The organism is Micromonospora psammae (genome assembly GCF_036902725.1).
GTDB lineage: Bacteria > Actinomycetota > Actinomycetes > Mycobacteriales > Micromonosporaceae > Micromonospora.
Window position 1 is genome coordinate 1 of sequence record NZ_JBAKHM010000018.1, and the last position, 56,132, is coordinate 56,132.

Here is a 56,132-nt window from a genome sequence, read left to right on the forward strand (position 1 = left end):
GGCACTGCGGTGGCCTGTTGTCCCCCATCCGTCCTCCCCGTCGTCGCTCGCCGGCCGGACAGCGCTGCCGCGCCGAGCCGCAGCCGGGCGGCCGGCCGGCGGGCCCCGCCCAGCCGGGCGTACCGCGCGCCGCGTCGCCGGGTGGCGGTCTCCCCGGCCAGCAGCAGCACCGTCAACACCACCAGCACGCTGGAGAGCACCAGCGCGCCGGTGCGGTCGAAGCCCAGGTCGAAGGCGACGAAGATGGCCCGGGTGAAGGTGTCGGCGCGCAGGATCGACACCGCCCCGAAGTCGGCCAGCACGTAGAGCGCGACCAGCAGCGCCCCGGCGGCGGTGGCCGGCCGGATCTGGCGCAGGGTGACGTCGGTGAAGGTGCGCCAGCCGCCCCGGCCCAGCGAGCGGGAGACCTCCTCCTGCGCCGGGTCCGCGCCGCGCAGCGCCGCCGCGACCGGCAGGAAGACGTACGGGTACGAGCAGAGCGTGAGCACCAGCGCCGCCGGCCAGAACCCCTCCAGCCGGTCGACGGTGGAGACCCAGGCGAACGCGGCGATGTAGGTGGGCACGGCCAGGGGCAGCGCGGCGAGCACCGCGAGGGCCCGCCGCCCGGGCAGGTCGGTGCGGGTGACCAGCCAGGCGGCGCCGACGCCGAGCACCACGCAGGCGGCGGTGACCACGGCGGCCAGCCCGAGGCTGCGCAGCGCCAGCAGCCCGACGCGCTCGGTCCACAGCTCCGCGGCGATCCGCTCGGCGCCCGCCTCGGCGGTGCGGACGGCCAGGTAGACCAGCGGGATCAGGGCGACGGCGACCGCGGCGGTCGAGGCCGCGAGCAGCGCCGGGCGGGGCGCCAGCCGGCGCCACGACCCCGGTACGCCGAAACGGGCCGGCCCGGTGCGGGCCGGCCCTGCGCCGGAGGTGGTGGTCGGTGCGGTCAGGGTACGAGCCCCGAGTCCTTGATCAGGCCGATCGTGACGTCGAGCGTGTCGAGGTCATTGAGGTCGATCTCCGGGGTGTCCAGGTCGGCCAGCGGCGGTACGCCGGCCGGCGCGGGCACCCCTGCCACCACCGGGTACTCGAAGGTCTGCTCGGCGAAGTACCGCTGCGCGTCCGCGCCGAGCAGGTAGTCCACGAAGGCCCGGGTGTCCGGGTCCTCGGCGGAGCGCTTCAGCACGCCCACGCCGGCGACGTTGACCAGAGCGCCGGTGTCGCCGCCGGGGAAGAAGTGCAGCTTCACCTTGAGCCCGTCGGGGGTGGTGCCCTTCTCCTTGGCCACCTCGCCGACGTAGTAGTGGTTGACCAGGCCGACCGGGATGGCGCCGCGGTCCACGTCCTCGACGATCTTGACGTTGTTGTCGCGGATCTGCGGCTCGTTGGCCTTGAGCCCGGCGAGGAAGTCCTTGGCCTTCTGGTCGCCGTGCTGGACCCGGATCGCGGTGACGAACGCCTGGAAGGAGGCGTTGGTCGGGGCGACGCCGAGCTTGCCCTTCCACTTCGGGTCGGTCAGCTCGAAGACGGACTTCGGCAGCTCGGCGGCGGGCACGGCGTCGGCGTTGTAGGCGAGCACCCGGGCGCGGGCGCTGACGCCGACCCACTGGCCGTTGCGGGCGCGGTAGGTCTGCGGCACCTTCTCCAGGTTCGCGGCGGGCAGCGGGGCGAACATGTCCCGCTTGGCGACCGCGCCGAGCGCGCCGGCGTCCTGGGCGAAGAAGGCGTCGGCGGGCGACTTGCCGCCCTCCTCGACCAGCTGGGCGGCGAGCTGGGCGGTGGTGGCGTACCGGGTCTTGACGGTGATGCCGCTCTGCTGGCTGAACTTGTCGATCAGCGGCTTGACCAGGGCCTCGTTCCGGCCGCTGTAGACGGTGATGGTCTTGTCGCCGGGCTTGCCCGGGTCCGCGGCGTCGTCCTCGCCGGAGCCGCAGGCGACCAGGCCGAGGGAGAGCAGGCCGGCGGCGGTGACGGCCGCGAGTGACCGGCGGGCGGGGAGGGGCACGGCGACTCCTTCTCGTCGGTCGGCGGGCCCTCCGCCGACGCCCCGAAGTTAGCACAGCCTAACCTCAGCGGAGATCTCGGGCCGGAGAGGCGGGGAGTCGGCCCCGTCCGGCCCCGTCCGCCGGGCAGGATGGTGCCCATGACGCTCTCGCTCCCCATCGACCCCGAGGCCAACCGGCTGCTGGAGCGCAGCCCGCTGGCTCTGCTCATCGGCATGGTCCTCGACCAGCAGATCCCGATGGAGAAGGCGTTCTCCTCGCCGTACGTGCTGGCCCAGCGGCTGGGGCACGAGCCGGACGCGCGGGAGCTGGCGGAGTACGACCCCGAGGCGCTGGTCGAGATCTTCGCCCGGCCGCCGGCGCTGCACCGCTTCCCCAAGGCGATGGCGGGCCGGGTGCAGGAGGTCTGCCGGGCGCTGGTCGACCGGTACGACGGCGACGCCGCCCGGCTCTGGGCGGACGTGACCGACGGCCGGGAACTGCTGCGCCGGGTCGGCGAGCTGCCCGGCTTCGGCAAGCAGAAGGCGCAGATCTTCGTCGCCCTGCTCGGCAAGCGGTACGACGTGCGCCCGGACGGCTGGCGGGAGGCCGCCGGCGGCTACGGCGAGCCGGACGCGTACCGGTCGGTGGCCGACATCACCGACCCGGAGTCCCTGCGCCGGGTGCGCGAGGCGAAGCAGGCGGCCAAGGCGGCGGCGAAGGCCGCCAAGGGCTGACGCAACCGGCCGCCGCGCCCGCTCGTTGAGCCCGCGACGGCGGAGACGGGTGGGCCATGACGGACGAGCGGGGCGCGGCGCTGCTGCGCGGCGGCACGAGCTCGCCCCGGGCCAGCTTCCTGGAACTCTTCTTCGACCTGGTCTTCGTCTTCGCGCTCACCCGGGTCTCGCAGATGCTGATCGACGACGTCTCGACCCACGGCCCGTACCTGCTCCGCCAGGCGGCCGAGACGGTGGTGCTCTTCCTCGCGCTCTGGATGGTCTGGTCGGTGACCGCGTGGGCGACCAGCGTCTACGAGCCGGAGTCCAGCGGGATCCAGTTGGTGGTGGTCGCCGCCATGTTCGCCGCCCTGGTGATGGCCGTGGCGCTGCCCCGGGCGTTCGAGGAGCGGGCGCTGGTGTTCGCGCTGGGGTACGTGGCGATCCAGGTCGGCCGTCCGCTCCTCATCACCCTGCTGCTGGGCCGGCATCCCCGCCGGGCGGTCACCCTGCGGTTGCTGTGCTGGTCGGCGATCTCGGCGGTGGCCTGGCTCGCCGGCGCCGTGCTGCCGTCGGCCCGGGCGGTGCTCTGGACCCTCGCCCTCGCCTGGGACTACGCCGGACTGGCGCTCGGCTGGCCGGTGCCCGGGCGCGGCTCGACCCGGGCCTCGGAATGGGCGGTGACCGGGGAGCACCTGGCCGAGCGGTACCAGCAGTTCTTCCTGATCGCGCTCGGGGAGACGATCCTGGTCATCGGCCTGACCTTCAGCTCCGGCGACTTCTCGTCGACGGGGGCGGGGGCGGTCGCCTTCGCCCTGTCGTTCGTCACCACGGCGCTGCTCTGGCGGATCTACTTCCACCGGGCCGGGCACGTGCTGACCGAGGCGATCCGGGTGGCCCGCTCGCCGGGCCTGCTCGGTGAGTCGGCGAGCTGGACGCATCTGGTCATCGTGGCCGGCGTGCTGCTGACCGGGGTCGGCTACGAGCTGGTCATCACCCACCCGCACGGGCGGACGGCCCCGGGTTGGCTGGTCTTCGTGCTGGCCGGCCCGGCGCTGTTCCTGGCCGCCCGGGCCCGCTTCGAGTACGAGATCTTCGGGCGGGTCTCCCGGAGCCGGGTGATCGGGGTGGTGCTGCTGGTGGCGCTGGCCCCGGTGGCGCTCCACCTGCCCCCGGTCGGCGCGCTCACGCTGAGCGTCCTGGTGCTGTCCGGGATCGCCGTCGCCGACGCCGTCCGGGCGCGGGGGCGCCCGCCGGAACAGCCGGCAACGCCGCTGTAGCGGCCCGGCGTGAGCGGCCGGCTCAGGCGGCGGTGGGGCGGGAGAGGGAGGCCAGCGCCCGCCGCACGTCGGCCAGGGAGACGGTGGCCGAGTCGTCCAGGTCGGCCAGGCCGGCCTCGATCCACTGCCGCATCAGCGTCGTGACGCCGATGCCGCGCGCCTCGGCCGCCGCCCGGACCCGTTCGTAGGTCTCCAGCGGCAGCCGGACCGAGCGGCTGACCATCGGCACGTCGGTGTCGGGGGTGGGCAGCTCCACCGGCTGGCTGTCGTCGATCAGCTCGGCGAGCGCGTCGTCGCCGTGGAACCGCTTGGTGGCGTCGTTACGGTCCATCGTGACCGCCTCCTCGTCGGCGAGATCTCCGCACCGCCTCGTCGTAGCGCTTGGTCTCGACGTCGCTCAGTTCGCGTGCGGAGAGGATGTCCCAGTCGTTGTCGGTGCCGTCGCCCTCGGCGAGCAGCACGGCCAGCCGTCGGCCGTGCCGGCTCACCGCGTAGACGACCATCACGTCGTCACCCAGGTGCCGGATCACCCGGCGGGTGCTGTGCAGGGCCTCCCAGACTTCCCCGGGCGTGACGTCGTAGACCCGCAGGTTGTCCAACGCCTCGGCGGTGAAGCTGAACCGGCTGCCCACGCGCGGAGCGTACCACGGGCGTAACACGGCGGTCGGATGCGTCGATTTTCGCTGATCACGGCCGGCGGGTGTCAGGATGGACCGTAACCCCCTCGAGGAGGTCCGTGGTGAAGCGTCAGGCGTACCAGCCGATCCTGATCACCGACGCCTCGCGCAGTCAGGACGATCAGCTCACCAGCCGGCAGAAGCGCTACGTGCTGATGATGGGCGTCCGGGTGGCCTGCGTGATCGTCGGCGCGATCCTGGTCATCGTCGAGGCACCGCTGCTCTGGCTCTGGCTGCCGATGGTCGCGCTGGGCATGATCCTCATCCCCTGGCTGGCGGTGCTGCTGGCCAACGACCGCCCGCCCAAGGAGCAGCACCGGCTGGCCGGGAGGTTCCAGGTCAACCGCCGCGACGAGACGCCCCCGATGAGCCTCACCGCCGAGGAGCGCCCCCACAAGGTCATCGACGTCGAACCCTGATCCGCCCCCGCGACCCGCACCGCCGGTCGCGGGGCGCCCGGGATCGCGAGGGCGGTCGGCTCAGGGCGCCGGTCGGGCGCCGACCGTGGAGACGGCCAGCGCGCCGAGGTCGCCCGCGCGGCGCAGCGCCGCCCGGGGTTCGGCCCCGCCGACCCAGGCGGTGAGCAGGCCCGCGGCGAAGGCGTCCCCGGCGCCGGTGACGTCCACCACCGCCACCCGCCGCTGCGGGGCGACGCCGACCGTGGCGTTCCGGTCCACCCACACCGCGCCGGCCTCGCCGCGCTTCACCACCACCGCGCGGGCCGTGACCGACAGGGCCCGCGCCTGCGCCGCCGGGTCCAGCCCGCCGGCCAGCACGCCCGCCTCGTCCGCGTTGACCAGCAGCAGGTCGACGTCGCGTACCCAGGACAGGAAGGCCGCCGCGCCGACCCGCCGCAGCGGGGCCGCGGAGGCCGCGTCCACGCTGGTGGTGAGGCCGCGCTCGCGGGCGGCGGCCAGCGCCGCCAGCCCGGCTGGTCGCGACGCGGCGTCCAGCAGGGGGTACGCGGACAGGTGCAGGTGGGTCGCGTCGGATGCCGCCGCGACGGCCCGTTCGACGTGCGCCGCGGTCAGCCGCAGGTTGGCGCCCCGTTCGGTCACCATCGTCCGCTCCGCCCCGGTGGCCAGGACGATCACCGTGCCGGTGGTGGCGCCCGGGTGCCGCTCGACCGCGCACCGCACCCCGGCGCGCTCCAATTCGGTCACCCGGTCGCCGGCGGCGCCGTCGTCGCCGACCGCGCCCACCAGCGTCACCGGCTGTCCCTGGGCGGCGATCCAGGCCGCCGTGTTGGCCGCCTGGCCGCCGCCGCGCACCTGGATGGTCGCCGGGGTGTCCGAGCCGGTGGCGAGCGGCCCGGCCAGCACCGCGACGACGTCGGTGATCAGGTCGCCGACGACGACGATCCGTGGCGGCCGGCTCATGCCGCGGTACGGCTCGCCGCCGCGACGGCGATCCGGGCCGCCAGGTCGGCGTTGCGCAGGATGATCCGCACGTTCACCGCCAGGCTGGCGCCCGCGGTGGCCGAGTGGAAATGGGCGAGCAGGAACGGCGTCACCGCCTTGCCGGTCACCCCGTCCCGGGCCAGCAGGGCCAGGCCCTCGGCGAGGGTACGGTCGTGCAACGCCGGGTCGAGCTGCTCGTCGACCGGGAGCGGGTTGGCCACGATCAGCCCGCCGCCGTGCACCCCCTGCCGCTGTCGGGCGGCCAGCACGTCGGCGACCTGCTCCGGGGAGTCCACCGACCAGTCCAGGTCGAAGCCGGCGTCGGTGAGGTAGAAGCCGGGGAACCGGCGGGTGCGGTAGCCGACCACCGCGACGCCGAGGGTCTCCAGCCGTTCGAGGGTCGCCCCGACGTCGAGGATCGACTTGACCCCCGCGCAGACCACCGCGATCGGCGTGCGGGCCAGGGTCACCAGGTCCGCCGACTCGTCGAAGGTCTGCGCCGCCTCCCGGTGCACCCCGCCCAGTCCGCCGGTGGCGAAGACGCCGATCCCCGCCGCCGCGGCCACCGCGCTGGTGGCGGCCACGGTGGTGGCGCCGTCCGCACCGGTCGCCGCCGCGACGGCCAGGTCGCGGACGGAGAGCTTGGCCACCCCGTCGACGGTGGCGAGGCGGGTCAGCTGGGCGTCGTCGAGGCCCACCACGAGTTCGCCGCCGACCATGCCGATCGTGGCCGGTACGGCCCCCGCGTCGCGTACCGTCTGTTCGATCCGGCGGGCCACCCGCAGGTTGTCCGGCCGGGGCAGGCCGTGCGAGACGATGGTGCTCTCCAGGGCGACGACGGGTCGCCCGTCGCGCAGGGCCGCGGCGACCTCGGCGCCGTGACGGATGTGAAAGTTGGTCACCTCCGTTACCGTACGGGCCGTCGTCGGGCTGGTCTGCGGTGGACCGGGCCCGGCCGACCTGCCAGACTGGAAAGTTGGAGGTGTACACGTGAGCACAGAGGTTCTCGAGCGTCCCGAGCTGAAGGACGCCGACACCGGTCCCGAGATGTTCCACTACGTCCGCAAGGAGAAGATCGCCGAGAGTGCCGTCATGGGCACCTACGTCGTGGCGCTCTGCGGCGAGACGTTCCCGGTGACCAAGGCGGCCAAGCCCGGCTCGCCGGTCTGCCCCAAGTGCAAGGAGATCTACGACTCGTACCGCGAGTGATCCCGGGCGGCCGGACCGGCCGCCCCCGTAACCTTTCCGGGCGTGACCACCTCGACCGCCCTGCTCCTCGCCGACCTGACCGGAGTGGCCGTCTTCGCCGCCTCCGGGGCCTCCGCGGCGGTGGCCAAACGGCTCGACCTCTTCGGCGTCGTCTTCGTCGGCTTCGTGGCCGCGCTCGGCGGTGGGATCTTCCGGGACCTGGTCATCGACGAGGTGCCGCCGCTGGCCTTCGCCGACTGGCGGTACGCCACCACCGCCGCCGTCACCGCCGCCGCCGTCTTCTGGCTGCACCCCCAGCTCGCCCGGCTCCGCACCACCGTGCTGGTGCTGGACGCCGCCGGGCTGGCGCTGTTCACCGTCACCGGCACGCTCAAGGCGCTGGACGCCCGGGTGCCGCCGGTCGGCGCCTGCGTGATCGGCATGCTCACCGCGATCGGCGGCGGGCTCGGCCGGGACCTGCTCACCGGGGAGATCCCCGTCGTGCTGCGGCGCGAGATCTACGCGGTCGCCGCGCTCACCGGCGCGGTGGTGGTGGCGTTGCTCAACGCCACCGGGCACGCCGGCACGGGCCCCCTGACCGCGGCGGCCGTGCTGGTCTTCGTACTCCGGCTGGTGGCGCTGCGGCGGCGCTGGTCCGCCCCGGTGGCGGCGATGCGGCCCCCGAAGACCGGGGTACGTGGCCCCCGAGCCTGACCGCCCGCCACCCACCGCCCGCCTCCTCCGGACCCGCACCTGGCCCCTTTGCGGCGGGTCGCGGTGTCGCCGCGTCGGGATGGCCCGACCCGCCGCGAAGCGCGGTCTCCTCCGCAGAGCGGGTCGGGTGGGGCGCGGGCGGGGGCGGCGGATGTGACCAGCGTGGCGTCGAGTGGGGCGGGACGGCTCCGCTGGTTATGCTGAGTCGGCCTTCGCGGCATTCTCTGCGCGGAGGCGTTTTCATGGGCGGCGGTACCCGTGGCCCTCGGCCGGGGTCCGCCTTCGTGCGGTCGGAGAGGAGCTTCGCGTGGCAGCCCGGACGCCGGCGCTCGAGACGTTCCCGCCCCTGCGTGCCTGGCAGCGCAAGGCGCTGGTGGAGTACCTCCGCCGGCGCAGCGAGGACTTCACCGCGGTCGCCACCCCCGGCGCCGGCAAGACCACCTTCGCCCTGCGGATCGCCGCCGAGCTGCTCGCCGACGGCACCGTCGAGGCGGTCACCGTGGTCGCCCCCACCGAGCACCTGAAGAACCAGTGGGCGGCCGCCGCGGCCCGGGTCGGCATCCAGCTCGACGCCGCGTTCCGCAACGCCGACCTGCACTCCTCCGCCGACTTCCACGGCGCCGTCGTGACGTACGCGCAGGTCGGCATGGCCCCGCAGGTGCACCGGCGGCGCACCATGACCCGGCGGACGCTGGTCATCCTCGACGAGATCCACCACGCCGGCGACTCCCGTTCCTGGGGTGACGGGGTCAAGGCCGCCTTCGAGCCCGCGGTACGCCGGTTGATGCTCACCGGCACGCCGTTCCGCTCCGACGACAACCCCATCCCGTTCGTCACCTACGAGCGGGGCGGCGACGGCCTGCTGCGCTCCCGCGCCGACTCGGTCTACGGCTACTCCGACGCGCTGCGCGACGGCGTGGTCCGGCCCGTGCTCTTCCTGGCGTACTCGGGGGAGACCCGGTGGCGCACCAACGCCGGGGACGAGTTGGCGGCGCGGCTGGGCGAGCCGATGACCCAGGACCTCGTCGCGCAGGCCTGGCGTACCGCGCTGGACCCGGCCGGGGACTGGATGCCGCAGGTGCTGCGCGCCGCCGACGCCCGGCTGACCGTGCTGCGCAACGCCGGGATGACCGACGCGGGCGGGCTGGTGATCGCCAGCGACCAGCAGAACGCCCGGTCGTACGCGAAGCTGATCGAGCAGGTGACCGGCGAGAAGGCGGCGGTGGTGCTCTCCGACGACGTGGGCGCGTCCGCCCGGATCGCGACGTTCGCGGCGTCCGACCAGCGCTGGCTGGTCGCGGTCCGGATGGTGTCCGAGGGCGTCGACATCCCCCGCCTCGCCGTCGGCGTGTACGCCACCAGCGCCAGCACCCCGCTCTACTTCGCCCAGGCGATCGGCCGTTTCGTGCGGGCCCGCCGCCCCGGTGAGACCGCCTCGGTCTTCGTGCCCAGCGTGCCGCACCTGCTCGGGCTGGCCAGCGAGATGGAGGCCGAGCGGGACCACGTGCTCGGCAAGCCGAAGGACCGCGAGGGCTTCGACGACGACCTGTTGGAGCGCGCCCAGCGCGACGACCAGGCCAGCGGCGAGCTGGAGAAGCGGTTCACCGCGCTCTCCGCGACCGCCGAGCTGGACCAGGTCATCTTCGACGGCACCTCGTTCGGCACCGCCGCCCAGTCGGGCACCCCCGAGGAGGAGGAGTACCTCGGCCTGCCCGGTCTGCTCACCGCCGACCAGGTCTCCCTGCTGCTCACCAAGCGGCAGGCCGAGCAGCTCGCCGCCCAGCGCCGCCGGGCGGCCGCCCGGGCCGCTGAGCCGGCCGCTGCGGCCCCGACCGCGCCGCCGGCACCGATGAGCGCCGCCCAGCGCCGGGTGGCGCTGCGGCGGCAGCTGAACGCCCTGGTGGCCGCCCGCCACCACCGCACCGGCCAACCGCACGGCAAGATCCATGCCGAGCTGCGCCGGCTCTGCGGCGGCCCGCCGAGCGCCCAGGCGACCATCGAGCAGCTCGAAGAGCGCATCGCCACCGTCCAGACGCTCTGACCCCGCCAGGCCGGCCAGGCCCCTCGACCGCCTTCGGCAGGGCGAGGACCGGCCGAGCCATGCCGCACGGTCACCGCGTCGTCGGAGAGTGCGATGTGCGGAAGCACAAGATCGTGCCCGAACCTGGATGTAGTGCCATCCCTGGCGGGTTGAGACCACTACATCCAGGATCGTGCGCGATCTTGCCCCCGGGGCGTGGGGCGCGGGGCCCGGGGCCCGGGGCCCGGGGCCCGGGGCGTGGGGCCCGGGGCGTGGGGCGTGGGTGCGGGGCGCGACTGCGGGTCGGGCGGGGTGACGGAAAAAGCCGACCGGAGGGCCCTGAAGGGCTCCTCCGGTCGGCTATGTCGTCGGAATGCGGTTGCGGATTCAGTTCGCCATCAGATCGGCGCCACGCCAGCTGAACTCCGGGTCCGTCGCGTACCGCACGGTGATCTTCACGAGATCCTCCGCGTACTTGTTCGCGTGGTGCCCACAGAACACCAGCTCGCTCCCACCCGCCAGAGTGATGCGGAGCTTGCCGGCAGCATTGCAGCGGTCGCACCGTTCATCGGCGGCTGGGGGAGCCACCGTCTCGGGCGGCGGCGTGAGGGTCGGGGTCATCGCCTTCCTCCTCTGGTCGTCACCGATGAACACTCTCTTCGGTCGTTGCTCACCCATCGTGCAACACCCGGGTGGGGCGCTGCCTTCCCTGTGTGCCCGCGGGCGACCGAGGTCACACCTGGCAGGGAGACAGTGTGCCGTGCACCAAGGGTGCCACGTCAACGATCACAAACGGGCAACCGACCGATCACCTTTGAGTGTTCTACGGCTGGTGATCAAACCGACACGGCTGGTTGACGTGAAGGGTCAGTCCAGGTAATCCCGTAGCACCTGCGAACGGGACGGGTGGCGCAGCTTCGACATCGTCTTGGACTCGATCTGCCGGATCCGCTCCCGGGTGACGCCGTACACCTGGCCGATCTCGTCCAGGGTGCGCGGCTGCCCGTCGGTGAGGCCGAAGCGCAGGCGTACCACGCCCGCCTCACGCTCGGAGAGCGTCTGCAGGACCTGCTGGAGCTGGTCCTGGAGCAGAGAGAAGGAGACCGCGTCGACCGCCACCACGGCCTCCGAGTCCTCGATGAAGTCACCGAGCTGGCTGTCGCCCTCGTCGCCGATGGTCTGGTCCAGCGAGATGGGCTCCCGGGCGTACTGCTGGATCTCCAGCACCTTCTCCGGTGTGATGTCCATCTCCTTGGCGAGCTCCTCCGGGGTGGGCTCGCGGCCCAGGTCCTGGAGCAGTTCGCGCTGGATCCGGCCGAGCTTGTTGATCACTTCGACCATGTGCACCGGGATGCGGATGGTGCGGGCCTGGTCGGCCATGGCCCGGGTGATCGCCTGCCGGATCCACCAGGTGGCGTAGGTGGAGAACTTGTAGCCCTTGGCGTAGTCGAACTTCTCGACCGCGCGGATCAGACCCAGGTTGCCCTCCTGGATCAGGTCGAGGAAGGCCATCCCGCGCCCCGTGTAGCGCTTGGCCAGCGACACGACCAGCCGGAGGTTGGCCTCCAGCAGGTGGTTCTTGGCGCGCTCGCCGTCGCGGGAGATCCAGCCCAGGTCCCGCTGCATCTCGCGGGTGAGCTTCTCCTCGCCCTCCTCGGCCGCGCGCAGCCGCTCGGCGGCGTAGAGCCCGGCCTCGATCCGCTTGGCGAGCTCCACCTCCTGCTCCGCGTTGAGCAGCGGCACCTTGCCGATCTGCTTGAGGTACGCCCGGACCGAGTCGGCCGACGCGGTCAGCTCGGCGTCGCGACGCGCCTGCTTGAGCGCCTCGGACTCCTCGTCGTCCCACTCGAAGTCGTTGTCGGTGGCGGAGTTGGCGGCGTCGGTCGCGGCCGCCTGGGCCAGCTCGGCCGGCTCCTCGACCACCACGTCCTCGATCGTGGCCGCGAGCTCCTCGGGGTCGATGTCACCCTCGGCGCCCTCACCCTTGGCCTTGCCGGCGCCGGCGGCCACCGTCGCCTTGGTCGGCCGGGTGGCCTTGGTCGCCTTGGCGGCCGGGGCGGCGGCCTTGGCGGCCACACCGGCGGTGGTGGCGGCCTTGCGGGCGGTCGCCTTGCGTGGGGCGGGAGCCGGGGCCTCGTCGGCGGCGGGCGCCTGCTTCGGGGCGGGCGCGGCGGCCTTCTTGGTCGTCTTGGCGGTGGTGGCCCGGGACGCCGGGGTGGCGGACCGCGCGGCGGCCACCCGGCGACGGGTGCTGGCCGAGCCGTCCACGACCACGGTCACCCCCGCCTCGGAGAGCGCCCGCAGGATCTTCTTGGCCTGGGCCGGGGTCACCTCAGCGGCCTCGACGGTGCGCGCGAGCTGAGCCGACGTCAACTGACCGCCGGCGCTCTGCGCGTGGGCGATCAGAGTGTCGGTGAGCGAGCGAACGTCGGCGCCGGTCTGGCGGGGTTCTGTCACGAATGACCTTCCGGAGGCGAAGAGCGAGCACGGCCGGGTCGTCCGGCGCAGCGTGGCGAACCGTGCCGGGCGATGTCGTTGAGGGGCCCCCGTGTCCCGGGCCGGCCGTCCGGCGGCGGTCCGTGGCGCGTGGGCAGGGTGAATTGTAACGCCGTCTGCGGCGATCATCCTGCGGCGCACGGGTGCTGGCGGCGGGGACCGCCGATTCGGCGCAGTTGTGGACTTTGTAAGGATGATACCGCGCGCGATGCGGGGGGTCCCGGAACGTGCGGGAAGGGGACGAACCATGACTCGTTCGGCACCGGCGCCACGGGAACTGTTGGAGATCGCGATCGAGGTGGCGCGGGACGCGGCGGCCACCGCGTACCGGATGCGCGCCGAGGGGGTCTCGGTCGCGGCGACCAAGAGCACCGCCACGGACGTGGTCACCGCCGCCGACCGTGCGGTCGAGCGGCAGGTCCTCGACGCCCTGGCCAAACTCCGGCCGGACGACTCGGTGCTCGGCGAGGAGTACGGCGGCGGCGAGGCCGGCGACGCGGCCAGCGGGGTGCGCTGGATCGTCGACCCGATCGACGGCACCGTCAACTACCTCTACGGGCTGCCGCACTGCGCGGTGTCGCTGGCCGCCGAGGTCGACGGCGAGGTGGTCGCCGGGGTGGTACGCAACCTGATGACCGGTGAGGAGTGGACGGCCACCGCCGGCGGCGGCGCCTGGCGTGACGGACAGCGGCTGCGCTGCTCGACCGAGACCGACCTGGGGCAGGCGCTGGTCGCCACCGGCTTCGGCTACGACCCGGCGCGCCGGTCGCACCAGGCCCGGGTGATCGCCGAGCTGATCCCGCACGTGCGGGACATCCGCCGGCTCGGCGCCGCCGCGCTGGACCTCTGCCTGGCCGCCGAGGGGCGGGTGGACGCCTACTACGAGAAGGGGCTGGCCGCCTGGGACCAGGCGGCCGGCGGCCTGGTGGCGAGCGAGGCGGGGCTGCGGGTGGCCGGGCTCGGCGGGCTGCCGGCCGGCCCGGACCTGGTGATCGCCGCGCCGGCGGCGCTCTTCGCGCCGCTGCACGACCGGCTCGCCGACCTGGACGCCTCCGGCGGCCCCTGACCGTCCGGACCACCGCCCGGCCGCCAGCCGACCGGTCCCGCGCCGCGCCGACCGGTCCCGTGCCCGCCCGGGACGGCCGGACCCGCGCCCCGGGGCGAGCGGACCGGCGTCGACGCCGACCCGCGCCCGGTCGGCGATGGGACACCAGCCCCGCGCCCGGGTTCCGCGCCGCGCCGGGGCGATGATCCGGGAAGACGGCGACAGGGCGGTGTCCCGGACGGGGACACCGCCCTGTCGGCGGCACCTGGCACGTGATCCGGTCAGTTCTCCACCGGCATCGGGCAGGAGCCGGCCGGCGCCGCGGGGGCGCCCAGGTCACCGAGGGACTGGTTGACCTCGGTGGTGGTGGCGAGCTGCTGGAAGCCGTTGCCGAGCACCACGTCGACCGTGTCGTCCTTCCGGGTGGCCTCGTACGCCGTCTTGGCGTTGTTGAGGAAGTAGGCCCGCAGCAGGTGCGCGGAGCCCACGCCCTTCGGGCCGTACCGCAGCACCGCGACCCCCTCGAAGCCCTTGGGTTCGTTGCCGACCTTCTTGACCTGGAACTTGCGGTTGCGGAAGTCGTCGGCGACGGTGCCGGCCCGGCCCGGCTCGCCGGTGCCGTTCAGCACGCTGATCTTGACGTCCTTGGGCTCGCGGAGTGTGACGTCGGCGAGCGGCCAACCCTCTGGACAGCCTCCGGCCATGCCTGCCTTGCCCTGGGTGTCCTTGACCATGGCCACGACGACGAAGACCAGGGCGACGACCGCCAGCAGACCGACGACAACGAGTGCTCGCACTCGCGCAAAACTCATCTGGGCGCTCCCCGGACAGTGGTGGGTGGTGGCGGGCGCCGGCGGTCGGGCTGCCCCGCCGGCCGTCGAGTACGCCGCTGAGGTTAGCGGTTGTCCGACCGTCGCGTGGAAACAGTCCGACATGCCGGCGCGCCACCGGGGAAGCGGGTACTACTACCCCTATCTTCGTGTCGCCTGAGTCACATTGGGAACAACTCAGGGTGCGTGGGCGTACATCCCAGCCACGAGGGCGGTATACATGCCTCGCTCGAAGGGGGTAAGGTTCCGCGCTCGCTGGGTAGTGCCCCTGGCGGCCCGGCCCGAACGGCCGTCGGGTCGGGTGACCGACACAAACGGTGGCCGGCCAGTGGGAACCGAAACAGCGTCGCCCGGCGTTACAACCGGAAGCGACAATATCGATATTGGAGAGTGAGACCGATGGCCACCGACTACGACGCTCCGCGTCGCGACGAGGTCGACCTCGGCGAGGACAGCCTGGAAGAGCTCAAGGCCCGGCGGGTCGACTCACAGTCGGGCGCCGTGGACGTCGACGAGGCCGAGGTGGCCGAGAGCTTCGAGCTGCCCGGTGCCGACCTGGCCGACGAGGAGCTGACCGTCAAGGTCCTCCCGATGCAGCAGGACGAGTTCCGGTGCGGCCGCTGCTTCCTCGTACACCACCGCAGCCAGTTGGCGGTCGAGCGCAACGGCGACCTGATCTGCCGCGAGTGCGTCTGATCCTGACACCACACACCGGCGGCGGCCTCCTCGACGGGGCCGCCGCTGTCCGAGCTGCCGTGCGCCGGCGGTGGGTTACTGCTTGACTCGAAACGGGCAGTCACCATGCCGACGGAGGATTTCGGGAGGTCGGACGGATGAACGAGCGGGGCGAGCGGAGCGGCGGATCCGGTACGGAGGCGACGCGCTCCGGCAGCGGGTCGGATCCGGCCGGCCCGCCGGACGCCACGACCCATCCGCAGTCGGGCGTCACCGGCCCGCACCCGGGCGTCCCGCCCGCCGCGCCGACGGCTGACCCGGGCGACCATGCCAGGGAGGAGCTGGGCGCCACCGTGGCGGCGCTGACCGCCGACGACATCGCACCGGCCGAACGCCGCCAACTGCTCACCCGGCTGGTGGGGCAGGCCCGGGCGCGCGGGCTGGCCGACCTGTTCAAACCGAAGGCCGCGCTGCGCTGGATGACCGACGCGGTCGCCGACGTCGCCCCGCACGTGCCGGTCCGCGACCTCGCCACCCTGCGCCGGCACTTCCCGGGGCTCGACGACGAGGCCATCGCGCAGCGGCTGGTCCGCAACGCCGCCCGGGCCACCGCCGGGGTGGGCGCGGCCGGCGGGGGAGTCGCCGCGGTCGAGTGGGTCGCCACCCCCACCCTGCTCTCGGCGCCCGTGCTGCTGGCCGCCGAGACCGTCGCGGTGGTGGCGGTCGAGCTGAAGCTGATCGGCGAGCTGCACGAGGTCCACGGCGTTCCGCTGCCCACCGGGGGCACCCAGCGGGCGGTCGCCCTGGTGCAGTCCTGGGCCGGTCAGCGGGGAATCAACCCGATGACGCCCGGGGTGGGCGTCAGCGCGGTGCTCGGCACCGCCGCCCGCAAGGAGCTGCGCGACACCCTGCTCAAGCGGTTCGGCCGCAACCTCACCACCCTCGGCCCGTTCCTCACCGGCGCCGCGGTGGCCAGCTACCTCAACCGGCGCTCCACCCTGGCGCTGGCCGAGCAGCTCCGGCGCGACCTGCGCAAGCAGGCCGCAACCCTGCCCGGAGGCCGCCCGGCCCGGCCCTGAACGACGGCCTCAGGCCGCGTCCCGGGCCGCCAGGACCGCCTCGGCCAGCGCGACCGGGTGGCGGGTGCTCACCACCCAGAACGGGGTCGGATCCGCCGGATCGTCCAGCACCACCTGTACCGCGCCGCCGATCCACGGCCGCTGCACCACGAACGCGAGCGGGTCCGACCCGACGCCGAGCACCTCACGGCGGCCGGCCGCGTCCAGCGGCACGACGTCGGCGACGAACCGGACGGGGAGCCGGGCGTCGTCCACCAGCAGCTCACCACCGCGGACCGCGACCCGGACCCGGCCCAGCCACCACAGTCCCGCCGCCGTCGCCGGGGGCAGCACCACGAAGGGCAGCCAGGCGCGCACCCCCGGCGCGCCCATCCACACCTCGACGGCGAGCAGCCCGGACAGGGCCAGCCCGGCCAGCCAGAACCACCAGGGCAGGCCGAGCCGCTCGGAGTACTCCGCGGCCGCCGCGGTGCGCGGGGCCGGCGACGACGGGGAAGGCGACGCGCTCACTCCTGCCAGGGTACGGCGCACGGCGGGCGGTCGACCCGGCAGGATGGCAGGGTCACCCCGCGAACGCCGACGGAAGAGGGAGACCGTGACCCACGTCGTACCCGTGCCCGTGCGGCAGCTCGACCCGGAGCTGCCGCTGCCCGCGTACGCCCATCCCGGCGACGCCGGCGCCGACCTGGTGGCCGCCGCGGACGTCGAGCTGCCCCCCGGCGGCCGGGCCCTGGTCCCCACCGGGGTCGCGCTGGCCCTGCCGGAGGGGTACGTCGGGCTGGTGCACCCGCGCTCCGGCCTGGCCGCCAGGCTCGGCGTGACGGTGCTCAACGCGCCCGGTACGGTCGACGCCGGCTACCGGGGTGAGATCCTGGTCAACCTGATCAACCATGATCGGATCACTCCGGCGAAGATCTCCCGTGGCGATCGGATCGCGCAGCTCGTTGTGCAGCGGGTGGAGCGGGCCGATTTCCGGCCGGTGGCGGAGCTGCCCGACTCCCGGCGCGGCGCCGGGGGGCACGGGTCCACCGGCGGACACGCCGGGCTCGTGCCGCCGCCGGCGGACCCCGCCGGCCGGGAAGACCCGGACCGGGCGGGCGGACGGACGGAAGAGGTGGCAGGGTGAGTGCGAACAGCGGAGGGTGGACGCAGTGATCTTCAGTCGAAAGCGGGCCGGTGGCGGGCGGCACGCCCATGACGAGCGGGCCACCGAGGTCCTCGACTCCTACGACGCCGAGGAGACCCCGACGACTCCGTCGCGTGGTCCCTACGACATCTCGGAGGCGCCGGACGACGTGCAGCGGCTCGACCTGGGCAGCCTGCACATCCCGGCGGTGCCCGAGGTCGAGGTGCGGGTGCAGGCCGATCCGCAGGGCGTGATCCAGCAGGTCGTACTGGTGCACGGGGAGAACGCGCTCCAGCTCGGCGTCTTCGCCGCGCCCCGCTCCGAGGGCATCTGGGACGAGGTGCGCGAGGAGATCCGGCAGTCGCTCTTCGCCGACGGCGCCGCCGCCCAGGAGACCCAGGGCGAGTACGGCACCGAGCTGCACGCCCGGGTGCGGACCCAGGACGGCATCACCGACCTGCGTTTCGTCGGCGTCGACGGGCCGCGCTGGATGGTCCGCGGGGTCTACCAGGGCGCCGCCGCGACCGACCCGGCCGCCGCCGGACCGCTCCGGCAGTGCATGGACGGCCTGGTGGTGGACCGGGGGCAGGAGGCCAAGCCGGTCCGCGAGCCGTTGCCGCTGCGGCTGCCCCGCGAGGTCGCCGAACAGGCCGAGCAGGCCGGGGGCGCTCCGGCGCCGGCCCCGCGCGAGGCCTGAGCGGGACCAGGGACGTAGCGCACCGGGCCCGGCACCGTCCACGACAGGTGCCGGGCCCGGTGCCGTACCCGGCGGGACCGCCGCCGCGCCGCATCGGCGTACGCTGGCGGAACGGTCCCGGTGTTCCGGGGCCGGGCCAGCGCCGGCGTGGACCGGCCAGCGGGGAGAGGGTGGCGCGGAGGTCATGACGACCGACGAGGGCCGGGTGTCGCTGCGGCGCATCCTGCGACGGCTCACCGCCAGCGAGGCCGAGATCGAGGCGCAGGAGCTGCGCCGGGAGAGCGCCGAGTCCGGCGGGGTGCCGGCCCAGCAGTGCATGCGCGGGCAGGTGGTGTCGGTCTCCGGCCGGCTCCGCACGGTGTGCTACACCCCGCGGACCAACCTGCCGACCCTGGAGGCGGACCTCTACGACGGCAGCGACGTGGTGACCCTGGTCTGGTTGGGGCGGCGGCACATCGCCGGCATCGAACCCGGGCGGCACCTGATCGCGCGTGGCCGCGTCGCGGTCCGGGACGACCGCAAGGTGATCTACAACCCGTACTACGAGCTGGAGTCGCCGAAGTGACCACCGGACAGCACCGGGCCACCGAGCCGGAGACCGGGCCGGAGGGCGACGAGCGGCTGCCCACCATGGCCGAGCAGATGGCCGAACAGCTCGGCGGCTGGCGCGGGCTGGTCGAGTCCAGCATCCCGGTCGTCGTCTTCGTCCTCGCCAACGTCGTCGGCGAGCTGCGGCCCGCCGTGATCGCCTCGGTGGGCGTGGCGCTGCTGATCGCCGTCGTCCGGCTGGCCCAGCGCCGGCCGGTGCGACACGCGGTCAACGGGCTCTTCGGCGTCGCCATCGGCGCGGGGATCGCCTGGCGGACCGGGGATGAGCGGGATTTCTACCTCCCCGGCATCCTCTACGGCATCGGCTACGGCGTGGCGTTGCTCATCTCGGCGGCGATCCGCCAGCCCCTGGTCGGCTGGATCTGGTCGGTGCTGGTCGCCAAGGGCCGCGCCGAGTGGCGGGACGACCCCCGCCTGGTGCGCACCTTCACCCAGCTCACCGTGCTCTGGGGCGTGGTCTGGCTGGCCAAGGTGGGCGTGCAGGCGGGGCTCTACCTGGCCCACCAGGACACCCTGCTGGGCGTCGCCCGGCTGGCGCTGGGCTACCCGCCGTACGCGCTGCTCCTGCTGATCACCGTCTGGACCGTGCGTCGGGTGACCCGGGAGACGGCGCCGCGGCCGCTGCCGGGGGCCTGAGCCGCCCGGCCCGGCTCACCGCTGGCCGCGGGTCCGCTCGACGCTGTCCGGGCCGAGGATGACCGCCCGGACGTCGTCCTCCACCTCGGCGGTGCACACGAAGATCAGCTCGTCGCCGGCCTCGATCGGGTCGTCCGGGCTGGGCACCAGCACCCGCTTGCCGCGCAGGATGGCGACCAGGGCGGCGTCCCGGGGGATCGGCACCGCGTGGATCGGCTGGCCGACGTACGGAGCGGTCGGCGGCAGAGTGATCTCCACCAGGTTCGCCTCGCCCTGCCGGAAGGTCATCAGCCGGACCAGGTCGCCGACGGTGACCGCCTCCTCCACCAGGGCGGCCATCACCCGTGGCTTGCTGACCGCCACGTCGACGCCCCACTGCTCGGTGAAGAGCCACTCGTTCTCGGCCCGGTTGACCCGGGCGACCACCCGGGGCACCGCGAACTCGGTCTTGGCCAGCAGCGACACCACCAGGTTGACCTTGTCGTCACCGGTCGCCGCGACCACCACGTCGCAGCCGGCGACGTTCGCCTCCTCCAGGCTGGTCAGCTCGCAGGCGTCGGCGAGCACCCAGTCGGCGGCGGGCACCCGGTCCGGGCGCAGCATCCGGGGCTGGCGCTCGATCAGCATCACCTGGTGGCCGTTGTCGATCAGCTCCTGGGCGATCGAGCGGCCCACGTTGCCGGCGCCGGCGATGGCGATCCGCATGCTCAGTGCCCTCCTTCGGCCGGTGCCGCGGCCACCGCGGTGACCGAGGCGGCGATGTCGTCGGTGACCAGCACGTAGAGCTGGTCGCCCTCCTGCACCACGGTGGACGCGTTGGGCAGGGTGCCGATGCCGAAGCGGGTGAGGTACGCGACCCGGGCCCCGGTCGCCGCCTCCAACTGGCGCAGCGGCCGGCCGATCCACTCTCTGTGCACCGGCACCTCGACGATCGAGACGGTGCTGGTCGGGTCGCGGAAGATCTCCACGTTCCCCTCGGGGACCAGGTGCCGCAGCATCCGGTCGGCCGTCCAGCGGACGGTGGCCACGGTGGGGATGCCGAGCCGCTCGTAGACCTGGGCCCGGCGCTGGTCGTAGATCCGGGCGGCGACCCGGGAGACGCCGAACGTCTCGCGGGCCAGCCGGGCCGAGATGATGTTGGAGTTGTCGCCGCTGGAGACCGCCGCGAAGGCGTCCGCCCGCTCGATGCCGGCCTGGCGGAGCACCTCGCCGTCGAAGCCGGCCCCGGTGACGGTGACGCCGGCGAAGTCGGGGCCGAGGCGGCGGAACGCGTCGGCGTCCTGGTCGATCACGGCCACCGAGTGCCCCCGGGACTCCAGGCTGTGGGCCAGCGTCGAGCCGACCCGACCGCAGCCCATGATCACGACATGCACGGTGTCCCTCCCAAGGTGCCCCGTCGACGCGGGCCTGTCGTCTGCGAGCCTGCCACGTCCGGTGCTCCGGCGGGGGACCGACGGTACCCCGCGGGCGCGCCACCGGTTGATCAGGCACCCCCGACGGTCGGCCCCGGGTGGTCGTACCCTTAGCGCTTGTGGCCAGTCCCACCTCGCTGCTGAAGCGACTCCTCGTCGGTCGACCGTTCCGGTCCGACCGGCTCCAGCACACCCTCCTGCCGAAGCGTGTCGCCCTGCCGGTCTTCGCCTCCGACGCCCTCTCCAGCGTCGCGTACGCCCCCGACGAGATCCTGCTGACCCTCTCCATCGCCGGGGCCTCGGCGTACCTCTTCTCCCCGTGGATCGCTCTCGCGGTGGTCGTGGTGATGCTCACCGTGGTGGCCAGCTACCGGCAGAACGTGCACGCCTACCCCTCCGGCGGCGGCGACTACGAGGTGGCGACGGTCAACCTGGGGCCCCGGGCCGGGGTGGCGGTGGCCAGCGCGCTCCTGGTCGACTACGTGCTCACCGTCGCGGTGTCGGTCTCCTCCGGGGTGGCCAACCTCGGCTCCGTGGTGCCCTTCGTGGCCACCCACAAGGTGCTGATCGCGGTCCTCGCGGTGGTGGTGCTGACCGCGATGAACCTGCGCGGGCTGCGCGAGTCGGGCAACGCCTTCGCGATCCCCACCTACGGCTTCATCATCGTGATGGTCGGGATGATCCTCACCGGGCTGGTCCGGATCTTCGTGCTCGGCGACGACCTGCGGGCGCCCAGCGCCGGGCTGGAGATCCAGGCCGAGCACAGCGTGACCGGCCTCGCCCTGGTCTTCCTGTTGTTGCGTACGTTCTCCTCCGGCTGTGCCGCGCTCACCGGTGTGGAGGCCATCTCCAACGGCGTCCCGGCGTTCAAGGCGCCGAAGAGCCGCAACGCCGCCACCACCCTGCTGCTGCTCGGCACCATCGCGGTGACCATGCTGGTCGGCATCATCTGGCTGGCCAAACTGACCGGCCTGCAGTTCGTCGAGGACCCGGAGCTGCAGATCCTCGCCGGCCCCGAGGGCTACGTGCAGAAGACCGTCACCACCCAGCTCGGCGAGACGGTCTTCGGCTCCGGCTCGGTGCTGCTCTACGTGGTCGCCGGGGCGACCGCGCTGATCCTCTTCCTGGCCGCGAACACCGCCTTCAACGGCTTCCCGGTGCTCGGGTCGATCCTCGCCCAGGACCGCTACCTGCCCCGGCAGCTGCACACCCGCGGCGACCGGCTGGCGTTCTCCAACGGCATCCTCTTCCTGGCCGCCTTCGCGATCGTGCTGATCGTCGGCTTCCAGGCCGAGGTGACCAAGCTGATCCAGCTCTACATCGTCGGGGTGTTCGTCTCGTTCACGCTCTCCCAGGCCGGCATGATCCGGCACTGGAACCGGCACCTGCGCAAGGAGCGGGACCCGGAGATCCGCCGGCGGATGACCCGGTCCCGGGCGATCAACAGCTTCGGCATGGCGATGACCGGCACCGTGCTGGTCATCGTGCTGCTGACCAAGTTCCTGCTCGGCGCCTGGATCGCCATCGCCGCGATGGCCATGATCTACGCGCTGATGCTCGCCATCCGCCGGCACTACGACCGGGTCGCCGTCGAGCTGACCCCGGACGAGGGCCGGCCCGTGCTGCCCGCCCGCAACCACGCCATCGTGCTGGTCAGCAAGCTGCACCAGCCGACCCTGCGGGCTATCGCGTACGCCCGGGCCACCCGGCCCGACACGCTCACCGCGGTGACCGTGAACGTCGACGACAAGGACACCCGGCAGTTGCAGGCCGAGTGGCAGCGCCGCGAGCTGCCCGTCCCGCTGACCGTCGTCGACTCGCCGTACCGGGAGATCACCCGCCCGATCCTGAACTTCGTCGCCTCCACCCGCCGGGAGTCGCCCCGCGACGTGGTCACCGTCTTCATCCCCGAGTACGTCGTGGGCCGCTGGTGGGAGAACCTGCTGCACAACCAGAGCGCGCTTCGGCTCAAGGGCCGGCTGCTCTTCGAGCCGGGCGTTATGGTCACCAGCGTGCCCTGGCAACTCGCCTCCACCGCCAGCAAGAACCTGGACCGGCTCGACGCCACCCTGAGCCGCACCCCCGCCCGGGGGCCGCGGGTGGCGCCGCGCTCCACCCTGCCGCCGCGCGTCCCACCGGTGGACTCCGGGCCGCCCGGCGAGACCGGACCGATCGGCGGTGACCGCCCGTGACCGCCGAGCGCGACCCGGCCCGGCGGGACGGGCTGGAAGAGGCCGAACGGGTCGAGTTGACCGTCGACGCGGTCGCCCCGGGCGGGCACTGCGTGGCCCGGGTGGACGGCCAGGTGGTCTTCGTCCGGCACGCGCTGCCCGGCGAGCGGGTGATCGCCGAGGTGACCGAACTGCACAAGGGCTTCGCCCGCGCCGACGCCGTCGAGATCCTGACGGCGTCGGCGGACCGGGTGGAGCAGCCCTGCCCGTACGCGAAGCCGGGTCGCTGCGGCGGCTGCGACCTCCAGCACGTCACCCGCGCCGCCCAGCTGGAGTGGAAGAGCACGGTCGTCCGCGAGCAGCTCACCCGCCTCGGTGGCCTCACCGACGCGGAGGTCGACGCCCTCGGCGTCACCGTCGCGGCGCTGCCCGGCGGGGCGCTCGGCTGGCGCTCCCGCGTCCGGTACGCGGTCGACGCCGCCGGCCGGGCCGGGCTGCTCAAGCATCGCTCGCACGAGGTGGTGCCGATCGAGCGCTGCCTCATCGCCCACCCGACGATCCAGCAGCTGCCGGTGCTCACCCCGTCGGGCGCGCGCTGGCCGGACGCCGAGGCGGTCGAAACGGTCGCCTCCACCGGCGGGGACGTCACCATCGCCACCGTCACCGAGGGGGTCGCCACGCCGGTCGAGGGCCCGGAGACGGTCCACGAGCGCGCCGCCGGACGGGACTGGACCCTGCCCGCCGGCGGCTTCTGGCAGGTCCACCCGGCCGCCGCCGACACCCTGGTCGGGGCGGTCCTCGACCTGCTCGACCCGCGCCCCGGCGAATCCGCCTGGGACCTGTACGGCGGGGCCGGGCTCTTCGCCGCCGCGCTCGCCGGCCGGGTCGGCCCGGACGCCCGGATCACCCTGGTCGAGTCCTCCGCGCAGGGCGCCGCCGCCGCCCGGGAGAACCTGGCCGACCTGCCCCGGGTCGAGGTGGTGGCCGCCCGCGTGGAGACCGCGCTGGCCCGCCGCCGGGTCACCGGCCCGGTCGACCTGGTGGTGCTCGACCCGCCGCGCTCCGGGGCTGGCGCCCCGGTGGTCCGGGACGTGGCCGCCGCCCGGCCGCGCGCGGTCGCGTACGTGGCGTGCGACCCGGCCGCCTTCGCCCGGGACGTGCGCACCTTCACCGGGCTCGGCTGGCGGCTGGCCGCACTGCGCGGCTTCGACCTGTTCCCGATGACCCAGCACGTGGAGCTGGTCGGGTTGCTCCTGCCGCCCGCGCGGTGACTAGCCTGACCCGATGAAGATCGTCGGGTTGATGTCGGGAACCTCGTACGACGGGGTGGACGTGGTCGCCGCCGAGTTCACCGCCGACGGCGACGCGCTGCGGATGCGTCCGCTGGGGCACCGGGAACTGGGCTACGACGAGGCGCTGCGGGAGCAGATCGGGGCGCTGCTGCCCCCGGCGGCCACCACGATCGAGGCGGTGTGCCGGCTGGACAACGCCCTCGGCGAGGTCTTCGCCGACGCCGCCGCGCTCGGGGTCGAGCTGGCCGGCGGGCACGCCGACCTGGTGGTCTCGCCCGGCCAGACCGTCTTCCACTGGGTCGAGGCCGGCGTCACCCGGGGCACCCTCCAGCTCGGCGCGCCGGCCCGGGTGGCCGCCCGGGTCGGCGTACCCGTGCTGTCGGACCTGCGCGCGGCGGACGTCGCGGCCGGCGGCCAGGGCGCGCCGCTGGTGCCGGCCTTCGACGCGCTGCTGCTCGACCCGGCCGGCGGGCCGCGGGCGGCGCTCAACCTGGGCGGCATCGCCAACCTCACCGTGGTCGCCCCGGACGCGCCGGTCCTCGGGTACGACGTGGGCCCCGCCAACGCGCTGCTGGACGCGGCGGCCCGGCGCCTGCTGGGCCGCCCCTGCGACCTCGACGGCGCCCGTGCGGCGGCCGGCCGGGTGCACGACGGCCTGCTGGACGTGCTGCTGGCCGAGCCGTACTACGCGGCGCCGCCGCCCAAGTCGACCGGCAAGGAACTCTTCCACGCCGGCTACCTGGACGAGCGGCTGGCCGCCGTGGGGGAACAGGTGGCCCCGGACGACGTGCTCGCCACGCTGACCGAGCTGACCGCCCGGACGGTGGCCGCCGAGTGCGACCGGCACCGGGTCACCGAGGTGGTCGCGGCCGGTGGGGGAGTGCGCAACCCCACACTGCTCGGCCGGCTGGCCGCCCTCGGCGCCGGCCGCTGGCGGCTGCGCACCACCGACGAGCTGGGGGTGCCGGCGCAGGCCCGGGAGGCGTACGCCTTCGCCCTGCTCGGTTGGCTCTCCTGGCACGGCCTGCCGGGGGCGATCCCCTCGGTGACCGGCGCCCGGACGGCCGCCGTGCTGGGCTCGTGGACCCCGTCCGGGCCGCCGTACGGCGCGACCCCGCCCGCCGCGCCGCGGCGGCTGCTGGTCCAGCGGTGAGGCTGGGAGCCGGCTGGGATGATCCACGGCCGGGCTGCGGTGTCGCGGGTGGCCGATAGACTCTCTCGTCATGAGTGTTGAATCGGACACGGCCCACCACGGTCGGCTGCTGGGCGCGGTGCACGGTCCGCAGGACGTGAAGCGGATGACCGCCGAGCAGCTGGACATCCTCGCCGCCGAGATCCGTGACTTCCTGATCGCCAAGGTCTCCCGCACCGGCGGGCACATCGGCCCGAACCTGGGTGTGGTGGAACTGACGCTGGCCATGCACCGGGTCTTCGACTCCCCCCGTGACCGGCTCCTGTTCGACACCGGCCACCAGGCGTACGTGCACAAGATCCTCACCGGCCGGCAGGACGGCTTCGACAAGCTGCGCCAGCGCGGCGGCCTCTCCGGCTACCCCAGCCAGGCCGAGAGCGAGCACGACCTGATCGAGAACTCGCACGCCTCCACCGCCCTGTCCTACGCCGACGGGCTGGCCAAGGCGTACGCCCTGCGCGGCGAGCAGCGCAGCGTGGTCGCCGTGGTTGGCGACGGCGCGCTGACCGGCGGCATGTGCTGGGAGGCGCTGAACAACATCGCCACCGCCGGCAACCCCCTCGTCATCGTGGTCAACGACAACGGCCGGTCGTACTCGCCGACCATCGGCGGCCTCGCCGACCACCTCTCCTTCCTGCGGCTCAACCCCGGCTACGAGAAGGTCCTCGACACGGTCAAGGACGCCCTCGGCTCCACCCCGCTGGTCGGCAAGCCGATGTACGAGGTGCTGCACGCCGTCAAGAAGGGCATCAAGGACGCGGTCGCGCCGCAGGCGATGTTCGAGGACCTCGGCATCAAGTACGTCGGCCCGGTCGACGGGCACGACATCGCCGCGGTCGAGTCGTCGCTGCGCGCCGCGAAGAACTTCGGCGGCCCGGTGATCGTGCACGCGGTCACCCGCAAGGGCTACGGTTACCGCCCGGCCGAGGAGGACGAGGCGGACTGCCTGCACGGCCCCGGCGGCGCCTTTGACGTGGAGACGGGCAAGCTCGTCGCCGCGCCCGCGGTCAAGTGGACCCATGTCTTCGCCGACGAGTTGGTCGCCATCGCCGACGAGCGCCCCGACGTGGTGGGCATCACCGCCGCGATGGCCGAGCCGACCGGCATCGCCAAGCTCGCCCGCAAGTACCCCGAGCGGGTGTACGACGTCGGCATCGCCGAGCAGCACGCCGCCACCTCGGCCGCCGGCCTGGCGATGGGCGGGCTGCACCCGGTGGTGGCGGTCTACGCGACCTTCCTCAACCGCGCCTTCGACCAGGTCCTGCTGGACGTGGCGATGCACAGGCTGCCGGTCACGTTCGTGCTGGACCGGGCCGGCATCACCGGCCCGGACGGGCCGAGCCACTACGGCATCTGGGACATGTCGGTCTTCGGTGTGGTGCCCGGCCTGCGGATCGCCGCGCCCCGGGACGCCAGCAGCCTCCGCGAGGAGCTGCGCGAGGCGGTGGCGGTCGACGACGGTCCCACCATCGTCCGCTTCCCGACCGGCACCGTCGCCGCCGACCTGCCGGCGGTCCGCCGCGTCGGCACCGTCGACGTGCTGGCCGAGTCGGCGCGTACCGACGTGCTGCTGGTCGCGGTCGGCTCCTTCGGCCAGCTGGGCATGGAGGTCGCCGCCCGCCTTGCCGAGCAGGGCTACGGCGTCACCGTGGTCGACCCGCGCTGGGTCCGTCCGGTCCCCGCCGAGCTGGTCGAGCTGGCCGCCGGCCACCGGCTCGTGGTCACCGTCGAGGACGGCGTCCGGGTGGGCGGCGTCGGCGACGCGCTCGGCCAGGCCATGCGGGACGCCGACGTCCGGGTTCCGCTGCGTGACCTCGGCGTGCCCGCCGACTGGCACCCGCACGGCACCCGGGCGCAGATCCTCGCCGACCTGGGGCTGACCGCGCAGGACGTGGCCCGGAACGTCACCGGCTGGATCTCCGGCCTGGACGCCGAGCCGGTGGAGCCGGTCCGGCTGCCCGCCAGCGAGGCCAGCCAGAACTGATCGCCGCGCCCGACGGGCGGTCCCGGTTTCTCCGGGGCCGCCCGTCGGCGTCTGCGAGACACCGTGCTCCCACCGTCAGCGCCGCATCAGCCCCGACTGCGAGGAAGCCCCGTGGTCCGACGTCGAGGAGGGCCCGGCGGCGCGACGCCCTGGAGGCCCGGTGGCGCGACGCCCTGGAGGCCCGGTGGCGCGACGCCCTGGAGGCCCGGCGGCGCGACGCCGAGGAAGCCCGACGAGAGCGATCCCCGCGCGGGGCTCCACGTCACGCCCACCGTCGGTCTCGGCCACGATGTGCGCCGCCGGCGCGGTCCACTGCGCTGTTGCCGCTGACATCCCGGCCTGCGCCCACGCCTGCACCGGCGGTAGTGCCTTGCACGTGCTTTAGAGCTGATGACGTAAACGACTCACCGCGCCCCCGGGTCGGGCCTGCCCTCCCGCCCACCTCCGCCCCCCGGCTCGGCTCGGCTTGCCCCGGCCCGGCTCGCCCCGGTGCCGGTCCGGGGTGACGTCGACGCGTGAAGATCGTGCTGCTACTTCCTGGAAGTAGTGGCATCAGCGCGGCGAGGATGCCACTACTTCCAGGAAGTAGCGCGATCTTGAAGGCGCGGGGGTGATCGGCGACCGGCAACCGGCGGCGTGCGAGTCGTTGGCGTCATCAGCTCCAAAGGGCGGTGTGAGGGATCCGTTGGCCTAGCCGGGTCCAGGACGGTGCGCGGGCGGGCGGGCGGGCGGTGCGCGGGCGGGGCACTGCGGGGCGGTCCGGAGGGCTGTGCGGGTTGGTGCAGGCGGCGGGCGGGGGCTCGACAGCCGCCGGGTCTGCGCTGACTCGCCGCCGCTGTCAGCTTCGAAGGGCAAGCACCGGCCTCGCGCCCCAGCCGGCGCGGCCACGGGGCCGGCCCGGCGGCCGGGTCCTCCTGACCACCGGCCGGCCTGGCGGCGAAGTCGGCTTGGTGGCCGGAGTCTGCCTTGCCACGGGTTGGCCTTGCCACGGGTTGGCCTTGCCACGGGTTGGCCTTGCCACGGGTTGGCCTTGCCACGGGTTGGCCTTGCCACGGGTTGGCCTTGCCACGGGTTGGCCTTGCCACGGGTTGGCCTTGCCACGGGTCGGCCTTGCCACGGGTCGGCCTTGCCACGGGTCGGCCTTGCCACGGGTCGGCCTTGCCACGGGGTCGGCCTGGCGGCGGGGCTGACCGCGGGCTGGCGTCAGCGGCCGCCGACGGAGCGGTAGTAGGTCTTCTCCGCGCCGGCGAGGCTGAAGGTCTGCTTCGCCGCCGGCATCGGCACGACCACGAGGCCGGGGCGGTCCACCAGCCGGGGGGTGCCCGGCGGTACCGCGAGCGTGGCGTCCCGGTTGCCCCGCCAGGTCAGCACGACAAGCGGCTGCCCCGGCACCGGCAGCACGTACGTCTGCAGGGGGTTGGACCGGTCGGCGGGGGAGACCACCGGGGGGCCGTCGCCGGCCGGGCGGTAGACCACCGAGGTCATCGTCCCGGCGTCGGTCTCCCAGCTGAGCTGCTCCAGGTCACCCGGGTCGTCGCCGCCGCCCAGCGCCATCTCGCCGATGGCCCGGACGGTCACCTTCTCCATCGGCCACGACTCGGGCACCGAGCGGGGCGCGTCCCGGTCGCCGATCCGGCGCGGGATGCTGCCGAACGGGCCCCGCTCGTCGGCGAGCACGCAGGTGTCCAGCCCGTCCAGGGCCCGCCGACCGGAGCCCGTCTCGTCCCGCACCAACGGGTACCGGGGGTCGGTGGTGGCGGTGCCGAGGTCGAGCAGCCGGTCCGCGGCCCGGCCCCGGGGCAGCGACTCGGTGGCCCGCAACGTCGCGGTCACCGGCACCGCCGCGCAGGCCGGCACCGCCGCCCGGGCGCTGAGCCCGTCGGTCACCATCAGCGCCCGGCCGTCCGGGCCGAGCAGCCGCTCCACCCGCCCCGAGGTCAGGTAGCGGCGCCCGTCGGGCAGCTGCACCGGCAGCACGTCGGCGTACGCCAGATAGCCGGGATCGGTGTACTCGGTGGCCCGGTCGACCCGGTACCGGCCGCCGGACCCGTCGAGCTGGAGCAGCCAGGAGGCGCTCTCGCCGGGCACGTCGGCGACGACCAGGGCCAGCGGGGCGCCGCCGACCTCCCCCGACCAGAGGATGCCGGACGACGGCAGGTGGGCCCGGTCGTCGATCGGCGACCGCCAGGCCCGTACCGCCTCGGTCACCGCCCTCGTCGCGGCGGCGTCGCCGGCGAGCGAGCCGCGCGGCGGCCACACCGGCAGGGTGCCGTCCAGGCTGTCGTAGCCCATCCGCAGCTCCGGCGACCGGCGCTCGGTGACCGGACCGCACGCTGTCACCAGGAGCGCCGCGGTGAGCAGCGCGATGGCCCTCACGCCGCGCCGGCGGACTCGAGCCACCTGTACGCCCCCCGATCCCGTCACCGTCGTTGTCGGAAGCCCACATGGTACGCAACGCCCGCGGGCGCGGGCGCGGCCGCCCGGGGGCCCGGGGACGGCAGGACTCACCAGGGACAGCGCGTGGATTTCGTGTGATTTTCCGGCTCCGGTAGACTCCGCCGACTGTGACGTCTGCCGAGCCCCGTGGCGAATCCGCACCGGACCCCGACGCTCCCACCGGCGCGAGCCGGGGCACCGCCACGGCGGTGGCGGACGTCGCCACACCGGAGCCGACGACCGTACCCGCCGTCGGCGTGGCCCCGGACGTCGTACCCGAGGGGCGGCGGACCGCGACGCGGCGCGACGGCGCCGCGGCGCCCGCGTGGGCACGGCGGTGGCGCTGGACCCCCCGGCGCAAGGACCTCACGGTGTACGGGATCTTCCTGTTCGCCGCCCTCTGGGTGACCAGCCAGATCTGGGTCGACCCGGCCGGCCGGGTCGCCTCGCTCTACAGCAGCGACCCGGCGCAGGTGCAGTTCTTCCTCGCCCACTCGGTGCGGGTGGTGCTGCACGGCGAGTTCCCGTTCTACACCGACCAGTTCAACTACCCCGACGGCGTCAACCTGATGGCGAACACGGCGGTGCTGGCGCTGGGCATCCCGATGGTGCCGGTCACCCTGCTCTTCGGGCCCGCCGTGTCCTTCGTGGTGCTGGTCACCCTCGGCCTGGCCGGCACCGCCGCGGGCTGGTACCACGTGCTCTCCCGGCACCTGGTGGGGCGGCGGCTGGCGGCCGCCGTCGGCGGCTGGTTCTGCGGGTTCTCGCCGGCGATGCTTTCGCACGCCAACTGGCACCCCAACATCATCTCGCAGTTCCTGCTGCCGTTCATCGTCTGGCGGGTCATGGTGCTCACCCGCTCGACCCGCCCGGTGCGCGACGGCGTGCTGCTCGCCCTGCTGGTCACCACCCAGGCGTTCATCAACGAGGAGATCCTGCTCTTCACCGCGCTGGCCTGCGGCGTCTTCCTCACCGCGGTGCTGGTGCAGCGACCGGCGCGGTGGTCGGCCGCGTGGCGCCCGCTGGCGAAGGGCCTGTCGGCCTGCGCGCTGCTGGCCGGTGCGCTGCTGGCGTACCCGCTCTGGGTGCAGTTCGCCGGGCCGATGGCGTACCACGGGCTCAGCGCCACGGTCCGCGACTACGGCAACGACATCGCCGCCTTCTTCGCACCGGGGTCGCCGACCTTCGGCGGCAACGAACGGGCCAACGTCAACCTCGCCCCGAACTACTCGGAGGAGAACGCCTTCTTCGGCTGGAGCCTCGCGCTGACCGCCGTCGGCATCGTGATCTGGCTGCGCCGGGACGTCCTGGTCCGGGCCCTCGCCGCGACCGGCGCCTTCTTCGCCGTGCTCTCCCTCGGCGAGCGCATCTCGTGGTGGGACCGGGACCTCTTCACCGGCCCGTGGGAGCTGCTCGTCCGGCTGCCGCTGCTCGACGCGGTGGTGCCCACCCGGTTCGCCCTGATCACCTCCGTGGTGATCGGCGTGCTGCTGGCGCTGGCGGTGCAGCGGGCCTGGACGCTGCGCGGCGCCGAGTGGCGGCACGCCCGTACCGTCACCGTGGCCGCCCTGGTCATCGCCCTGCTGCCGATCGTGCCGATGCCGCTGAAGGTGACCTCCCGGCCACCGGTGCCGGACTTCATCACCGCCGACCGCTGGCGGGAGTACGTGGGTCCGGACCAGACCCTCGTCCCGATCCCCGTGCCGAGCATGGGCAACACCTACGGGATGCGCTGGGCCGCCGCCACCAACCTCGACTTCAAGATCCCCGGCGGCTACTTCCTCGCCCCGCGCAACGGCACCACCGGTGACCCGGGCCGCTTCGGCGGCCGGCCCAGCGGCATCGGCGAACTGCTCGACGAGGTGGCCACCACCGGCCGTACGCCGAAGCTGAACGACCGGCAGCGCCGCCGCTGCCTCGACGAGCTGCGGCACTGGCGGTCGGCGGTGCTGGTGCTGCCGGTACGCCAGCACCACGCCGAGCCGCTGCGCCGGACCGTGGAGCAGCTCGTCGGCCCCGGCCGGCGGGAGCTGGACGTCTGGGTGTGGGACGTCCGGTCGCTGGACGCCCGCTCCGCCTGACGTCCGGAGCCGCTCAGCCGACCAGCGGGCGGACGTCCCAGAGCCAGACGTCGTCGACCCGCTGCGCCGGGCCGAGCAGGCCGGTCATCAGCTCCCGCAGCACCGCCTCCCGCGGGTGCGCGCCGAGCACCACCACCGACGCCTTCCAGAAGCGCAGGTCCGCCACCGCCTGGCGGCGGTTCTCCTCGGTCAGCGCCGGCACCGTGCCGGAGTCCATGCTGGAGTAGATCAGGGTGCTGGTGGGGCGGTTCGGGGCGCCGAAGACCCCCTCGCCCTTCTCGTTGGGGCCGATGAAGTAGCCGCCCGGCACGGGGAACTCGTGCCCGGTCAGGGCACTCCAGCGCAGCGTGGGCAGGCCGTGCACGTTGCTCGGGATCGGCACCGGCACCAGGGTGCGGCCGTTCGGCACGTACGGACGCCAACCGCCGGCGGTGATGAAGCGCGGCGGCGGGTCCACCGGCTGCGCCGGCAGCGGACGCGGGAACAGCGGCAGCACGGCGAGCGCGATCGCCGCGTACCCCACCGGGCGCAGCCACCGCCGGCGGGCCGGCGCCGGCGTGGTGGGCCGGTTCGCGGCGTCGTCGGCCGGCCGGCGCGGCGCCGGGGCGGTGGCGCGGCCGTAGCCGGCGACCGCGTCCCAGGCCAGCGCGAGCAGGACGCCGACCGCCGCGACCACCACCAGGCTCAACCGGGTCGGCATCATCATCTCGACCAGCGGCAGGTCGTCCGGGATGTACGCCCAGGGGCCGTCGGTGTCGGTCTCCACCCCGTTGAACCGCACCTTCGGGCCGATCGAGGCGACGGTGAAGACCACCACCAGCACCCCGGCGACCCGGGCCGCCAGCGACCGGCGCCAGAGCAGCACCAGGGCGGCCAGCGCGACCAGCACCAGCGGCCAGCCGAACCAGGTGTTCTGCTCGGTGAGGCCGATGGTCTTCTCTACCGCCTCGTCGCCGGCCACGGTGTCCCGGGCGAAGGTGACGAAGGCCATCAGGTCCTCGCCCCAGTTGTGGAACACCCCGCCCTGCAGGCCCCGGTAGGACTGCGGGCCGTTGAACTGGTACCAGATCGGGTAGCCGGTGAGCAGCAGGGCCAGCCCGCCGCCGAGGCCCAGCGCGGCCAGGAAACCCCCGGCCCGCGCCCGCGCCGCCCGGGGCCGCTGCGCCACGTACGCCAGCACCACCACCAGGCAGGCCAGCGCGGTCAGCAGCAGCATCTCCTCGTTGATGAAGATCTGGTACGCCACCAGCAGGCCCAGCACCACCCCGTCGCGCCGCCACCGGCCCGGCTGCCCGAGGCCGAAGACCCGGACCACGATCAGCGGCAGGAGGAAGTTGGAGACGAAGTTGGGCTGCCCGTTGGCGTGGTGCACGATGCCCGGCGCGAAGCCGAGGAAGGCGCCGCCGACGAAGGCCGCCCCGCGGGAGCGCACCAGGTGCCGCGAGAGCACCCAGTACGAGGTGGCCGCGGTGGCGGCGAGCGCCCCACCCAGATAGAGCGCGTACGTCACCTGCGGTCCGAAGAGGAGGGTCACCGGGGCGAGTGGGATGGTCATGCCCAGCAGTGAGGTGTTGGCCATCATGTTCACCCCGTCCGGCGCGTTCTGCCGGGCGCTGAACAGCGGGTTCTCCAGATGCCGCACCGAGTGGGCGCCGTGCTGGAAGAGCCACTCGAACCAGCTGTGGTCGGTGGGCAGGTGGGAGGAGACCCGGTGCTGCACGTCCACCCAGTAGTTCAGGCACACGAAAACGCCGAGCAGCACATAGGCTCCGATGGCCAGCAGGTCGGCCCGGGCCGGTCGCCGGCGGGGCCGCCGTGTCGGTTCGGCCACGACGGGCTCGGCCCCAACGGGAGCGGACGTCGGGTTCAGCGAGGGATCTACCACCGGCACAGCCACGACGGGCCATCGTACAGGCGGCGACGAATCGGACCCGCCGGCCGGTGGACCGGAGCGGATGGGGCCGGATTCGGGTCGTGGCGGTCCGGGGGAGGGGTGGACGTGGCGATGATCGATCTTGGGGAGATCCGCGCGGACGCCGAGCCCGAGCCGCTGCGCCGGCCACCCCGCGCTGCCGGCCGGCCCCTGCGGGTCGCTCTGCTGGCCGTGCTGCTCGTCGTCTCCATGGCCGGCGCCGCCGCACCCCCGCAGCGCAGCCTCTTCACCGTGCCGGCCGGGCCCACCACGTCGGCCGTCCTGCACGGTGACCTGCTCTTCGTGCTGGAGCGCGGGGACACGCCGGCCGCCCGGGGCGGCCAGCTCGTCGCCTACGCCGTGCCGGCGGACGGCACCGGCCCGCTCACCCCGCGATGGCGTGCCCCGCTGCCCGCGGCGAGCGCCGCCGAGGGGGTCTCCGTGGTGGGCGACATGGTGCTGGTGACCGGCGGCGCGACCCCGGAGGCGCCGGCGCGCACCGCCGCCTTCGACCTGGCCACCGGGGTGCGCCGCTGGGAGCTGCCGGGCGTCGCCTTCAGGTCGGGGGAGGGTCTGCTCATGGTCGACGGCGGCGGCGACCGGTCCACCGAGTTCCGCTCCGTCGAGCTGGCCACCGGCCGGGTCAGCTGGTCGCTGTCGACACCGCCGGACGCCAGCTGGCGGTGGGGCCCCGACGGGATCGACCGGATCGTGGCCACTCCCGCCTCCGGCGAGGTGCAGATCTGGGACCCCCGTAGCGGCGTGCGGCTGCGAGCGGCGAACATCCGCCCCGGCGAGCTGCCCACTCCCCAGCGGGCGCAGCCGGTCGGCGACCTGCTGCTGGTGGTCGGGGAGAACGCCACCCGGGTCACCGCATACGGGCTGGACGAGCTGGACCGCCGCTGGGAGGCCAGGACCGGGGCGTCGCACTTCGAGTCCTGTGGCGCCCTCATCTGCGGGTACGGGCACACCGAGGGCATGTGGGCCCTCGACCGGGCCACCGGGGACGTGCGGTGGCGGGCCGACCGCTGGAACGGCCGGCTGACCGAGCGGGACGGCCGAATGTTGGTGATGGCACCGCACACCGGCGGCCGGGAGACGCTCGCGATCCTCGACACCGCGACCGGACGCACGGTCGCCGAGCTGGGCAGCTGGCAGCTGGCCAGCTGGTATCCGTTCGACGGCCGGTTGATCGGGTCGCGCCGCGCCGGGACGGGACGGCTGGTCGTCGCCGACCTGGACCCGGCGGCCGGCGAGGCCCGCGCCCTCGACGTGGTCACCGGGGTCACCGGCGACTGCCAGGCCACCCCGACGCTGCTGCTCTGCCGCAGGGGTGACGACGCGTACGGGATCTGGCGGTTGCCCCGGTGACCGTGATCGACCTCGGCGAGCGGAGCCACGACACCGAACCGGACCCGCCGCCCCCACCCCCGCCCGTCGGTCGTCAGCTGCGCGCGGCGCTGGTCGCCCTGCTCACCCTGCTCGCCCTCGGCGCGGCGGCGCCCGCACCGGCGCGGGCCGTGCGCATCCCCGTGCCGGCCACGTCCCAGCCGGGCTCCCTCGTCGCCGCCGGCCTGCTCATCCTCGTCGGGGAGCGGGTCGCCGGGCCGGACGGGCCGCCCCAGCTCATCGCGGTGGACGTGACCGACGGGCGAACCCGGTGGCGACTGCCGCTGCCGGACGCCGCGCCGGTCTCCGTGCTCGAACGACTCGGCGACGACGTGGTGGTGACCGTCGAGTCCGACGAGGGCCCGACCACCCTGCTGATCGACCCCACCGCCGGCCGGGTGCGCTGGCGGCGGGCCGGGACGGCGACGCCGACCGGCGACGGTGGACTGTTGCTGAGTGCTGCCGGCCCGGAAGCCGTGCACGGGGTCGATCCGGGCTCCGGCGCGGTCCGCTGGTCGGTGGCCTCCGGCGCGGACACCGTCCAGTACCGCTACGACGCCCGGACGGTCGACGCGTTCGTCCTGGTGGCCGTCACCGGCCGGATCCAGGTCTACGACGCCAGTACCGGCGAGAGGCGGGCGGCCTTCACGATCCCGCCGCCCCGACCCGGCGGGTACGAGTCGACGCAGGTGGTCGGGGACCTGCTGCTGGTCGTCGGAGAGCCGGACCGGGTCGCCGCGTACGGGCTGGACGACGGGGCGCTGCGCTGGGAGGCGCCGCTGGACCCGACGGCGCCGATCACGAACGACTGCGGAGACGCCATCTGCCTCGGCCAGCCGAGCCGGGCCCGGGTGATCGACCCGGCCACCGGGCGGGTGCGCTGGACGGCCGACGGATGGGCCCCACTCACTCTGGTGGGCGACCGGTTGCTCGCCGGCGGCCCGGAGGGGGCCCGCCAGCAGTACGCCCTGCTCGATCCGGCGACCGGCCGGGTCCTCGCCGAGCTGGGCCGGTGGCAGCCGGTCGGCGAGCTGCGGGGGAAGCGGTTGCTGGTGACCCGCCTGCTGCCCCGCAACCGGCAGCTCCTGGCCGAGCTGGAGCTGGCCACCGGCGAGGTGCGGGTCCGCCACGTGCTGCCCGGTTGGTCCGGCTCGTGCGACTACGCCGACCGCGTCCTGCACTGCCTGACGGAGGGTGGGCAGATCCGAGCGTGGCGGCTGCCCGGTTGACCTGCCCGCCCCCGCCGGGCCCCGGCGTCGGGTTTGGTGGCCGGCACTAGGTTGTCGGGCAGGTCGGCGAGGAGGTCGGGATGCGGGTACTGGTGGTCGAGGACGAGCGCAACCTCGCCGACGCGATCGCGCGCGGGCTGCGCAAGCGCGGCATGGCGGTCGACGTGGCCTACGACGGCGACGCCGGCCACGAGGCCGCCTTCGTCACCCGGTACGACGTGGTGGTCCTCGACCGGGACCTGCCGGGGATGCACGGCGACCAGATCTGCGCCGAACTGGCCGCCTCCGGCACCCTGACCCGGGTGCTGATGCTGACCGCCAGCGACAGCGTGGCGGACCGGGTCGAGGGGCTGGGCCTCGGCGCCGACGACTACCTGCCCAAGCCGTTCGCCTTCGACGAGCTGGTCGCCCGGGTGCAGGCGCTGGGCCGGCGGGCCACCCCGGCCGCCCCGCCCGTGCTGGCGATCGCCGACCTGGTGCTGGACCCGGCCCGCCGGGTGATCAGCCGGGGCGGCGCCCCGGTCGACCTGACCAACAAGGAGTTCGGCGTGCTCTGCGAGCTGGTCAAGGCCCGCGGCGCGGTGGTCTCCAGCGAGGAACTGCTGGAACGGGTCTGGGACGCCAACACCGACCCGTTCACCACCATCGTCCGGGTGACCGTGATGACCCTGCGCAGGAAACTCGGCGACCCGCCGCTGATCGAGACCGTCGTCGGCGCCGGCTACCGGACGGTGGGGGTATGACCCGCCGGCTGCGCCCCACGCTGCGGCTGCGGTTGACCCTGCTCAACGGGGTGCTGCTGGTGGGCGCCGGGGCGGTCCTGGTGGCGCTGGCCTGGCTGCTGGTCCGCGACGCGCTGCGCCCGAGCGACGAGCTGCGCGCCGGCACCACCGTGCTGCTGGCCGACGGCCGCACCCTCGACGCCGCCGTCTGGCAGCGCCAACTGGTCGACGCGGCGTCGCAGGAGCTGCTGTTCAAGGGCCTGGTCGCCCTGCTGGCGATCAGCGTGGTCGGGGTCGCCGGGGCGTACCTGGTGGCGGGGCGGGCGCTGCGACCGCTGCACCAGGTCACCGCCACCGCGCAGCGCCTCGGCGAGGCCACCCTGGACCAGCGGATCGGCTGGTCCGGGGCCGACGACGAGGTTGCCGAGCTGGCCCGCACCTTCGACGCGATGCTGGACCGGATCGCCGCCGCCTTCGAGGCGCAGAAACGCTTCGTCGCCAACGCCTCGCACGAGCTGCGTACCCCGCTCGCGGTGATGCGGACCGAGATCGACGTCACGCTCAGCGACGACGAGGCGGACACGGCCGAGTACCGCCGGATGGCCACCGTGGTGCGCGACGCCTCGGAACGGGCCAACGGGCTGGTGGACGCGCTGCTGGTGCTCGCCCGCAGCGAGGCCCAGACCGGTCGCCGGCTGGCCCGCCGCACCGAGTGTGACCTCGCCACCGGTACGGCCAACGCCCTGTCGGCCGTCGCCCGGGAGGTGGAGCGGATCGGGCTGCGGGTGCAGACCTCGCTCCGGCCGGCCCCGGTGGTCGGCGATCCGGGACTGCTGGACCGGCTCGCCGGCAATCTGATCGAGAACGCGGTCCGCTACAACCACCTGCACGGCCGGCTCTGGGTACGAACCGGCACCGACGGGTGCACCTCCTTCCTCGTGGTGGGGAACACCGGCTTCGAGGTGGACCCGGCCGACGTGCCGGGGCTCTTCGAGCCGTTCCGGCGGGGCGGGCGGGAGCGGACCGGGGCGCGCGGGTCCGGGTTGGGGCTCTCCATCGTCCGGGCGGTCTGCGACGCGCACGGCGGGGCCGTCACGGTCGTGGCCCAGCCCGGTGGCGGGCTGGAGGTGACGGTGGCGCTGCCGGCCGCCGGTGCGGAGGGCGCGGTCGCGCGGCCCGCCGCCGTCCGGTCCACCGCGCACCGCGAGCGCTGACGCCCCGGAGCGCGCCGCCACGGCCGGCTGACCGGAACGGGCCCCGTCCACCTCGGTGGACGGGGCCCGCTGTCGCGGCGTACGAGTCAGGACTTCTGCTCGATCTGCCCGCGCATGGTGGCGAACTCCGCCTGCGCGTCGGCACCGTTCTTGAAGTAGATCATGATCATGCCGAGGCTGCCCTTGTCGCTCCAGACGCAGACGCCCAGCGGCACCTTGGCGGCCTTGGCGTCGCCGCACCTGGCCACACCGCCGAGCGGCCCCGCGTCGACGGTCTTCATCGCGCCGATCTCGACGTCGCTGGTCCGGGCGCCCGCGAGGAAGTCGTTCAGCGTCCTGGTCGGGTCGGGGTTCAGGCCGGAGGCGGCCGCGACCATCACCAGGTCCCGCTTGGCGGGGTTGCCGTAGAACGCGCCGGCGGTGCTGGTCGCGTCCGGGATGGTGCGGTTGAGCTCCGACTCCAGCTGCTCGGCGACGTCCTGGAGGTTCGGGTCGGTGACCTTCGGTCGCCCGGCGAGCGTCTCCGGCGCGCTGACCCGGGTGTCCTGGGCGTCGACGGCCTCCTTCACCTCGTCCTTGACCAGGAAGAAGACGGCCGCGCCGCCGCCCAGGCAGAGCACCAGGAGCACGGCGAGCACGATCAGCACGATCTTGCCGGCGGAGGACTTCCTCGGCGCCGGCGGGACGCCCGGGCCGCCGTACGGCTGGCCGGACGCGTTCGGGTCGCCCCACGGCTGGCCGGGCGGAGCCGGGGCGCCGGTGGGCGGCGGGTAGGCCCCGGGCTGCGGCGGTGGGTAGGCCCCCGGTTGCGGCGGCGGATATCCGGCGGGCTGTTGCTGCGGCGGCGGGTACGAGCCGTACGGCCCGTCGCCCTGCGGATTCGCGGGATAGGGGTTGGCCGGCGGCTGGGACATGGGGCGGCTCCAGGTCTGCGGGGAGGGGAACGGGTGATCTTAGCCAGCCGCTGTCGACGAACCGCCGGCCGACCGGGACGGCCCCGGGTCGACGGTCCCGAAGGGGTGACCGCCGACCCGGGTAGCCGTCGACTCAGGACCGCTTCTCGAGCTGGCCCCGGATCCTGGTGAACTGGGCCTTCGCCTTGGCGCCGGTGGAGAAGAACATCACGATGATGCCGACGCTGCCCTGGTCGGCCCAGGCGCAGACGCCCAGCGAGACGCCGGAGGCCCGGCCGTCGCCGCAGCGCGCGGCACCGCCGAGCGGGCCCGGGTCGACAGTGGACGTCTTCCGGACGGCCAGTGACCCGGAGAGCCCCTCGACCGCTTCGTCCAGTTCGCTCTCCGGGTCGAGCACGAAACCGGTGGCGCCGGCGACCATGATCATGTTTCGCCGGGTCGGGCTGCCGTAGAAGGCGCCGATGGCGCCGCTCTCGTTGCGGACGGTCGACTTCATGTCCTTGACCATCCCGTCGGCCAGCTTCCGCAGCTCCGGATCGGTGCTCTTGGCCCGGCCGGCGAGGGTCTTCGGTGCGACCAGCCGGATCCGCGGCTCGGGGCTGGGCTCCGCCGACGGGGTCTCCTCGGCGGGGGCGGTGGCGGTGGGCGTCGCGCCCCGGGTGGGGGCCGAGCTGGCCACCGGGTCCGGGTCGTCCCCGCCGGAGAGGGCGACGTAGGCGAGGCCGCCGCCGCCCAGGCAGAGCACCAGCAGGCCGGCCAGCCCCAGCGACAGGATCAGCGGGAGCCGGGACTTCCTGGCCGGCGGGGCGGCCGGAGCGCCGTAGGGCTGGCCGTACGGCGGCTGCACGGAGGGGAAGCCGCCGTACGCCTGGGTGGGTTGGGGATCGGGGTGCGGCCCGGGCTGGGGCGCGGCCGGCCAGCCACCGGCCTGGGTGGGCGGCGGGGGCTGCCCGCCGGGCGGGTACGGGTGGGGGCCGGGGGGCGAGCCGTGCTCCGGCTGCCCGGACCAGGGATCGACCGGCGGTGAGGACATTGATCAGCTCCAGCGCGAGATGAGAACGGGTGATGGTAGCCAGCCGAAGTCCCCTCCCGCTGCCCCGAATCCGACCCGACGGCGCCCACGAACGACGATCGCGGTGGCCGGCGGCGCCGCGAGGGGCGCGCCGACCACCGCGATCGCGGGGGAGCGGGTGGGGTCAGCCGCGCAGGCTGGCCGCCCCGAGCGGCAGGAACCGCCGGCCGGTGACCTGCTCGGAGGTGCCGGTCCGGTCCAGGTACGGCGTGACGCCGCCCAGGTGGAACGGCCAGCCGGCGCCGAGGATCATGCACAGGTCGATGTCCTGCGCCTCGGCGACGACACCCTCGTCGAGCATCAGCCGGATCTCCTGCGCCAGCGCGTCGAGCGCGTTCTGGCGCACCTGCTCGGCGGTGAGCGGCTGGTCGCCGACCACCAGGAGCTTGGCGACGTCCTCGTTCACCCGGTCGTCGACCACGATCGGCTGACCGGAATCGGCGATCCGCTTGAGGTTCTCGCTGACCGCGAACCGGTCCGGGAACGCCGCGTGCAGGGTGCCACCCACGTGGTACGCCACCGCCGGCCCGACCAGCTGGAGCAGGGCGAGCGGGCGCATCGGCAGGCCCAGCGGGTCCAGCGCGCTGTTCGCCACGTCCAGCGGGGTGCCCTGGTCGACGGCGGCGAAGACGGTGCCGAGGAAGCGGGTGAGCAGCCGGTTGACCACGAACGCGGGCGCGTCGGAGACCAGCACCGACGACTTCTTCAGCTGCTTGCCGACGGCGAACGCGGTGGCCAGGGTGGCGTCGTCGCTCCGCTCGCCGCGGACGATCTCCAGCAGCGGCATCATCGCCACCGGGTTGAAGAAGTGGAAGCCGACCACCCGCTCCGGGTGCTCCAGCTCCGCCGCCATCGCGGTGACCGACAGCGACGAGGTGTTCGTCGCCAGCACCGCCTCCGGCTTGACGATCTTCTCCAGCTCCGCCCAGACCTGCTTTTTGACGTCCAGGTCCTCGAAGACCGCCTCGATCACAAAATCGGCGTCGGCGAAGACGGACTTGTCGACCGCGCCGCTGACCAGGCCGTACAGCTTGGCGGCGGTGCCCTTGTCCATCCGGCCCTTGCTGACGGCCTTCTCGATCTGGGTGTGCACGTAGCCGACGCCCTTGTCCACCCGGGCCTGGTCCAGGTCGGTCATGACGACCGGCACCTGGAGGCGACGGGCGAAGAGCAGCGCGAGCTGGCTGGCCATCAGGCCGGCGCCGACGATGCCCACCTTGGTGACCGGCCGGGCCAGGCCCTTGTCCGGCGCGCCGGCCGGCCGCTTGGCCCGCCGCTGCACCAGGTCGAAGGCGTACAGGCCGCTGCGCAGCTCCTCGCTGAAGACCAGGTCGGCCAGGGCCTCGTCCTCGGCGGCGGTGCCGGTGGCGAAGTCGGCGTCCTTCGCCGTCTCCAGCAGGTCCAGCGCCTTGTACGCGGCCGGGACCGCGCCGTGCAGCCGCTGGTCGAGGGTCTGCCGGGCGAAGTAGAGCACGCCCGCCCACATGTCCTTGTCGACCTCGGGCCGGACCACGGTGACCTCGCCGCGGACCACGCCGGCGGCCCACTCCAGGGACCGCTCCAGGAAGTCGCCCGGCTCCAGCAGCACGTCCGCGATGCCCATCTCGGCGGCCTGCTTCGGCTTGAGCATCTTGTTCTGCATCAGCGGGTTCTGGATGATCACCTGGGTCGCCGCCGGGATGCCGATCAGGTTCGGCAGCAACTGGGTGCCGCCCCAGCCGGGGACCAGGCCGAGGGAGACCTCGGGCAGGGCCAGCGCCGCCGCGCCGCCGGAGAGGGTCCGGTAGTGGCAGTGCAGGGCCAGCTCCAGGCCGCCGCCCATCGCCGCGCCGTTGACGAAGGCGAAGGTCGGGATCTCGCTGTCCTTGAGCCGGGCGAAGACCCGGTGGCCGAGCCGGCCGACCTCGAGGGCCTGCTCCCGGTCGGCGAGCGCCGGCAGGCCGACGATGTCGGCGCCGACGCAGAAGATGTACGGCTTGCCGGTGACCGCGATGAACGCCGGGTTCGCCGCGAGCGCCGCGGTGATCGCCTCGTCCAGGCTGGTCAGACCGGCCGGGCCGAAGGTGTTCGGCTTCGTGTGGTCGAAGCCGTTGTCCAGCGTGATCAACGCGGCCGGCCGGTCCAGGCCCGGAACGTTCACCTGGCGCAGCAGCGCCCGGGTGACGACCTCGTTCGGGGTGGAGAGCGCGCTCACCGTGACTCCTTCGTTCGCGACTGCGGGACTCGCAGACCCGGCTCGTTCCTCGCGCTCACTTGTTTCCCTCCCAGTGCGGGTTCTCCCAGATGACCGTGCCGCCCATGCCGATGCCGATGCACATGGCGGTGAGGCCGTAGCGGACCTCGGGGTGCTCGGCGAACTGCCGGGCGAGCTGCGTCATCAGCCGGACGCCCGAGGAGGCGAGCGGGTGGCCGATGGCGATCGCGCCGCCCCAGGGGTTGACCCGCGGGTCGTCGTCGGCGATGCCGAAGTGGTCGAGGAAGGCGAGCACCTGCACGGCGAACGCCTCGTTCAGCTCGAACAGGCCGATGTCGTCGATGGTCAGGCCGGCGATGCGCAGCGCCTTCTCGGTCGACGGGATCGGGCCGATCCCCATGACCTCGGGCTCGACGCCGACGAAGCCGTACGAGACCAGCCGCATGGCGACCGGGAGGCCCAGCTCGCGGGCGGTGGCCTCGTCGGCGAGCAGGCTGGCGGTGGCGCCGTCGTTCAGGCCGGCCGCGTTGCCCGCGGTGACCTTGCCGTGCGGGCGGAACGGGGTCTTGAGGGTGGCGAGCTTCTCCAGGGAGGTCTCCCGGGGAGCCTCGTCGGTGGTGGCCAGGCCCCACGCGCCCTCGGCGTCACGGATCGCGACCGGCACCATGTCGTCCTGGAGCTTGCCGTTGGCGTACGCCTTCGCCGTCTTCTGCTGCGAGGCGAGCGCGAACGCGTCAGTGCGCTGCTTGGTGATGTGCGGGACCAGGTCGTGCAGGTTCTCCGCGGTGGCGCCCATGACCAGGGCGGACGGGTCGACCAGCTTCTCGGCGATGATCCGCGGGTTGGGGTCGACACCCTCGCCCATCGGGTGCCGGCCCATGTGTTCGACGCCGCCGGCGATGGCGATGTCGTAGGCGCCCATGGCGATGCCGCCAGCGACGGCGGTGACGGCGGTCATCGCGCCGGCGCACATCCGGTCGATGGCGAAGCCGGGGACGGTCTTGGGCAGGCCGGCCAGGAGGGCGGCGGTGCGGCCGATGGTCAGGCCCTGGTCGCCGATCTGGGTGGTGGCGGCGATGGCCACCTCCTCGACCCGCTCCGGGGGCAGCTGCGGGTTACGGCGCAGCAGCTCGCGGATGCAGCGGATCACCAGGTCGTCGGCGCGGGTGTTGGCGTACATGCCACCCGCCTTGCCGAACGGGGTACGGACGCCGTCGACGAAGACGACATCCCGAACTTCACGGGGCACTTGAGCCTCCTATTCGACCATAATTCGGCCTTCGCGCCGGCAGGCGGCACTCCGGACCGAATGAGGGTCGCCGACACGGGCACGTTCCCCCGGATGCTACTCGCCAGTAACCAACACCGACAGCACCCCCCGTGTGGCCCACCCCACACCTGCCACCCCCGCCCGACTGCCGTTGGTCATGAAGTTGTCGCCCCCGCACGTGGCGTGTCGGGGGCGACAACTTCATGATCAACGAAGGGGTGGGGTGGGTCAGGGGGTGGACAGGGCCTCGGTGAGGGCGGGGAGCAGGAGGGTGAGCTGCCACTCCCGGGCGCCGAAGCCGCGCAGGACCTCGCCGACGGTCGCGTCGGTGATCTCGTCCGGCGGCTGCCAGGCCAGCCGGCGGATCGAGTCCGGCGTGATCAGGTTCTCCGGCGGCAGATTGTGCTCCCCGGCAATTCGGACCACCACCTCACGGCAGCGGGTCAGCCGGCCGGCGGCCACCGGGTCGCGCTCCGCCCAGCGGTGCGGCGGCGGCGGACCCTCGACCGTCGGCGCCACCGGCAGGGCGTCCTCGGGCAACTGCCGGGCGTCGTCCAGCGCCGCCAGCCAGGTCCGGGCCAGCCGGCGCACCGAACGGCCACCGAACCCGGGCAGCGTCAGCAGCGTCTTCTCGTCCTTCGGGTCCAGCTCGGCGGCGGCCACGATCGCCGAGTCCGGCAGCACCCGCCCCGGGGCGGCGTCCCGCCGCGCGGCGATCTGGTCCCGGGCGTACCAGAGGGAGCGGACCCGGGCCTGTGCCCGTGCCCCGCGTACCCGGTGGATGCCCGAGGTCCGCCGCCAGGGCTCCGCGCGGACCCGCGGCGGGCGGGCGCCGTTGCGGACCAGCGCGGCGAACTCCTCCGCCGCCCACGCCGACTTGCCCTGCCGGGTCAGCTCCTCGTCCAGCGCGTCCCGCAGGTCGACCAGCATCTCCACGTCCAGCGCGGCGTAGGTCAGCCAGGACTCGGGCAGCGGCCGGCTCGACCAGTCCGCCGCGGAGTGGTGCTTCTCCAGCGTGTAGCCGAGCAGCTGCTCGGTGAGGGCGGCCAGCCCGACCCGCTCGAAACCGGCGAGCCGGGCGGCCAGCTCGGTGTCGAAGAGCCGACGCGGGCGCAGACCCACCTCGGCCAGGCAGGGAAGGTCCTGGCTGGCGGCGTGCAGCACCCATTCGGCGTCGCCGATCGCCTCGTCCAGCGCGGTCAGGTCGGGCAGCGGCAGCGGGTCGATCAGCGCCGTTCCGGCGCCCTCCCGGCGCAGCTGCACCAGGTAGGCCCGCTGGGAGTAGCGGTAGCCCGAGGCGCGTTCGGCGTCCAGGGCGACCGGGCCGGTGCCCGCGGCGAAGCGGGCCACGACCTCGTCGAGTTCGCTCGGGGCGGCCACCGGCTTGGGGGTGCCGTCGCGGGGCGTGGTCAGCGGGACGGGCCCGCCGCTGGGCTGGTCGGTCCCCACGTCCTCCGGCTCCGGCGCGGCCGAGGGCGAGGCGTCTCCCGTACGGCTTTCGGCGGCCCGACGGCGCAGGGGTGGTTCGTCGGTCACCTGACAACCCTAGTGCGCGCCGCGATCCCGTGTGCGCAGCCGGTCCGGGGTGTGTCGGTCGGGTGGCCGGCGGGTGCCCGGCGGGTGGCCGCGCGGACCGGACATCCGGGCCCCGTCGGCGCGTCCGGGCAGCTCCGTCCCGGTGCGGTCAGGCGGCGCCGGCCGGGCGGCGCCCGGGCAGGGCGGTCACCCCGGGTGGGGGCAGCCCCGCCGTCGAGGCGAGCAGCGCGCACCAGGCGAGCAGGTGGCGGCCCAGGTCCTCGCCGAGCGGCGTCCAGGACGCCCGGATCTCGATGTCCCCGGCGGCGGGCGGCCCGGCCAGCTCGCCGAACCGGGTCGACAGGGTCTGCGTGACCGTGCCGCCGGCTGCCCGGTACGGGGCCTCGTGCGCCTCCAGCGCGTCGGTCAGCCAGGTCCAGCCGACCCCGGGCAGCAGCGGGTCGGCCGCCAGGTCGACCTCCAGCTCGGCCGTCACGTAGGTCACCAGCCGCAGCGTGCCCTGCCAGGCCTCGTGGCCGGCCGGGTCGTGGAGCAGGATCAGCCGGCCGGTGGCCACCTCGTCCTCCTCGCGCGGCACGGCGGCGGAGAGCGCGAAGGCGTACGGGGCGAGTCGCTGCGGGGCGCCGACCTCCTCCAGGACGATCTCGGGCCGGCAGGTGACCGACCGCAGTCCGGCGACCGCGCGGGCGAACGTCTCCGGGGGCGCGATCGGGGGGGCCATGCGGGCAGCCTATGCCGCCGTCCGGCCGCCCGCCGGGATGGCACGCCGAGGGCCGGACCTCGGTACGGCGCGTCGACGGGCGGCACCGTCCCGCCCATGGCGCCAGGGGCGGACGGCCCTGCGGACGAGGGTCACAAATGGCGGCGCTGCCCGTCGACGTCACCCGGCCGCGTGGCACGATTGCCGCGATGACCACCCACACCACGGGCCGTGCCGCCCGAGACGGAGAACCCCGCCGCGGGGGACCGGCCGACTCACCCTTCGTCCGGGCCTGCCGCCGCGAGCCGGTGCCGCACACCCCGGTCTGGTTCATGCGCCAGGCCGGCCGGTCGCTGCCGGAGTACCGCGAGATCCGGGCCAACGTGGCGATGCTGGACTCCTGCCGCCGCCCGGAGCTGGTGACCGAGATCACCCTCCAGCCGGTCCGCCGGCACGGCGTCGACGCCGCGATCCTGTTCAGCGACATCGTGGTGCCGGTCGCCGCGGCCGGCGTCGACCTGGACATCGTCCCCGGCACCGGCCCGGTGGTGGCCGAGCCGGTGCGCACCGCCTCCGACGTCGAGCGGATCCGGCCGATCACCCGGGACGACGTCTCCTACGTGGACGAGGCGGTCCGGCTGCTCGTGGCCGAGCTGGGCGAGACCCCGCTGATCGGCTTCGCCGGCGCGCCGTTCACCCTCGCCAGCTACCTGGTCGAGGGCGGTCCGTCCCGCACCCACGCCAAGACCAAGGCCCTGATGTACGGCCAGCCGGAGCTCTGGCACGCCCTCTGCGCCCGGCTCGCCGAGGTGACCCTCTCCTTCCTGCGGGTGCAGGTCGACGCGGGGGTCTCCGCAGTGCAGCTCTTCGACTCCTGGGCCGGCGCGCTGTCGGAGGCCGACTACCGCCGCTACGTGCTGCCGCACTCGGCGTTCGTGCTCGCCGGGCTGGCCGACGCGGGCGTGCCCCGGATCCACTTCGGGGTGGGCACCGCCGAGCTGCTCGGCGCCATGGGTGAGGCCGGCGCCGACGTGGTCGGCGTGGACTGGCGTACCCCGCTGGACGTCGCCACCCGGCGGATCGGCCGGGACCGCGCGGTGCAGGGCAACCTCGACCCGACCGTGCTGCTCGCCCCCTGGTCGGTGGTGGAGACGGAGGTCCGGCGGATCGTGGAGCAGGGCCGGGCCGCCCCCGGCCACGTGTTCAACCTCGGCCACGGCGTCCTGCCGGAGACCGACCCCGACGTGCTGACCCGGGTGGTCGCGCTGGTGCACGAGGTGTCCGCGCGCCGGGCCGAGCAGGGCTGAGGACGTCGTGCGGCGGCCGTGGCGGGTGGCGGTGGTCGGCGGTGGGATCACCGGCCTGGCCGCCGCGGTCCGGTTGCGCGACAACGCCCCCGCCGGCACCGAGATCACCGTGTACGAGCAGTCCGGCGCGCTCGGCGGCAAGTTGCGCACCGGTGAGCTGGCCGGCCGGCCGGTCGAGTTCGGCGCCGAGTCGTTCCTGATGCGCGACCCCGCCGGCGGCGAGTCCGCCGCGGTGGGCCTGATCCGCCGGCTCGGCCTGGCCGATGCGATCGTGCACCCCACCGTCGGGCAGGCCGCGCTCGCCGTCGCCGGCGAGCTGCGCCCGATCCCGGGCGGCACGCTGGTGGGCGTACCCGGGGATCTGGAGAAGGTGGCGGCGGTCGCGACGCCGGCGGCGGACGCCGACCGCGACGCCGGCCGCCCGCTGCTCGGCGCGGACGACGACGTCTCCGTCGGCGCGCTGGTCCGGTCCCGCGTCGGCGACCAGGTGGTGGACCGGCTGGTCGACCCGATGCTCGGCGGGGTCTACGCCGGCCGGGCGGACGACCTCTCACTGGCCACCACCATGCCGGCGCTGGCCCGCGCGGCCCGGGTGGAGCACACCCTGGTCGGGGCGGTCCGCGCCGCGCAGGCCGCCGCGCCGCGCCCGCCCGGCGCGCCCGTCTTCGGCACCCTGGCCGGCGGGCTCAGCCGGCTGGTCGAGGCGGCGGCGCAGGCCAGCGGCGCGACGATCCGGCGGGACGCCGCCGTGCGCGAGCTGAAGCCGACCGCCGACGGCTGGCAGTTGACCGTCGGCCCGACCCGCGACCCGGAACGGGTCGAGGTGGACGCGGTGGTGCTCGCCGTGCCGGCCCGGCCCGCCGCCCGGCTGCTCACCGACTGCGCCCCGGCGGTCGCCGCGACGATCGGCGGCCTCGACTACGCCAGCGTGGCGCTGGTCACCCTGGCGCTGCCCGAGCCCGCGCTGCCGCGGCTCTCCGGCTTCCTGGTGCCGGCCACCGAGGGACTGCTGATCAAGGCGTCGACCTTCTTCACCACCAAGTGGGGGCACCTGGCCCGGCCGGACGGGCTCGCGCTGGTCCGCGCCTCCGTCGGCCGCTACGGCGAGGAGACCTCGCTCCAGCTCGCCGACGCCGACCTGGTGGCCGCCGTGCACCGGGAACTCTCCGGGGTGGTCGGGGCGCCGCTGCCCGCGCCGGTCGCCGACCACGTGCAGCGCTGGGGCGGCGCCCTGCCGCAGTACGCCCCCGGTCACCTCGACCGGCTCGCCGCCGCCCGGGCGGCGCTGCGCGCCACCCATCCGACGCTGGTCCTGGCCGGCGCCGGATACGACGGCGTCGGCATCCCGGTCTGCGTCCGCTCCGGCGAGACGGCAGCCGGGGAGATCATCGAAGCACTGGGAGGATCGGGTCAATGACCGAGCAGACCAACGCGGCCCGGCTCAAGGAGCTCAACGCCAGCATCCGCTACACCATGTGGTCGGTCTTCCGGGCCAGCAGCCCGTTGCCGTCCCTGCGGGACAACGTGACCGGCGAGGTCGAGGCCCTCTTCGAGGAGCTGGCCGGCAAGGACGTCACCGTCCGCGGCCTGTACGACGTGGCCGGCCTGCGCGCCGACGCCGACCTGATGATCTGGTGGCACTCCTCCTCCAGCGACGCCCTCCAGGACGCGTACCTGCGCTTGCGGCGGACCACCCTGGGCCGGGCGCTCACCCCGGTCTGGTCGCAGATGGCGCTGCACCGGCCGGCGGAGTTCAACAAGAGCCACATCCCGGCGTTCCTCGCCGACGAGGAGCCCCGCGCCTACGTCTGCGTCTACCCGTTCGTCCGCTCGTACGAGTGGTACCTGCTGCCCGACGCCGAGCGGCGGGAACTGCTCGCCGAGCACGGCAGGATGGCGCGCGGCTACCCGGACGTGCGGGCCAACACGGTCGCCTCGTTCGCCCTCGGCGACTACGAGTGGATGCTCGCCTTCGAGGCCGACGAGCTGCACCGGATCGTCGACCTGATGCGGGACCTGCGCGCCTCCGGCGCCCGCCGGCACGTCCGGGAGGAGATCCCGTTCTACACCGGCCGCCGCCGCTCGGTCGCCGAGATCGTCAACTGCCTGTTGTGACAGCGGGCCCCGGTCGACACCGGGGCCCCTGCCGCCATCCCGTCCGCCGCCGGGGCGACGGGATCGCGCGGTGGCGCCGGTGTACTTCAATCGCTCGTGGCAGCACTTTCGCGACCGCGGACAGCGTTGGAGGACCGGGTGGATGCCGTGGGGCTCGTCTCCGCCATCGTCTCCGTGGCCGGTGCGGTGCTCACCGCCTTCCTCGGTTACTGGTACCAGCAGCGGGCGCGACGGCTCGACCGGCGGAGCTACATGGACCGATACGGGGCGCAGCTGGCGATGGCGGCCTTCGATCTCCAGAGCCGGGTCTTCAACATCCTGCACGGCCAGCGTGTCGACGCGGCCGGCGAGAGCCGGGGGTTCCTGACCGCCTTCGTCGTGCACGGCACCGCCGACGATGCGGAGTACGCCCGGCGGAGCACGGCCTTCGTGTTCGCCGAGTACCTGGCCTGGGTGGAGATCCTCCGCCGGGACGTCCAGTTCCTGGACCTGGGGAGGAACCGGCTGAACCGGGACGTGATGCGGCAGATCTCCCGGATCAGCGGCATCCTCAGCGGGATCCACTTCGGGCAGCTCGACGTCGGGACCGAGTTCCGCATCTTCCGGACGGCCCAACGCGCCATCGGGGAGGTCATGGTCCAGACGGACGACGAGACCGGCCGGCGACACTGCCGCGGGTACGCCGAGTTCGACACCCTGCTCGACGAGGACGACTCGTTCCGGCGGTGGTTCACCCCGCTGTTGAGCGACGTCGACCGGGTCGCGGCGGCTCCGGGTCCCGCACAGCCGAGGCTGACCGAACTCCAGCACCGCCTCGTCGAACTGGTCGACCTGCTCGATCCCCGGTTCATCCGCTTTCCGCGCGAGCACCGCACCCGCTTCGCCTGGCCGGAGGCGGCCGAGCGCGGCGGACGGCTGACGTCGGTGACCTGAACCCGCCCGCCGCCGTCCCGGGTCGCGCCGCTGGTGGCCCGTGGGCCGTACCCGGACCCCGGGTACGGCCCACGGTGGTCAGACGGTCGCGGCGCAGGTCGGGGTCGGCGCGGTGTTGGCGCCGCTCCACGAGCCGAGGAAGCCAAAGGTGGTCTTCGCCCCGGCGGTCAGCGCCCCGTTCCAACTGACGTTGCGGGCGGTCACCGTGGACCCGCTGCTGCCGAGCGTGGCGTTCCACGACGAGGTGACCTGCTGGCCGTTGCCGAAGGTCCAGGTCACCGTCCAACCCTTGACCGCCGCGGCGCCGGCGGTCACCTCGACCTCACCCTGGAAGCCGCCCTGCCACTGCCCGGTGACCCGGTAGGTGGCCGTGCAACCGCCGGCCGGCGGCGGCGGGGTGGTGGGCGGCGGCGTGGTCGGCGGGGGCGTGGTCGGCGGCGGGGTGGTGGGCGGGGTGGTCGGCCCGCCGCCACCGAAGTCGACGTCGCTGCACAGGTAGTACGACTGGTCGAGGTGGCTGGCCTGCCAGATGGTGTAGACGATGTGCCGGCCGGTGCGTCCCGGCGCGTTCGCCGGCACCTGGATCGACACCCCCTGGGTCTCGGGCGTCCACTGGGATGCCGGGGTGTTGCCGACCTGCCCGGCCAGTTCCAGGTCGCTCCAGGCCAGCGGCTTGCTCAGGGCGTTGAAGCCCTGCTTCGTCACGTACACCCGGATGTAGTCGGCGCCGTGGCTGGCCTGGTCGTACAGCTTGATCTTGAAATTGGTGGCGGCCGGTACGGTCTTCCACGCGCCGACCGCGTCGAGCGCGTCGTAGCGCCCGCCGACCGTGTGCCCGGCGCTGCACAGTTGGCCGTCGGGGATCGCGGCCTGGTGGTTGCCGGCGACGCCCTCACGGAACAGGCCGTTCCAGTTCCACATGGCGTTCGGGTCGGCCTGCCAGGCCTGCCAGCACATCGGGTCCTCGGTGGCCATCCTCGGGTTCTGGAAGTCGCTGCCCCAGCGTTGCAGGCAGCCGTAGTTGCGCGACGCCGGATCCACGACCGAGCCGTGCGCGGACGCGGAGCGGGCCAGGGCGGTGGTGAGCAGCAGCGCGACGATCGCGCCGACGGCGAGCAGCGCTGTCAGGATCGGCAGGGGTCGTCTGCGCAGGAGAGTGGACATGGAGCCTCCGGGGTTTCGGGGTCGGTCGACGACGCCCGGACGGCCGGGAGTTGCCCCCTCCCGAGCCCCGCCACGTGGCTCCCGCGACGGCTCTGCCTCGCAGGCTCGCACAGGAAAGCGGTGTCCGTCAATGTCTCCGGTGGTCCGTCGGGGGCTCGGGGACGCCCGCGCCGTCCCGGCGCATGGGCACGTGCGGTATGCCGTCCTCGACGTACTCCGGGCCGGTCACCGCGAAGCCGTGCCGGGCGTAGAAGTCGACCAGGTAGGACTGCGCCTCCAGCAGGCAGGGCCGGTCGCCCACCAGACGCAGGGCCTCGGTCATCAGCCGGCCGGCGTGGCCGCCGCCGCGCGCCGCCGGGGCGACCACCACCCGACCGATCCGGGCCACGCCGTCGGGGTCGGCCAGGATCCGCAGGTACGCCAGCACCACGCCGTCGCGCTCCAGCCACAGGTGCCGGGTGCCCGGCTCGACGTCCCGGCCGTCCAGTTCGGGGTACGGGCACGCCTGCTCCACCACGAACACGTCGATCCGGAGCCGGAGCAGGTCGTGCAGGGTGCGCGCGTCCAGCTCGGCGAAGGTGGCGACGTGGAGGGTGGCGGTCTGCGGCACCCTGCGATGTTAGGCCCCGTCCACCCGCTCGGGCGTCGGGGCCGGGTCGGCGGCGGTGCGCCGGCGGCGTACCAGCGTGCTGCCGGCGGCCAGCGCGAGCAGCGCGACGGCGACGGCGGCCACGACCCACGGGCCCAGCCCGTCCAGCCAGCCGCTGACGGCCGACTGCACCCGGCCGGCGGCGTCGATCACCGGGTCCTGCGCGGACCGGCCGGAGAAGACCCGGATCTCGTACCAGCCGTACCAGGCGACGTAGCCACCGGTGAGCAGCAGCAACAGCCCGGCGACCCGGCCGAGCAGCGGGGCCGCCCGCCGGGTGCGGCGCACCAGCGACTCCCGGGCCAGGGCGACGGCCAGGGCGGCCGCCCCGACCATGAGCCCCATCCCGACCGCGTAGGTCACGAACAGGCCGATGCCGGCCAGCGGGCTGCCGGCGCGGAAGCCGGCGGCCACCACCGCCAGGAACGGGCCGATCGTGCAGCCGAGCGAGGCGACCGCGTACGCCGCGCCGAACAGTGCCATCGAGGTGAAGCGCAGCCGGACCGCCGGCCCGGTGGCCATCCTCGGGGTGACGGTCGGCAGTTCCCGGCCGGCGACCAGCCACCCGCCGGCGGCCACCAACGCCAGGCCGATCAGCACCGACACCCAGGGCAGCCGGCTCGCCACGGCGTCGGCGGCCGGCCCCGCGAGCAGCCCGAAGAGGCCGAACACCGCGACGAACCCGACCGTCATGGCGGCGGTGAGCGCCAGTGCCCGGCCGACCGGCCGCAGCGGCCCGCGGTCCGCCGCCGGGCCGTCGCCGAGCACCAGCACCGAGAGGTACGCGGGCAGCAGCGCGAAGCCGCACGGGTTCACCGCGGCGAGCAGGCCCGCGCCGAGGGCCAGCCCGTAGGAGGCGTCGGGCATCTCAGGTCAGCTTCGCGACCCGGCGGCGCAACTCGTCCTGCGACAGCGGACCGGAGTGGACGACCTTCCCGGCCGAGTCGAGCAGGACGTACTGCTCCTGGCTGGTGACGCCGAACCGCCGCCACACCGCGCCGTCGTCGTCGGCGAGGTTCGGGAAGCCCTCGATGCCGGTGTCCCGGGCGAAGCGGCGCATCGCGTCCGCGCCGCTGCCCAGCCCCGCCACGCCGACCAGGTTGACCCGCGCCGCGTTGTCCCGTGCGACGGCCGCGACCTCGTCGGCGACGCCCCGGCAGCGGGTGCACCACGCGGCCCAGAACCACAGCACCGCCGGCTTGCCGGCCAGGCTGCTGCCGGCGAACGGCTGGTCGTCGAGGGTGCGCGCGGTGAAGTCCAGGGTCGGGGGCGTGGCCGGGCGGGCCCCGCCGGTGGCGTCGGGCCCGGTGCCGCCCGGGGCGGCCGTGGCCCCCGTGGTCGGTGCGGCCTCCGGCGCGGGCGGCTGCGCGGTGGAGCCGCCGCAGGCGGTCAGGGTCAGCACGGCCGCGATCAGCGCGGACGGGAGGAAACGGCGGATGGCGGTGGACATGTCCGGATGCTAGCCGCGTGGCCGGCCCGCCGACCCTTACCGCTCGATTACGCCCCGGAGCGCCGCTCCGGTCAGGCCGGTCGGGCGCCGACCGCGTCGCGGATCTCCGCGCCCTGGGCCTCCACCGTGCGGGCGCAGTGCGCGCAGCAGAAGAACCGCCCGCCGACCTCGACCCCGTGGCCGATGATCTTGACCTGGCAGTGCTCGCAGATCGGCGCGAGCTTGTGCGCCGCGCACTCGAAGCTGTCGAAGGTGTGCGTGTCACCGCTGACGGTGCGCACCTCGAACGCCATCCAGTAGTCGTTGCCGCAGACCTCACAGGTAGCCACGATCCAAAACCCCCGGTATCAGGACAGGTGACACCAGGGTGCGGCATTGCGGGGCCGTCCGGGGGCGAAATGCCCCGAGTCGATCCGGTCGGGCGGTGGTTCGCCCGGCGTGGCGGATGGAGGCTGGTTCACGAGCCTGGGATCACGTGGCGGTGAGCTTGCCGACGTCGGGGGCGTAGACGCTCATCCAGTGCGGGTGCAGCCGGTAGTAGACCACCTCCCTGTCCCAGTCGAAGGCGTCGCTGCCGTAGAAGTCCTTGAGGTAGGCCAGCAGGTCCGGCCAGTCCGCGGCAGGCTCGCCGTCCTGGGGGTTGAGGATCTCCACCCTGCCGTGCGTGAACACGCCCAGGTCCTCGCCGCGCAGGTGCGCGACGCTGGCGGCGGGGCGAGCGGCGAGATGGCGGGCCTTGGCGGCGCTGTGCGCCGTGCCGAAGTGCCACCTGCCGTGCAGGAAATGCCCGTCCACGCCGCTGATCCGCGGCTCGCCCTTCGCCGTCACGGTGGACAGGGCGAGGGTGCACATGCCGGTGAGGACCTGGGTGAGCTGCCCCGCGGTCAGGGTGCGCTCGGCGATGATCGAGCGGAGGTGCGACGTGGAGCGGGAGAGGGAGGAGTCGAGCAGGTCCTGGAGTTCGGTGAGTTCTTCTGGCGTTTCGCGCATGCACACCATGCTCCGCCAGAAACCTGACACCTTGTGTCATATCTGTTGCCCGGCAGGCCGCGACACGAATCGGGGCGACATGCGTGATTCCTCCGGTCAGGCGGCGTTTCGCCCCTGGCGTGTCGCGCGTTGCACCTGATGAGAGCCGTGACCCCGGAGGAGAGACGTGATCAAGCGCAGCAAGCTCTTCGGCAACCAGACCCGGGTGACCTTCTGCCTGCCCCGGGACGCCCCGCCCGGCACCGTCAGCGTCGTCGGCTGCTTCAACGGCTGGGAGCCCGGCCGGCACGAACTGGTCCCCCGCCGCGACGGCACCCGCACGGTCACCGTCAAGCTCGGCCCGGGGGAGTACCGGTTCCGCTACCTGGCCAGCGGCGGCGTCTGGCTCGACGACGACTCCGCCGACCGGGTGGACGACCGGGGCAGCCTGCTGCTGCTCTGACCGGTCACCGCCGGGACACCTGGCGCGCGGCGAGCACCACCAGCAGCAGCGGCACGAAGATCCAGAGCTGTTGGAGGGTGTAGTGCCGCAGCGTCGCGGCGATGTCGACGCCGGCGAGTTCCCGGTCCAGGGCACCGGGCCGGAGCAGCGAGACGGTGTGCAGGGTGAGCGGGACGTAGTTCAGCCCGACCAGCGCCAACCAGCCGCCGAGCAGGACATGCGTCGGCTGCCCACCGCTCGCCACCCAGCCGCCGACCGCGAGGCAGCCGGCCACGCCGAGGACGAACTCGGCCAGGATCACCCAGCGGCGCACCCGGCTGCCCACCGAGCCGTACATGTCGATCGCGGCGAGTCGCCGCACGTCGAGCCGCAGCACCCCTCCACGACTACCCGGCCCGCGCAACCCCGCGGCTCAGCCCTGCTTCGGCTCCAGCCGGATCGACACCGAGTTGACGCAGTGCCGGGTGTCCTTCGGGGTGAAGCCCTCACCGTGGAAGACGTGCCCCAGGTGGCTGTCGCACCGGGCGCAGCGGATCTCCGTACGCCTCATGCCGAGGGTGTTGTCCGGGATCTCCTTGACCCGGCCCGGGATGGCGTCGTCAAAGCTCGGCCAGCCGCAGTTCGAGTCGAACTTGGTGTCGCTGGAGAAGAGTTCCAGGCCGCAGGCCCGGCAGTGGTAGACGCCCGGCGTCTTCGTGTCGACGTACTCGCCGGTCCAGGCGCGCTCGGTGCCGGCCTCGCGCAGCACCCGGAACTCCTCGGGGGTCAGCCGGACCCGCCACTCTTCCTCGGTGCGGGGCAGTTCGTTCTTGTCAAGACTCACCCGTCAACGGTACGTCGGACGTCGGAGGCGTCGCATAGGGTCGCGGAATGGGTGGCAGCGCGAAGGCGACGGTGACCGAGATCGAGGTGGCCGGGCACCCCGTCCGGCTGACCAGCCCGGACCGGGTGATCTTCCCGCAGCGCGGCTTCACCAAGGCCGACGTCTTCCACTACTACCTCTCCGTCGGCGAGGGCATCATGCGGGCGCTGCGGGACCGGCCCACCACCCTCCAGCGCTTCCCGGAGGGCGTCGAGGGGGAGATGTTCTTCCAGAAGCGGGTGCCCACTCGGGGTGTCCCACCGTGGGTGGGCACGGCGACGATCACCTTCCCCAGCGGGCGCAGCGCCGACGAGCTCTGCCCCGCCGACCTCGCCCACGTCGCCTGGG

Annotated in this window: 56 protein-coding genes (1 of these 56 running past the window's edge); 28 read left to right on the forward strand and 28 right to left on the reverse strand. The window is 74.1% G+C overall.

The window, feature by feature from the left end:
- Together V6U79_RS20575 and V6U79_RS20580 are read right to left on the reverse strand one after the other, a co-directional pair.
- A partial coding sequence (locus V6U79_RS20575) for an ABC transporter permease (RefSeq protein WP_334615567.1) occupies positions 1-848 on the reverse strand: 848 nt, incomplete at its 3' end.
- A gap of 80 nt (positions 849-928) precedes the next feature.
- On the reverse strand, positions 929-1,987 hold the full coding sequence (locus tag V6U79_RS20580; RefSeq protein WP_334615519.1) for an iron ABC transporter substrate-binding protein: 1,059 nt from the start codon (positions 1,985-1,987) through the stop codon (positions 929-931).
- A 129-nt stretch (positions 1,988-2,116) separates the two neighbouring features.
- Between V6U79_RS20580 and V6U79_RS20585 the strand changes: the two genes are divergently transcribed.
- Positions 2,117-2,701: an HhH-GPD-type base excision DNA repair protein gene (locus tag V6U79_RS20585; protein WP_334527046.1), complete on the forward strand. Its 585-nt coding sequence runs from the start codon at positions 2,117-2,119 to the stop codon at positions 2,699-2,701.
- Between the two features lie 56 nt (positions 2,702-2,757).
- Positions 2,758-3,960: a low temperature requirement protein A gene (locus tag V6U79_RS20590; RefSeq protein ID WP_334527043.1), complete on the forward strand. Its 1,203-nt coding sequence runs from the start codon at positions 2,758-2,760 to the stop codon at positions 3,958-3,960.
- Positions 3,961-3,982: 22 nt separating this feature from the next.
- On the opposite strand, the gene V6U79_RS20595 is transcribed toward V6U79_RS20590, so the two are convergent.
- Positions 3,983-4,291: a YlcI/YnfO family protein gene (locus tag V6U79_RS20595; RefSeq protein WP_334527040.1), complete on the reverse strand. Its 309-nt coding sequence runs from the start codon at positions 4,289-4,291 to the stop codon at positions 3,983-3,985.
- Positions 4,281-4,592: a hypothetical protein gene (locus V6U79_RS20600; RefSeq protein ID WP_334615520.1), complete on the reverse strand. Its 312-nt coding sequence runs from the start codon at positions 4,590-4,592 to the stop codon at positions 4,281-4,283. Before V6U79_RS20600 ends, V6U79_RS20595 begins: the two co-directional genes overlap by 11 nt.
- Before the next feature lie 107 nt (positions 4,593-4,699).
- Between V6U79_RS20600 and V6U79_RS20605 the strand changes: the two genes are divergently transcribed.
- Positions 4,700-5,056: a DUF3099 domain-containing protein gene (locus tag V6U79_RS20605; protein ID WP_334527052.1), complete on the forward strand. Its 357-nt coding sequence runs from the start codon at positions 4,700-4,702 to the stop codon at positions 5,054-5,056.
- 60 nt (positions 5,057-5,116) lie between these two features.
- Here the strand turns inward: V6U79_RS20605 and V6U79_RS20610 are convergent, their stop codons facing one another.
- Complete coding sequence (locus V6U79_RS20610; protein ID WP_334615521.1) at positions 5,117-6,016, reverse strand: carbohydrate kinase family protein; 900 nt, start codon at positions 6,014-6,016, stop codon at positions 5,117-5,119.
- Positions 6,013-6,939 carry a pseudouridine-5'-phosphate glycosidase gene (locus V6U79_RS20615; RefSeq protein ID WP_334615522.1) on the reverse strand — a complete coding sequence of 309 codons (927 nt, stop codon included), beginning with the start codon at positions 6,937-6,939 and terminating at the stop codon, positions 6,013-6,015. Before V6U79_RS20615 ends, V6U79_RS20610 begins: the two co-directional genes overlap by 4 nt.
- Before the next feature lie 88 nt (positions 6,940-7,027).
- On the opposite strand from V6U79_RS20615, the gene V6U79_RS20620 reads away from it, so the two are divergent.
- From V6U79_RS20620 to V6U79_RS20630, 3 genes are all read left to right on the forward strand, one after another.
- On the forward strand, positions 7,028-7,246 hold the full coding sequence (locus V6U79_RS20620) for a DUF3039 domain-containing protein (RefSeq protein ID WP_088946800.1): 219 nt from the start codon (positions 7,028-7,030) through the stop codon (positions 7,244-7,246).
- 42 nt (positions 7,247-7,288) lie between these two features.
- Positions 7,289-7,939: a trimeric intracellular cation channel family protein gene (locus tag V6U79_RS20625; RefSeq protein ID WP_334527029.1), complete on the forward strand. Its 651-nt coding sequence runs from the start codon at positions 7,289-7,291 to the stop codon at positions 7,937-7,939.
- A gap of 307 nt (positions 7,940-8,246) precedes the next feature.
- Positions 8,247-9,980 carry a DEAD/DEAH box helicase gene (locus tag V6U79_RS20630; protein WP_334527026.1) on the forward strand — a complete coding sequence of 578 codons (1,734 nt, stop codon included), beginning with the start codon at positions 8,247-8,249 and terminating at the stop codon, positions 9,978-9,980.
- 366 nt (positions 9,981-10,346) lie between these two features.
- Here the strand turns inward: V6U79_RS20630 and V6U79_RS20635 are convergent, their stop codons facing one another.
- Together V6U79_RS20635 and V6U79_RS20640 are read right to left on the reverse strand one after the other, a co-directional pair.
- Positions 10,347-10,580 carry a DUF7455 domain-containing protein gene (locus V6U79_RS20635; RefSeq protein WP_036374862.1) on the reverse strand — a complete coding sequence of 78 codons (234 nt, stop codon included), beginning with the start codon at positions 10,578-10,580 and terminating at the stop codon, positions 10,347-10,349.
- Between the two features lie 246 nt (positions 10,581-10,826).
- The gene (locus tag V6U79_RS20640; protein ID WP_334527009.1) at positions 10,827-12,416 is read right to left on the reverse strand and encodes an RNA polymerase sigma factor; all 1,590 of its coding nucleotides are present in this window, start codon (positions 12,414-12,416) and stop codon (positions 10,827-10,829) included.
- A 286-nt stretch (positions 12,417-12,702) separates the two neighbouring features.
- Between V6U79_RS20640 and V6U79_RS20645 the strand changes: the two genes are divergently transcribed.
- Positions 12,703-13,521, forward strand: a complete 819-nt coding sequence (locus tag V6U79_RS20645; RefSeq protein ID WP_334527007.1) for an inositol monophosphatase family protein — start codon at positions 12,703-12,705, stop codon at positions 13,519-13,521.
- Positions 13,522-13,781: 260 nt separating this feature from the next.
- On the opposite strand, the gene V6U79_RS20650 is transcribed toward V6U79_RS20645, so the two are convergent.
- Entirely contained in the window at positions 13,782-14,297 is a 516-nt protein-coding gene (locus tag V6U79_RS20650; RefSeq protein WP_334527018.1) for a LytR C-terminal domain-containing protein, read from the reverse strand.
- A gap of 432 nt (positions 14,298-14,729) precedes the next feature.
- Here V6U79_RS20650 and V6U79_RS20655 point away from each other — a divergent pair, with 432 nt between their 5' ends.
- A complete protein-coding gene (locus V6U79_RS20655) occupies positions 14,730-15,026 on the forward strand; it encodes a DUF4193 domain-containing protein (RefSeq protein WP_067315205.1) in 297 nt (98 codons plus the stop codon).
- A gap of 137 nt (positions 15,027-15,163) precedes the next feature.
- Positions 15,164-16,084 carry a hypothetical protein gene (locus V6U79_RS20660; RefSeq protein ID WP_334615523.1) on the forward strand — a complete coding sequence of 307 codons (921 nt, stop codon included), beginning with the start codon at positions 15,164-15,166 and terminating at the stop codon, positions 16,082-16,084.
- 9 nt (positions 16,085-16,093) lie between these two features.
- On the opposite strand, the gene V6U79_RS20665 is transcribed toward V6U79_RS20660, so the two are convergent.
- Positions 16,094-16,594 (reverse strand): DUF3093 domain-containing protein, encoded by a 501-nt coding sequence (locus tag V6U79_RS20665; protein ID WP_334527001.1) that lies wholly within the window; start codon positions 16,592-16,594, stop codon positions 16,094-16,096.
- Positions 16,595-16,637: 43 nt separating this feature from the next.
- On the opposite strand from V6U79_RS20665, the gene dut reads away from it, so the two are divergent.
- The 4 genes from dut to V6U79_RS20685 all read left to right on the forward strand — a co-directional run bounded on the left by dut (position 16,638) and on the right by V6U79_RS20685 (position 19,152).
- Entirely contained in the window at positions 16,638-17,210 is a 573-nt protein-coding gene (gene dut, locus V6U79_RS20670) for a dUTP diphosphatase (protein WP_334526998.1), read from the forward strand.
- Between the two features lie 25 nt (positions 17,211-17,235).
- Positions 17,236-17,907, forward strand: coding sequence for a DUF3710 domain-containing protein (locus V6U79_RS20675; RefSeq protein ID WP_334526995.1), 672 nt, complete (start codon positions 17,236-17,238; stop codon positions 17,905-17,907).
- Positions 17,908-18,091: 184 nt separating this feature from the next.
- Entirely contained in the window at positions 18,092-18,472 is a 381-nt protein-coding gene (locus V6U79_RS20680) for an OB-fold nucleic acid binding domain-containing protein (RefSeq protein ID WP_334526992.1), read from the forward strand.
- The gene (locus V6U79_RS20685; protein WP_334526990.1) at positions 18,469-19,152 is read left to right on the forward strand and encodes a DUF3159 domain-containing protein; all 684 of its coding nucleotides are present in this window, start codon (positions 18,469-18,471) and stop codon (positions 19,150-19,152) included. Before V6U79_RS20680 ends, V6U79_RS20685 begins: the two co-directional genes overlap by 4 nt.
- Before the next feature lie 15 nt (positions 19,153-19,167).
- Here the strand turns inward: V6U79_RS20685 and V6U79_RS20690 are convergent, their stop codons facing one another.
- Positions 19,168-19,857: a potassium channel family protein gene (locus V6U79_RS20690; protein WP_334526987.1), complete on the reverse strand. Its 690-nt coding sequence runs from the start codon at positions 19,855-19,857 to the stop codon at positions 19,168-19,170.
- 2 nt (positions 19,858-19,859) lie between these two features.
- On the reverse strand, positions 19,860-20,525 hold the full coding sequence (locus tag V6U79_RS20695) for a potassium channel family protein (protein WP_334615524.1): 666 nt from the start codon (positions 20,523-20,525) through the stop codon (positions 19,860-19,862).
- A gap of 158 nt (positions 20,526-20,683) precedes the next feature.
- On the opposite strand from V6U79_RS20695, the gene V6U79_RS20700 reads away from it, so the two are divergent.
- The 4 genes from V6U79_RS20700 (at position 20,684) to dxs (ending at position 27,203) form a co-directional block, all read left to right on the forward strand.
- The gene (locus tag V6U79_RS20700) at positions 20,684-22,756 is read left to right on the forward strand and encodes an APC family permease (RefSeq protein WP_334615526.1); all 2,073 of its coding nucleotides are present in this window, start codon (positions 20,684-20,686) and stop codon (positions 22,754-22,756) included.
- On the forward strand, positions 22,753-24,006 hold the full coding sequence (locus V6U79_RS20705; protein ID WP_334615528.1) for a class I SAM-dependent RNA methyltransferase: 1,254 nt from the start codon (positions 22,753-22,755) through the stop codon (positions 24,004-24,006). The genes V6U79_RS20700 and V6U79_RS20705 overlap by 4 nt, the downstream gene beginning before the upstream one ends.
- A gap of 13 nt (positions 24,007-24,019) precedes the next feature.
- Positions 24,020-25,180 (forward strand): anhydro-N-acetylmuramic acid kinase, encoded by a 1,161-nt coding sequence (locus V6U79_RS20710; protein ID WP_334615529.1) that lies wholly within the window; start codon positions 24,020-24,022, stop codon positions 25,178-25,180.
- A gap of 70 nt (positions 25,181-25,250) precedes the next feature.
- Complete coding sequence (dxs, locus tag V6U79_RS20715; protein ID WP_334526970.1) at positions 25,251-27,203, forward strand: 1-deoxy-D-xylulose-5-phosphate synthase; 1,953 nt, start codon at positions 25,251-25,253, stop codon at positions 27,201-27,203.
- Positions 27,204-28,406: 1,203 nt separating this feature from the next.
- On the opposite strand, the gene V6U79_RS20720 is transcribed toward dxs, so the two are convergent.
- Positions 28,407-29,603, reverse strand: coding sequence for a hypothetical protein (locus tag V6U79_RS20720; protein ID WP_442933330.1), 1,197 nt, complete (start codon positions 29,601-29,603; stop codon positions 28,407-28,409).
- 293 nt (positions 29,604-29,896) lie between these two features.
- On the opposite strand from V6U79_RS20720, the gene V6U79_RS20725 reads away from it, so the two are divergent.
- Complete coding sequence (locus tag V6U79_RS20725; RefSeq protein WP_334615568.1) at positions 29,897-31,720, forward strand: glycosyltransferase family protein; 1,824 nt, start codon at positions 29,897-29,899, stop codon at positions 31,718-31,720.
- 13 nt (positions 31,721-31,733) lie between these two features.
- Here V6U79_RS20725 and V6U79_RS20730 read toward each other — a convergent pair whose 3' ends face one another.
- Positions 31,734-33,605: a hypothetical protein gene (locus tag V6U79_RS20730; protein ID WP_334615569.1), complete on the reverse strand. Its 1,872-nt coding sequence runs from the start codon at positions 33,603-33,605 to the stop codon at positions 31,734-31,736.
- Between the two features lie 120 nt (positions 33,606-33,725).
- On the opposite strand from V6U79_RS20730, the gene V6U79_RS20735 reads away from it, so the two are divergent.
- The 4 genes from V6U79_RS20735 (at position 33,726) to V6U79_RS20750 (ending at position 38,186) form a co-directional block, all read left to right on the forward strand.
- Positions 33,726-35,003: a hypothetical protein gene (locus tag V6U79_RS20735; protein WP_334615531.1), complete on the forward strand. Its 1,278-nt coding sequence runs from the start codon at positions 33,726-33,728 to the stop codon at positions 35,001-35,003.
- Positions 35,000-36,250, forward strand: coding sequence for an outer membrane protein assembly factor BamB family protein (locus tag V6U79_RS20740; protein WP_334615533.1), 1,251 nt, complete (start codon positions 35,000-35,002; stop codon positions 36,248-36,250). Before V6U79_RS20735 ends, V6U79_RS20740 begins: the two co-directional genes overlap by 4 nt.
- Before the next feature lie 80 nt (positions 36,251-36,330).
- Positions 36,331-36,993, forward strand: a complete 663-nt coding sequence (locus tag V6U79_RS20745; protein WP_334526959.1) for a response regulator transcription factor — start codon at positions 36,331-36,333, stop codon at positions 36,991-36,993.
- Positions 36,990-38,186, forward strand: a complete 1,197-nt coding sequence (locus tag V6U79_RS20750; protein ID WP_334526956.1) for a sensor histidine kinase — start codon at positions 36,990-36,992, stop codon at positions 38,184-38,186. The genes V6U79_RS20745 and V6U79_RS20750 overlap by 4 nt, the downstream gene beginning before the upstream one ends.
- Positions 38,187-38,272: 86 nt before the next feature.
- Here V6U79_RS20750 and V6U79_RS20755 read toward each other — a convergent pair whose 3' ends face one another.
- The 6 genes from V6U79_RS20755 to V6U79_RS20780 form a co-directional block, all read right to left on the reverse strand.
- Positions 38,273-39,100: a hypothetical protein gene (locus V6U79_RS20755; protein WP_334526953.1), complete on the reverse strand. Its 828-nt coding sequence runs from the start codon at positions 39,098-39,100 to the stop codon at positions 38,273-38,275.
- A 133-nt stretch (positions 39,101-39,233) separates the two neighbouring features.
- Positions 39,234-40,133 carry a hypothetical protein gene (locus V6U79_RS20760; RefSeq protein WP_334526952.1) on the reverse strand — a complete coding sequence of 300 codons (900 nt, stop codon included), beginning with the start codon at positions 40,131-40,133 and terminating at the stop codon, positions 39,234-39,236.
- 163 nt (positions 40,134-40,296) lie between these two features.
- On the reverse strand, positions 40,297-42,366 hold the full coding sequence (locus V6U79_RS20765) for a 3-hydroxyacyl-CoA dehydrogenase NAD-binding domain-containing protein (RefSeq protein ID WP_334526949.1): 2,070 nt from the start codon (positions 42,364-42,366) through the stop codon (positions 40,297-40,299).
- A gap of 55 nt (positions 42,367-42,421) precedes the next feature.
- Positions 42,422-43,615, reverse strand: a complete 1,194-nt coding sequence (locus V6U79_RS20770) for a thiolase family protein (RefSeq protein ID WP_334526946.1) — start codon at positions 43,613-43,615, stop codon at positions 42,422-42,424.
- 249 nt (positions 43,616-43,864) lie between these two features.
- On the reverse strand, positions 43,865-45,172 hold the full coding sequence (locus V6U79_RS20775) for a ribonuclease D (protein WP_334526944.1): 1,308 nt from the start codon (positions 45,170-45,172) through the stop codon (positions 43,865-43,867).
- A gap of 148 nt (positions 45,173-45,320) precedes the next feature.
- Positions 45,321-45,893, reverse strand: a complete 573-nt coding sequence (locus V6U79_RS20780) for a DUF3000 domain-containing protein (protein ID WP_334526942.1) — start codon at positions 45,891-45,893, stop codon at positions 45,321-45,323.
- A gap of 188 nt (positions 45,894-46,081) precedes the next feature.
- Here V6U79_RS20780 and hemE point away from each other — a divergent pair, with 188 nt between their 5' ends.
- The 4 genes from hemE (at position 46,082) to V6U79_RS20800 (ending at position 50,227) form a co-directional block, all read left to right on the forward strand.
- Positions 46,082-47,179, forward strand: a complete 1,098-nt coding sequence (gene hemE / locus V6U79_RS20785; RefSeq protein WP_334526941.1) for a uroporphyrinogen decarboxylase — start codon at positions 46,082-46,084, stop codon at positions 47,177-47,179.
- A 7-nt stretch (positions 47,180-47,186) separates the two neighbouring features.
- Positions 47,187-48,596, forward strand: a complete 1,410-nt coding sequence (gene hemG / locus V6U79_RS20790) for a protoporphyrinogen oxidase (RefSeq protein WP_334526938.1) — start codon at positions 47,187-47,189, stop codon at positions 48,594-48,596.
- Positions 48,593-49,294 (forward strand): hydrogen peroxide-dependent heme synthase, encoded by a 702-nt coding sequence (gene hemQ / locus V6U79_RS20795; protein WP_334526935.1) that lies wholly within the window; start codon positions 48,593-48,595, stop codon positions 49,292-49,294. The genes hemG and hemQ overlap by 4 nt, the downstream gene beginning before the upstream one ends.
- A gap of 138 nt (positions 49,295-49,432) precedes the next feature.
- The gene (locus V6U79_RS20800) at positions 49,433-50,227 is read left to right on the forward strand and encodes a hypothetical protein (protein WP_334526932.1); all 795 of its coding nucleotides are present in this window, start codon (positions 49,433-49,435) and stop codon (positions 50,225-50,227) included.
- Between the two features lie 78 nt (positions 50,228-50,305).
- Here V6U79_RS20800 and V6U79_RS20805 read toward each other — a convergent pair whose 3' ends face one another.
- The 6 genes from V6U79_RS20805 to V6U79_RS20830 all read right to left on the reverse strand — a co-directional run bounded on the left by V6U79_RS20805 (position 50,306) and on the right by V6U79_RS20830 (position 54,480).
- Complete coding sequence (locus tag V6U79_RS20805) at positions 50,306-51,391, reverse strand: lytic polysaccharide monooxygenase auxiliary activity family 9 protein (RefSeq protein ID WP_334526930.1); 1,086 nt, start codon at positions 51,389-51,391, stop codon at positions 50,306-50,308.
- Between the two features lie 127 nt (positions 51,392-51,518).
- Complete coding sequence (locus V6U79_RS20810; protein ID WP_334526929.1) at positions 51,519-52,001, reverse strand: GNAT family N-acetyltransferase; 483 nt, start codon at positions 51,999-52,001, stop codon at positions 51,519-51,521.
- A 9-nt stretch (positions 52,002-52,010) separates the two neighbouring features.
- The gene (locus V6U79_RS20815) at positions 52,011-52,907 is read right to left on the reverse strand and encodes a cytochrome c biogenesis CcdA family protein (RefSeq protein WP_334526927.1); all 897 of its coding nucleotides are present in this window, start codon (positions 52,905-52,907) and stop codon (positions 52,011-52,013) included.
- 1 nt (position 52,908) lies between these two features.
- On the reverse strand, positions 52,909-53,490 hold the full coding sequence (locus tag V6U79_RS20820; protein ID WP_334526924.1) for a redoxin domain-containing protein: 582 nt from the start codon (positions 53,488-53,490) through the stop codon (positions 52,909-52,911).
- A gap of 71 nt (positions 53,491-53,561) precedes the next feature.
- Positions 53,562-53,819 carry a metallothionein gene (locus tag V6U79_RS20825; RefSeq protein WP_334526921.1) on the reverse strand — a complete coding sequence of 86 codons (258 nt, stop codon included), beginning with the start codon at positions 53,817-53,819 and terminating at the stop codon, positions 53,562-53,564.
- 142 nt (positions 53,820-53,961) lie between these two features.
- Entirely contained in the window at positions 53,962-54,480 is a 519-nt protein-coding gene (locus V6U79_RS20830; protein ID WP_334526918.1) for a pyridoxamine 5'-phosphate oxidase family protein, read from the reverse strand.
- A 166-nt stretch (positions 54,481-54,646) separates the two neighbouring features.
- Between V6U79_RS20830 and V6U79_RS20835 the strand changes: the two genes are divergently transcribed.
- Positions 54,647-54,922, forward strand: a complete 276-nt coding sequence (locus V6U79_RS20835; RefSeq protein WP_334526915.1) for an early set domain-containing protein — start codon at positions 54,647-54,649, stop codon at positions 54,920-54,922.
- A gap of 4 nt (positions 54,923-54,926) precedes the next feature.
- Here V6U79_RS20835 and V6U79_RS20840 read toward each other — a convergent pair whose 3' ends face one another.
- Both V6U79_RS20840 and msrB read right to left on the reverse strand, forming a co-directional pair.
- Positions 54,927-55,298: a hypothetical protein gene (locus tag V6U79_RS20840; RefSeq protein WP_334526912.1), complete on the reverse strand. Its 372-nt coding sequence runs from the start codon at positions 55,296-55,298 to the stop codon at positions 54,927-54,929.
- Between the two features lie 36 nt (positions 55,299-55,334).
- Complete coding sequence (gene msrB, locus V6U79_RS20845) at positions 55,335-55,745, reverse strand: peptide-methionine (R)-S-oxide reductase MsrB (RefSeq protein ID WP_334526909.1); 411 nt, start codon at positions 55,743-55,745, stop codon at positions 55,335-55,337.
- A 47-nt stretch (positions 55,746-55,792) separates the two neighbouring features.
- Here msrB and ligD point away from each other — a divergent pair, with 47 nt between their 5' ends.
- A protein-coding gene (ligD, locus tag V6U79_RS20850; RefSeq protein WP_334526906.1) for a non-homologous end-joining DNA ligase crosses the window boundary here: on the forward strand, positions 55,793-56,132 show its start. Its footprint extends 701 nt past the window's final position; the window shows 340 of its 1,041 coding nt (coding positions 1-340); the start codon lies at positions 55,793-55,795; the stop codon falls past the right edge of the window.

Excerpts from the sequence above, each read along its gene's own strand:
- V6U79_RS20820 (WP_334526924.1), bottom strand. The coding sequence starts at position 53,490 with ATGTCCACCGCCATCCGCCGTTTCCTCCCGTCCGCGCTGATCGCGGCC.
- V6U79_RS20755 (WP_334526953.1), bottom strand. The coding sequence starts at position 39,100 with ATGTCCCAGCCGCCGGCCAACCCCTATCCCGCGAATCCGCAGGGCGAC.
- dxs (WP_334526970.1), top strand. The coding sequence starts at position 25,251 with ATGAGTGTTGAATCGGACACGGCCCACCACGGTCGGCTGCTGGGCGCG.
- V6U79_RS20805 (WP_334526930.1), bottom strand. The coding sequence starts at position 51,391 with ATGTCCACTCTCCTGCGCAGACGACCCCTGCCGATCCTGACAGCGCTG.
- V6U79_RS20590 (WP_334527043.1), top strand. The coding sequence starts at position 2,758 with ATGACGGACGAGCGGGGCGCGGCGCTGCTGCGCGGCGGCACGAGCTCG.
- V6U79_RS20750 (WP_334526956.1), top strand. The coding sequence starts at position 36,990 with ATGACCCGCCGGCTGCGCCCCACGCTGCGGCTGCGGTTGACCCTGCTC.
- V6U79_RS20735 (WP_334615531.1), top strand. The coding sequence starts at position 33,726 with ATGATCGATCTTGGGGAGATCCGCGCGGACGCCGAGCCCGAGCCGCTG.
- hemQ (WP_334526935.1), top strand. The coding sequence starts at position 48,593 with ATGACCGAGCAGACCAACGCGGCCCGGCTCAAGGAGCTCAACGCCAGC.
- V6U79_RS20635 (WP_036374862.1), bottom strand. The coding sequence starts at position 10,580 with ATGACCCCGACCCTCACGCCGCCGCCCGAGACGGTGGCTCCCCCAGCC.
- V6U79_RS20610 (WP_334615521.1), bottom strand. The coding sequence starts at position 6,016 with ATGAGCCGGCCGCCACGGATCGTCGTCGTCGGCGACCTGATCACCGAC.
- V6U79_RS20655 (WP_067315205.1), top strand. The coding sequence starts at position 14,730 with ATGGCCACCGACTACGACGCTCCGCGTCGCGACGAGGTCGACCTCGGC.
- V6U79_RS20660 (WP_334615523.1), top strand. The coding sequence starts at position 15,164 with ATGAACGAGCGGGGCGAGCGGAGCGGCGGATCCGGTACGGAGGCGACG.
- V6U79_RS20690 (WP_334526987.1), bottom strand. The coding sequence starts at position 19,857 with ATGCGGATCGCCATCGCCGGCGCCGGCAACGTGGGCCGCTCGATCGCC.
- V6U79_RS20760 (WP_334526952.1), bottom strand. The coding sequence starts at position 40,133 with ATGTCCTCACCGCCGGTCGATCCCTGGTCCGGGCAGCCGGAGCACGGC.
- V6U79_RS20710 (WP_334615529.1), top strand. The coding sequence starts at position 24,020 with ATGAAGATCGTCGGGTTGATGTCGGGAACCTCGTACGACGGGGTGGAC.
- V6U79_RS20830 (WP_334526918.1), bottom strand. The coding sequence starts at position 54,480 with ATGCGCGAAACGCCAGAAGAACTCACCGAACTCCAGGACCTGCTCGAC.
- V6U79_RS20645 (WP_334527007.1), top strand. The coding sequence starts at position 12,703 with ATGACTCGTTCGGCACCGGCGCCACGGGAACTGTTGGAGATCGCGATC.
- V6U79_RS20595 (WP_334527040.1), bottom strand. The coding sequence starts at position 4,291 with ATGGACCGTAACGACGCCACCAAGCGGTTCCACGGCGACGACGCGCTC.
- dut (WP_334526998.1), top strand. The coding sequence starts at position 16,638 with ATGGCAGGGTCACCCCGCGAACGCCGACGGAAGAGGGAGACCGTGACC.
- V6U79_RS20780 (WP_334526942.1), bottom strand. The coding sequence starts at position 45,893 with ATGGCCCCCCCGATCGCGCCCCCGGAGACGTTCGCCCGCGCGGTCGCC.
- V6U79_RS20815 (WP_334526927.1), bottom strand. The coding sequence starts at position 52,907 with ATGCCCGACGCCTCCTACGGGCTGGCCCTCGGCGCGGGCCTGCTCGCC.
- V6U79_RS20745 (WP_334526959.1), top strand. The coding sequence starts at position 36,331 with ATGCGGGTACTGGTGGTCGAGGACGAGCGCAACCTCGCCGACGCGATC.
- V6U79_RS20680 (WP_334526992.1), top strand. The coding sequence starts at position 18,092 with ATGACGACCGACGAGGGCCGGGTGTCGCTGCGGCGCATCCTGCGACGG.
- V6U79_RS20585 (WP_334527046.1), top strand. The coding sequence starts at position 2,117 with ATGGTGCCCATGACGCTCTCGCTCCCCATCGACCCCGAGGCCAACCGG.
- hemE (WP_334526941.1), top strand. The coding sequence starts at position 46,082 with ATGACCACCCACACCACGGGCCGTGCCGCCCGAGACGGAGAACCCCGC.